The sequence below is a fragment of the Pseudomonas sp. NPDC098740 genome (assembly GCF_044760065.1).
Lineage (GTDB): Bacteria > Pseudomonadota > Gammaproteobacteria > Pseudomonadales > Pseudomonadaceae > Aquipseudomonas > Aquipseudomonas rossensis.
On sequence record NZ_JBIWAM010000014.1, the window covers coordinates 115,344 to 173,014 of the forward strand.

The 57,671-nt window shown below is 59.7% G+C and carries 50 protein-coding genes and 1 pseudogene (2 of these 51 cut by a window edge); 23 read left to right on the top strand and 28 right to left on the bottom strand.

Translation table 11 applies throughout. The features are described from left to right. Positions 1–513 carry the 3' portion of a quinolinate synthase NadA gene (nadA, locus tag ACIQU2_RS18480; RefSeq protein ID WP_403143144.1) on the top strand. Its footprint begins 546 nt before the window's first position, so only the last 513 of its 1,059 coding nucleotides appear in the window; its start codon lies off the left edge, out of view; it ends in the stop codon at positions 511–513. A 134-nt stretch (positions 514–647) separates the two neighbouring features. On the opposite strand, the gene ACIQU2_RS18485 is transcribed toward nadA, so the two are convergent. From ACIQU2_RS18485 to gap, 22 genes and pseudogenes are all read right to left on the bottom strand, one after another. After that, on the bottom strand, positions 648–1,136 hold the full coding sequence (locus tag ACIQU2_RS18485) for an RDD family protein (RefSeq protein WP_111451447.1): 489 nt from the start codon (positions 1,134–1,136) through the stop codon (positions 648–650). A gap of 96 nt (positions 1,137–1,232) precedes the next feature. Next, positions 1,233–1,445: a cold-shock protein gene (locus ACIQU2_RS18490; protein WP_003227496.1), complete on the bottom strand. Its 213-nt coding sequence runs from the start codon at positions 1,443–1,445 to the stop codon at positions 1,233–1,235. A gap of 403 nt (positions 1,446–1,848) precedes the next feature. Continuing rightward, entirely contained in the window at positions 1,849–2,973 is a 1,125-nt protein-coding gene (gene gcvT / locus ACIQU2_RS18495) for a glycine cleavage system aminomethyltransferase GcvT (protein WP_403143148.1), read from the bottom strand. Between the two features lie 38 nt (positions 2,974–3,011). Next, positions 3,012–4,388: an L-serine ammonia-lyase gene (locus ACIQU2_RS18500; RefSeq protein ID WP_403143150.1), complete on the bottom strand. Its 1,377-nt coding sequence runs from the start codon at positions 4,386–4,388 to the stop codon at positions 3,012–3,014. A 202-nt stretch (positions 4,389–4,590) separates the two neighbouring features. Further along, positions 4,591–7,458, bottom strand: coding sequence for an aminomethyl-transferring glycine dehydrogenase (gcvP, locus tag ACIQU2_RS18505; protein WP_403143153.1), 2,868 nt, complete (start codon positions 7,456–7,458; stop codon positions 4,591–4,593). Between the two features lie 12 nt (positions 7,459–7,470). Next, positions 7,471–7,854: a glycine cleavage system protein GcvH gene (gcvH, locus tag ACIQU2_RS18510; protein ID WP_008027813.1), complete on the bottom strand. Its 384-nt coding sequence runs from the start codon at positions 7,852–7,854 to the stop codon at positions 7,471–7,473. 452 nt (positions 7,855–8,306) lie between these two features. Beyond that, the gene (locus ACIQU2_RS18515; protein ID WP_403143156.1) at positions 8,307–9,815 is read right to left on the bottom strand and encodes a sigma-54-dependent transcriptional regulator; all 1,509 of its coding nucleotides are present in this window, start codon (positions 9,813–9,815) and stop codon (positions 8,307–8,309) included. Positions 9,816–9,943: 128 nt separating this feature from the next. Beyond that, on the bottom strand, positions 9,944–10,306 hold the full coding sequence (locus ACIQU2_RS18520; RefSeq protein ID WP_347803472.1) for a DUF5064 family protein: 363 nt from the start codon (positions 10,304–10,306) through the stop codon (positions 9,944–9,946). Between the two features lie 12 nt (positions 10,307–10,318). Beyond that, positions 10,319–11,248 carry a carbamate kinase gene (gene arcC / locus ACIQU2_RS18525; protein ID WP_403143159.1) on the bottom strand — a complete coding sequence of 310 codons (930 nt, stop codon included), beginning with the start codon at positions 11,246–11,248 and terminating at the stop codon, positions 10,319–10,321. 98 nt (positions 11,249–11,346) lie between these two features. Next, a complete protein-coding gene (locus tag ACIQU2_RS18530; RefSeq protein WP_403143162.1) occupies positions 11,347–12,357 on the bottom strand; it encodes an ornithine carbamoyltransferase in 1,011 nt (336 codons plus the stop codon). Positions 12,358–12,428: 71 nt separating this feature from the next. After that, a complete protein-coding gene (gene arcA / locus ACIQU2_RS18535; protein ID WP_403143165.1) occupies positions 12,429–13,685 on the bottom strand; it encodes an arginine deiminase in 1,257 nt (418 codons plus the stop codon). 35 nt (positions 13,686–13,720) lie between these two features. After that, positions 13,721–15,148, bottom strand: a complete 1,428-nt coding sequence (gene arcD / locus ACIQU2_RS18540; RefSeq protein WP_347803468.1) for an arginine-ornithine antiporter — start codon at positions 15,146–15,148, stop codon at positions 13,721–13,723. A 665-nt stretch (positions 15,149–15,813) separates the two neighbouring features. After that, complete coding sequence (locus tag ACIQU2_RS18545; protein ID WP_403143168.1) at positions 15,814–17,145, bottom strand: CoA transferase; 1,332 nt, start codon at positions 17,143–17,145, stop codon at positions 15,814–15,816. Between the two features lie 129 nt (positions 17,146–17,274). Further along, on the bottom strand, positions 17,275–18,030 hold the full coding sequence (locus ACIQU2_RS18550) for a methyl-accepting chemotaxis protein (RefSeq protein ID WP_403143229.1): 756 nt from the start codon (positions 18,028–18,030) through the stop codon (positions 17,275–17,277). Between the two features lie 150 nt (positions 18,031–18,180). After that, positions 18,181–19,413, bottom strand: a pseudogene (locus ACIQU2_RS18555) (chemotaxis protein); the annotation flags it as partial. A 178-nt stretch (positions 19,414–19,591) separates the two neighbouring features. Then, the gene (locus ACIQU2_RS18560) at positions 19,592–19,981 is read right to left on the bottom strand and encodes a YbaN family protein (protein ID WP_347803465.1); all 390 of its coding nucleotides are present in this window, start codon (positions 19,979–19,981) and stop codon (positions 19,592–19,594) included. A 162-nt stretch (positions 19,982–20,143) separates the two neighbouring features. Continuing rightward, positions 20,144–20,752 (bottom strand): biliverdin-producing heme oxygenase, encoded by a 609-nt coding sequence (locus ACIQU2_RS18565; protein WP_403143171.1) that lies wholly within the window; start codon positions 20,750–20,752, stop codon positions 20,144–20,146. A 114-nt stretch (positions 20,753–20,866) separates the two neighbouring features. After that, positions 20,867–23,431 (bottom strand): TonB-dependent receptor, encoded by a 2,565-nt coding sequence (locus ACIQU2_RS18570; RefSeq protein ID WP_403143174.1) that lies wholly within the window; start codon positions 23,429–23,431, stop codon positions 20,867–20,869. Between the two features lie 122 nt (positions 23,432–23,553). Beyond that, positions 23,554–24,462 (bottom strand): FecR family protein, encoded by a 909-nt coding sequence (locus ACIQU2_RS18575; protein ID WP_403143177.1) that lies wholly within the window; start codon positions 24,460–24,462, stop codon positions 23,554–23,556. Between the two features lie 196 nt (positions 24,463–24,658). Next, positions 24,659–25,177 carry an RNA polymerase sigma factor gene (locus ACIQU2_RS18580; protein ID WP_033056830.1) on the bottom strand — a complete coding sequence of 173 codons (519 nt, stop codon included), beginning with the start codon at positions 25,175–25,177 and terminating at the stop codon, positions 24,659–24,661. 90 nt (positions 25,178–25,267) lie between these two features. Continuing rightward, positions 25,268–25,732, bottom strand: coding sequence for a methylglyoxal synthase (locus tag ACIQU2_RS18585; RefSeq protein ID WP_403143179.1), 465 nt, complete (start codon positions 25,730–25,732; stop codon positions 25,268–25,270). Positions 25,733–25,897: 165 nt separating this feature from the next. After that, entirely contained in the window at positions 25,898–26,899 is a 1,002-nt protein-coding gene (gene gap / locus ACIQU2_RS18590; protein WP_129437806.1) for a type I glyceraldehyde-3-phosphate dehydrogenase, read from the bottom strand. A 220-nt stretch (positions 26,900–27,119) separates the two neighbouring features. Here gap and edd point away from each other — a divergent pair, with 220 nt between their 5' ends. From edd to ACIQU2_RS18645, 11 genes are all read left to right on the top strand, one after another. Beyond that, positions 27,120–28,946: a phosphogluconate dehydratase gene (edd, locus tag ACIQU2_RS18595; protein ID WP_347804646.1), complete on the top strand. Its 1,827-nt coding sequence runs from the start codon at positions 27,120–27,122 to the stop codon at positions 28,944–28,946. Continuing rightward, positions 28,943–29,893: a glucokinase gene (locus tag ACIQU2_RS18600; protein WP_403143184.1), complete on the top strand. Its 951-nt coding sequence runs from the start codon at positions 28,943–28,945 to the stop codon at positions 29,891–29,893. The genes edd and ACIQU2_RS18600 overlap by 4 nt, the downstream gene beginning before the upstream one ends. Positions 29,894–30,069: 176 nt before the next feature. Further along, positions 30,070–30,801, top strand: a complete 732-nt coding sequence (locus ACIQU2_RS18605) for a response regulator (RefSeq protein ID WP_010457397.1) — start codon at positions 30,070–30,072, stop codon at positions 30,799–30,801. Further along, positions 30,791–32,260: an ATP-binding protein gene (locus tag ACIQU2_RS18610; RefSeq protein ID WP_403143187.1), complete on the top strand. Its 1,470-nt coding sequence runs from the start codon at positions 30,791–30,793 to the stop codon at positions 32,258–32,260. The genes ACIQU2_RS18605 and ACIQU2_RS18610 overlap by 11 nt, the downstream gene beginning before the upstream one ends. 227 nt (positions 32,261–32,487) lie before the next feature. Next, complete coding sequence (locus ACIQU2_RS18615) at positions 32,488–33,747, top strand: AGE family epimerase/isomerase (RefSeq protein WP_403143189.1); 1,260 nt, start codon at positions 32,488–32,490, stop codon at positions 33,745–33,747. A 117-nt stretch (positions 33,748–33,864) separates the two neighbouring features. Beyond that, complete coding sequence (locus ACIQU2_RS18620; protein WP_347804642.1) at positions 33,865–35,172, top strand: ABC transporter substrate-binding protein; 1,308 nt, start codon at positions 33,865–33,867, stop codon at positions 35,170–35,172. Between the two features lie 166 nt (positions 35,173–35,338). Further along, positions 35,339–36,247 (top strand): carbohydrate ABC transporter permease, encoded by a 909-nt coding sequence (locus tag ACIQU2_RS18625; protein ID WP_007902369.1) that lies wholly within the window; start codon positions 35,339–35,341, stop codon positions 36,245–36,247. After that, positions 36,240–37,085: a carbohydrate ABC transporter permease gene (locus tag ACIQU2_RS18630; RefSeq protein ID WP_008155862.1), complete on the top strand. Its 846-nt coding sequence runs from the start codon at positions 36,240–36,242 to the stop codon at positions 37,083–37,085. Before ACIQU2_RS18625 ends, ACIQU2_RS18630 begins: the two co-directional genes overlap by 8 nt. 3 nt (positions 37,086–37,088) lie before the next feature. Further along, complete coding sequence (locus tag ACIQU2_RS18635; RefSeq protein ID WP_347804640.1) at positions 37,089–38,249, top strand: sn-glycerol-3-phosphate ABC transporter ATP-binding protein UgpC; 1,161 nt, start codon at positions 37,089–37,091, stop codon at positions 38,247–38,249. Positions 38,250–38,468: 219 nt separating this feature from the next. Further along, positions 38,469–39,815 (top strand): carbohydrate porin, encoded by a 1,347-nt coding sequence (locus ACIQU2_RS18640; RefSeq protein WP_347804639.1) that lies wholly within the window; start codon positions 38,469–38,471, stop codon positions 39,813–39,815. 108 nt (positions 39,816–39,923) lie between these two features. Next, positions 39,924–40,778, top strand: coding sequence for a D-hexose-6-phosphate mutarotase (locus tag ACIQU2_RS18645; protein WP_347804638.1), 855 nt, complete (start codon positions 39,924–39,926; stop codon positions 40,776–40,778). 125 nt (positions 40,779–40,903) lie between these two features. Here the strand turns inward: ACIQU2_RS18645 and ACIQU2_RS18650 are convergent, their stop codons facing one another. Continuing rightward, positions 40,904–41,764 carry a MurR/RpiR family transcriptional regulator gene (locus ACIQU2_RS18650; protein ID WP_177318169.1) on the bottom strand — a complete coding sequence of 287 codons (861 nt, stop codon included), beginning with the start codon at positions 41,762–41,764 and terminating at the stop codon, positions 40,904–40,906. Positions 41,765–42,007: 243 nt separating this feature from the next. Here ACIQU2_RS18650 and zwf point away from each other — a divergent pair, with 243 nt between their 5' ends. The 4 genes from zwf (at position 42,008) to ACIQU2_RS18670 (ending at position 45,929) form a co-directional block, all read left to right on the top strand. Beyond that, positions 42,008–43,477: a glucose-6-phosphate dehydrogenase gene (zwf, locus tag ACIQU2_RS18655; RefSeq protein WP_008151108.1), complete on the top strand. Its 1,470-nt coding sequence runs from the start codon at positions 42,008–42,010 to the stop codon at positions 43,475–43,477. Next, entirely contained in the window at positions 43,464–44,177 is a 714-nt protein-coding gene (pgl, locus tag ACIQU2_RS18660; RefSeq protein ID WP_347804637.1) for a 6-phosphogluconolactonase, read from the top strand. The genes zwf and pgl overlap by 14 nt, the downstream gene beginning before the upstream one ends. 17 nt (positions 44,178–44,194) lie before the next feature. Beyond that, positions 44,195–44,860, top strand: a complete 666-nt coding sequence (locus tag ACIQU2_RS18665) for a bifunctional 4-hydroxy-2-oxoglutarate aldolase/2-dehydro-3-deoxy-phosphogluconate aldolase (protein WP_347804636.1) — start codon at positions 44,195–44,197, stop codon at positions 44,858–44,860. A gap of 343 nt (positions 44,861–45,203) precedes the next feature. Continuing rightward, entirely contained in the window at positions 45,204–45,929 is a 726-nt protein-coding gene (locus ACIQU2_RS18670; protein WP_347804635.1) for an intradiol ring-cleavage dioxygenase, read from the top strand. 2 nt (positions 45,930–45,931) lie between these two features. Here ACIQU2_RS18670 and ACIQU2_RS18675 read toward each other — a convergent pair whose 3' ends face one another. Next, entirely contained in the window at positions 45,932–47,113 is a 1,182-nt protein-coding gene (locus ACIQU2_RS18675) for an aminotransferase class V-fold PLP-dependent enzyme (RefSeq protein WP_403143196.1), read from the bottom strand. A 22-nt stretch (positions 47,114–47,135) separates the two neighbouring features. Next, positions 47,136–47,372, bottom strand: coding sequence for a DUF3820 family protein (locus ACIQU2_RS18680; RefSeq protein WP_007949456.1), 237 nt, complete (start codon positions 47,370–47,372; stop codon positions 47,136–47,138). A gap of 203 nt (positions 47,373–47,575) precedes the next feature. Here ACIQU2_RS18680 and ACIQU2_RS18685 point away from each other — a divergent pair, with 203 nt between their 5' ends. The 4 genes from ACIQU2_RS18685 to ACIQU2_RS18700 all read left to right on the top strand — a co-directional run bounded on the left by ACIQU2_RS18685 (position 47,576) and on the right by ACIQU2_RS18700 (position 51,281). Next, positions 47,576–48,043, top strand: a complete 468-nt coding sequence (locus tag ACIQU2_RS18685; protein WP_403143198.1) for a PA2169 family four-helix-bundle protein — start codon at positions 47,576–47,578, stop codon at positions 48,041–48,043. A 185-nt stretch (positions 48,044–48,228) separates the two neighbouring features. Next, positions 48,229–50,217 carry an FUSC family protein gene (locus ACIQU2_RS18690; protein ID WP_403143200.1) on the top strand — a complete coding sequence of 663 codons (1,989 nt, stop codon included), beginning with the start codon at positions 48,229–48,231 and terminating at the stop codon, positions 50,215–50,217. Next, the gene (locus ACIQU2_RS18695) at positions 50,204–50,410 is read left to right on the top strand and encodes a DUF1656 domain-containing protein (RefSeq protein ID WP_008151119.1); all 207 of its coding nucleotides are present in this window, start codon (positions 50,204–50,206) and stop codon (positions 50,408–50,410) included. Before ACIQU2_RS18690 ends, ACIQU2_RS18695 begins: the two co-directional genes overlap by 14 nt. Before the next feature lie 10 nt (positions 50,411–50,420). Then, positions 50,421–51,281, top strand: coding sequence for an efflux RND transporter periplasmic adaptor subunit (locus ACIQU2_RS18700; protein WP_403143202.1), 861 nt, complete (start codon positions 50,421–50,423; stop codon positions 51,279–51,281). A 103-nt stretch (positions 51,282–51,384) separates the two neighbouring features. On the opposite strand, the gene ACIQU2_RS18705 is transcribed toward ACIQU2_RS18700, so the two are convergent. Together ACIQU2_RS18705 and ACIQU2_RS18710 are read right to left on the bottom strand one after the other, a co-directional pair. After that, positions 51,385–51,855 carry a MaoC family dehydratase gene (locus ACIQU2_RS18705; RefSeq protein ID WP_046049496.1) on the bottom strand — a complete coding sequence of 157 codons (471 nt, stop codon included), beginning with the start codon at positions 51,853–51,855 and terminating at the stop codon, positions 51,385–51,387. 40 nt (positions 51,856–51,895) lie between these two features. Then, on the bottom strand, positions 51,896–52,840 hold the full coding sequence (locus tag ACIQU2_RS18710; RefSeq protein ID WP_403143204.1) for a lysophospholipase: 945 nt from the start codon (positions 52,838–52,840) through the stop codon (positions 51,896–51,898). A 246-nt stretch (positions 52,841–53,086) separates the two neighbouring features. On the opposite strand from ACIQU2_RS18710, the gene fadD2 reads away from it, so the two are divergent. Together fadD2 and fadD1 are read left to right on the top strand one after the other, a co-directional pair. Beyond that, a complete protein-coding gene (gene fadD2 / locus ACIQU2_RS18715; RefSeq protein WP_403143205.1) occupies positions 53,087–54,775 on the top strand; it encodes a long-chain-fatty-acid--CoA ligase FadD2 in 1,689 nt (562 codons plus the stop codon). Between the two features lie 365 nt (positions 54,776–55,140). Continuing rightward, entirely contained in the window at positions 55,141–56,841 is a 1,701-nt protein-coding gene (gene fadD1, locus ACIQU2_RS18720) for a long-chain-fatty-acid--CoA ligase FadD1 (RefSeq protein WP_403143207.1), read from the top strand. Positions 56,842–56,979: 138 nt separating this feature from the next. Here the strand turns inward: fadD1 and ACIQU2_RS18725 are convergent, their stop codons facing one another. Next, entirely contained in the window at positions 56,980–57,357 is a 378-nt protein-coding gene (locus tag ACIQU2_RS18725) for a hypothetical protein (RefSeq protein WP_282377262.1), read from the bottom strand. A 199-nt stretch (positions 57,358–57,556) separates the two neighbouring features. Here ACIQU2_RS18725 and ACIQU2_RS18730 point away from each other — a divergent pair, with 199 nt between their 5' ends. Next, positions 57,557–57,671, top strand: partial view of a CsbD family protein gene (locus tag ACIQU2_RS18730; protein ID WP_347806356.1) — the 5' portion only. 77 nt of this gene lie beyond the right edge of the window; 115 of the gene's 192 nt are visible here — the first part of the coding sequence; its start codon is at positions 57,557–57,559; its stop codon lies beyond the right edge, outside the window.

The following is a 57,671-nucleotide window of genomic DNA, read 5'->3' on the forward strand; positions in this document are numbered from 1 at the left end:
GGCACCTACATCCAGCGCCAGACCGGTGCGGACATGCTGCTGTGGGACGGTGCCTGCATCGTTCACGAGGAGTTCAAGTCCAAGCAGCTCGAAGACATGAAGGCGCTGTACCCGGATGCAGCGATTCTCGTGCACCCGGAGTCGCCGACGGCGGTGATCGAGTTGGCGGATGCCGTTGGCTCTACCAGTCAATTGATTGCAGCAGCGCAGAGCCTGCCGAACAAGACCTTTATCGTCGCCACTGATCGCGGCATCTTCTACAAGATGCAGCAGCTGTGCCCGGACAAGGTCTTCATCGAAGCGCCAACGGCCGGTAACGGCGCAGCATGCCGCAGTTGCGCACATTGCCCATGGATGGCGATGAACACCCTTGAGCGCACGCTGAAGAGCTTGAAGGAAGGGACTAACGAGATCTTTGTCGATCCCGCACTGATTCCACAAGCGATTCGGCCGCTCAAGCGCATGCTCGACTTCACCCAGGCCGCGCGGATGAAATTAGCCGGCAACGCCTGAGATCTGTCAGCTAGTTGCAAAAAACTGTGGGAGCGAGCTTGCTCGCGATAGCGGTCTGTCAGTCACATACATGTTGACTGAAACGCCGCCATCGCGAGCAAGCTCGCTCCCACAGTGGTTTTCGTATGGCTGGATTACTTGGTTTTCTTTGGAATTCGCACGAGCTGGGTATTGGAGTAGATGTCATGCCAGCTGCGTTTCTGTTTGTCGAACAGCGACCAGAAGAAACCCAGCCCGACGCACAGCAAGGACGCGATCGACACCACAAAGCGCAGCAATGCCTGCCACAGGCTGATGGATGAACCGTCGGCGTTTTGCACGCGTATGCACCAGACCTGCATGCCCAGGGTCTGACCGGACCAAGTCCAGAACTTGGCGAAGAAGCCGAACAGCACAAACAGCAGCACCGTTGAGAGCAATGGATCGCCGTCCAGCGCGCCGGCTTCGGTCAGGGTGCGCATTTTGTCTTCGCCGATGATCGCCATCTGGATCATCTTGTAAATCCCGCTGGTGACGATCAGCAGGGCGGTACACAACAGGAAGTCGTAGAACATCGCTGCCAGGCGACGACCCAGGGTGACGGCAGGAAAGTCGCCCTGGGGTTTGAGAAGATGTTTCGACATGGCAGCCTCTGGACGGAAAAAAGAAGCCATTTTACGGATTTACGCGCACAAAAAAGCCCCTGATATCAGCATCAGGGGCTTTTTCGTTACAGAAGATCAGGCTTCTGCTTGTACCTCGTCAGCCTGCATGCCTTTCTGGCCTTGCACAGCAACGAAAGTCACTTTCTGGCCTTCTTTCAGGCTCTTGAAGCCGTTGCCCTGAATAGCGCGGAAATGCACGAACAGATCCGGACCGCTTTCTGGAGTGATAAAACCAAAACCTTTCTCGTCGTTAAACCACTTGACGGTACCGCTCTGACGTGTGGACATTTCTTATTCCTTTGACGCAAAAAATTAATGACAGCCTCCTTCTTGTGAAAGAGCACTGGGGCTGGTTGCAGGAGAGTAAGAAGACGTCGAACGGGATGTAGCTAACTTGTAGGCTACTGCCCAGGTCACGATTCCAAGCGACCCATGCAAACACAGTGAACAAACTCTACGCCAACTACGGGAGAAAAAACAAGCCCTGTGGAGGGCCCGCAATTGCTCGCGTTGGCGCGTTTATGCGTCAACTAGTGCGGGCTTATGCGATGGCGGTGTTCAAATGTTTTCGATCGTTATAAGCAACGTTCATAAACGAAGCTTACAACCTATGTTATGCACTGTTTTATGGCGGTTGCGTTACACATTAGTGCGCCGTTAACGCAACCGCGTTACTTATAGAAACAGTCAATCAGCCGCGGTAGTAGCGTTGTGGAACAAATGGCATTTTGCTTACAAGCAGAGGCACCTTTTTCCCACGAACAATCGCCCATACCGGCGAATCGAGAGCGATGTAAGCACTGTCGACGTAACCCATCGCCAAAGGGCCGCCCAGGGTCGGACCGAAGCCGCCACTGCAAACCGCACCAATGATGTCGCCTGCTTCATTGACGATCTCTGCGCCTTCGCGCACCGGCGTGCGTTCCTGAGGCAACAGGCCAACGCGCTTGCGGCTGACACCGGCTTGTTGCTGTCCGAACACGGTTTCAGCGCCTGGGAAGCCGCCGGCACGAGCGCCATCAGCGCGACGAGGCTTGGAGATGGCCCACAGCAGGCTGGCTTCGATCGGGGTGGTCTCGGTGTTCATGTCGTGGCCATAGAGGCACAGACCGGCTTCCAGGCGCAGGGAGTCGCGAGCGCCAAGGCCGATGGCCGCCACTTCAGGTTCGGCCAACAGGGCGCGAGCCAGGGCTTCGGCGTTGGCGGCCGGCACGGAGATTTCGTAACCGTCTTCACCGGTATAACCCGAACGGCTGACAAAGCAGTCCACGCCCAGCAATTTCACGCGAGCGAACTGCATGAAGGTCATCTTCGCCACTTCAGGCGCCAGGCGCTCGAGCACGGTGACGGCGGCCGGACCTTGCAGAGCGAGCAGGGCGCGTTCTTCGAACAGCGGCTCGATGGTGCACTGGTCGCCGATGTGTTTGCGCAGATGCGCCAGGTCCTGGTCCTTGCAGGCGGCGTTGACCACCAGGAACAGTTCGTCGTTACCCAGGTTGGCGACCATCAGGTCGTCGAGGATGCCGCCGGTTTCGTTGGTGAACATCGCGTAGCGCTGCGTGCCCACCGGCAAGTCGATGATGTCGACCGGCACCAGGCTTTCCAGCGCCTTGGCGGCATTGGCGCCGGTCAGGCGGATCTGGCCCATGTGCGAGACATCGAACAGCCCGGCCTGATCACGGGTGTGCTGGTGTTCTTTCATCACGCCGAGCGGGTATTGCACCGGCATGTCGTAGCCAGCAAACGGCACCATGCGGGCGCCGAGTTCGATGTGCAGTGCGTGCAGCGGGGTTTTCGACAGTTGTTCGGTGGACATATTCAGCTCCTGAAAAAGTGTGCAAATGCGCGTGAGCATCAGCACTCGATAATGTTGACCGCCAAACCGCCCCGGGCGGTTTCCTTGTATTTGCTTTTCATGTCGGCGCCGGTCTGACGCATGGTGCGGATGACCTTGTCGAGGGAGACGAAGTGCTGACCGTCGCCACGCAGGGCCATGCGCACCGCATTGATCGCCTTGACCGACCCCATGGCGTTGCGCTCGATGCAAGGCACTTGCACCAGCCCGCCAATCGGGTCGCAGGTCAGGCCGAGGTTGTGTTCCATGCCGATTTCCGCGGCGTTTTCCACTTGCTGCACGGTGCCGCCGAGGACTTCGCACAGGGCGCCGGCGGCCATGGAGCAAGCCACGCCAACCTCACCCTGACAGCCGACTTCAGCGCCGGAGATCGAGGCGTTTTCTTTATAGAGAATGCCGATCGCGGCCGCGGTCAGCAGAAAGCGTACGACGCCGTCTTCGTTGGCCCCGGGGATGAAGCGCATGTAGTAATGCAAAACAGCGGGGACGATCCCTGCCGCACCGTTGGTGGGAGCCGTCACCACGCGCCCGCCGTTGGCGTTTTCTTCGTTGACCGCCAGTGCGTAGAGGTTGACCCAGTCCAGCACCGACAGCGGATCGCGCAGGGACGATTCCGGGTTCTTGCACAGTTGCCGATGCAGCGCGGCCGCCCGACGTTTGACCTTCAAGCCACCGGGCAGGATGCCTTCGTTACGACAACCGGCGTCGACGCAGTCCTGCATCACTTGCCAGATTTTCAGCAGGCCGGCGCGGGTTTCCGCTTCCGGGCGCCAAGCACTTTCGTTGGTCAGCATCACCTGGCTGATCGACAGACCATAGGTGGCGCAGTGACCGAGCAGGTCCTTCGCGCTTTTGAACGGGAAGGTCAGTGGTGTGGCGTCTTCGACAATGCGGTCGGCGCCAGCGGCGTCTTCATCGACCACAAAACCGCCGCCGACCGAGTAGTACTCGCGGCTGCGGATTTGCAGGCCCGCGGCGTCGAAGGCGCGAAAGATCATGCCGTTGGGGTGATAGGCCAACGGTTTGCGGATCATCGCCAAATGTTCTTTCTCATTGAACGCAATGCTGTGTTCGCCGAGCAGATTCAAGCGACCATTGCCACGAATCTCTTGCAGACGGGCGGCGACGGTTTCGGTGTTCACGGTGTCCGGGTGTTCGCCTTCCAGGCCCAGCAACACAGCCTTGTCACTGCCGTGGCCTTTGCCGGTGGCGCCGAGTGATCCGTAGAGTTCGACTTTGACGCAAGTGGTTGCGGTCAGCAGCCCTTCACGGCGCAAACCTTCGGCGAAACGTGCCGCAGCGCGCATCGGGCCGACGGTGTGGGAGCTGGAGGGGCCGATGCCAATCTTGAACAGGTCGAACACGCTTAAAGACATGGTTGTTCTCCGGTTTCTTGTTATAGGAATTGGCGCAATCTGGTGTTTTGCACAGGCCCCTGTGGGAGCGAGCTTGCTCGCGATAGCAGACTGACATTCACTATCAATGTCGACTGAAAGACCGCTATCGCGAGCAAGCTCGCTCCCACAGGGGATATGCGGTGTCCTTGAAAATGGGGCGAGTAAACCCGCCCCCTATGGTTTAAGCGTAGCTTTCGATCGACGGGCAGGCACAGATCAGGTTGCGGTCGCCAAACACGTTGTCGACGCGACCGACCGGTGGCCAGTACTTGCCTTCGATCAGCGACGCTACCGGATACACCGCTTGCTCACGGCTGTACGGATGCGTCCACTCGCCGACGATTTCCGCCGCGGTGTGCGGGGCGTTTTTCAGCGGGTTGTCGTCCTTGTCCAGGGTGCCGTTTTCCACCGCGCGGATTTCTTCGCGGATGCGGATCATGGCGTCGCAGAAGCGGTCCAGTTCTTCCTTGGATTCGCTTTCGGTCGGCTCGATCATCAACGTGCCGGCCACCGGGAACGACATGGTCGGGGCATGGAAGCCGAAGTCGATCAGGCGCTTGGCGACGTCATCGACGCTGATGCCGCTGCTGTCTTTCAACGGACGCAGGTCGAGGATGCATTCGTGCGCCACCAAGCCGTTGCTGCCGGTGTACAGCACCGGGTAGTGCTCTTCGAGGCGACGGGAAATGTAGTTGGCATTGAGGATCGCCAGTTGCGAGGCACGTTTGAGGCCGGCGCCACCCATCATCCGAATGTACATCCAGGTGATCGGCAAAATGCTCGCGCTGCCGAACGGTGCGGCGCAGACCGCGCCTTCTTTACGCTCCATGGTGCCGTGACCCGGGAGGAACGGCGTCAGGTGCGACTTGACGCCAATCGGGCCGACGCCCGGGCCGCCACCGCCGTGGGGGATGCAGAAGGTTTTGTGCAGGTTCAGGTGCGACACGTCGCCGCCGAACTTGCCCGGGGCACAGAGGCCGACCATGGCGTTCATGTTGGCGCCGTCGATGTACACCTGGCCGCCGTGGTCGTGAATGATGCCGCAGATTTCGCGGATGCCTTCTTCGAACACGCCGTGCGTCGACGGGTAGGTGATCATCAATGCCGCGAGATGCTCGCGGTGCTCGATGGCCTTGGCGCGCAGGTCTTCGATGTCGACGTTGCCGCGGGCATCGCAGGCGGTGACGACCACGCGCATGCCGGCCATGTTGGCGGTCGCCGGGTTGGTGCCGTGGGCGGACGAGGGGATCAGGCAGATGTCGCGACGGTCTTCGCCACGGCTCTGGTGGTAGGCGCGAATCGCCAGCAGCCCGGCGTATTCACCTTGCGAACCGGCGTTCGGTTGCAGCGAGATCGCGTCGTAACCGGTGGCGGCGCACAGCATCGCTTCCAGTTCATCGGTCAGCTGCTGATAACCGGCGCTTTGCTCGGTCGGGGCGAACGGGTGCAGGGCACCGAACTCGGCCCAGGTCACCGGGATCATTTCGCTGGCGGCGTTGAGTTTCATGGTGCACGAACCCAGCGGGATCATGGTGCGGTCCAGCGCCAGGTCCTTGTCGGCCAGTTTGCGCAGGTAGCGCATCAGCTCGGTTTCCGAGTGATAACGGTTGAACACCGGGTGGCTGAGGATCGGCGAATGACGCAGCAGGGCGGCTGGGATCGTGCTTTGGACGGTTACAGCCAATGCCGCGAAGTCTGGCAGGGTTTTGCCGTCGGCCAGCAGGGCCCACAGGGTTTCCACGTCAGCTTGCGAAGTGGTTTCGTCGAGGGACAGGCCCAGACGTTCACCATCGACCACGCGCAGGTTGATCTGCTGAGCACGCGCCTGCTCGTGCAGCTGGGCGGTGTTGGCGCCGGTGTTCAGGGTCAAGGTGTCGAAGAAGTTTTCCTGCTCGACGCTCAGGCCCAATGCGCTCAAGCCTTGGGCCAGAATCGCGGTCAGGTGATGCACACGATTGGCGATCTGCGTCAGGCCTTTCGGGCCGTGGTACACGGCGTACATGCTGGCGATGTTGGCCAGCAGCACCTGGGCGGTGCAGATGTTGCTGGTGGCCTTCTCGCGGCGGATATGTTGCTCGCGGGTTTGCATCGCCAGGCGCAGGGCCGGCTTGCCGAAACGGTCCACCGAGACGCCGACCAGACGGCCCGGCATGTCGCGTTTGAACGCATCCTTGGTGGAGAAATACGCCGCGTGCGGGCCACCGAAGCCCAGCGGCACACCGAAGCGTTGTGCGCTGCCGATGGCGACGTCGGCACCGAATTCGCCCGGCGGGGTCAGCACGGTCAGGGCCAGCAGGTCGGCGGCGACCGCCACCAATGCGTTGGCGGCGTGGAAGTGTTCGGTCAGTGCGCGGTAGTCGAACACATCACCGTTGCTTGCCGGGTATTGCAGCAAGGCGCCGAAGAACGGCGACACGTCGCTCAGTTCACGCTCGTCGCCAACGACTACGTCGATGCCCAGCGGCTCGGCCCGGGTGCGCAGCACGTCGAGGGTTTGCGGGTGGCAATGCACCGACGCGAAGAACGCGTGGCTGCCCTTGTTCTTGCTCAGGCGTTTGCAGAAGGTCATCGCTTCGGCGGCGGCGGTGGCTTCGTCGAGCAAGGACGCGTTGGCGATCGGCAGGCCGGTGAGGTCGCTGATCAGGGTCTGGAAGTTCAGCAGCGCTTCGAGACGGCCCTGGGAAATTTCCGGTTGGTACGGGGTGTACGCGGTGTACCAGGCCGGGTTTTCCAGCAGGTTGCGCAGGATTGGCGACGGCGTGTGCGTGCCGTAGTAACCCTGGCCAATGTAGGTCTTGAACAACTGGTTTTTGCCGGCGATGGACTTGATCAAGGCCAGGGCATCGGCTTCGCTCAGGCCGTCTTCGAGGCCGAGGACGCTGGTGCCCTTGATACTGTCGGGGATGACGCTGGCGCTCAGGGCTTCCAGCGAGTCGAAGCCGAGGCTGTTGAGCATGGCTTGCTCATCGCCGGCGCGCGGGCCGATGTGGCGGGCGATGAATTCGTTGGCGGTGGTCACGTTTACAGAAACAGAAGGTACTTGAGTCATGTTGGGCGCTCCTCAGGCTTCGGCGTTGGCTTTGATCAGACGGTCGTAGGCGTCTTGATCCAGCAGTTTGGCGACAGCCGATGCATCGGTTGGCTGGAAGCGGAAGAACCAGCCTTCGCCCAGCGGATCTTCGTTGACCAGTTCAGGGCTGCTATCCAGCGCCGGGTTTACTTCCAGCACTTCACCATCCAGCGGCATGTACACGCCGCTGGCGGCTTTTACCGATTCCACGGTGGCGGCTTCAGCGCCTTTGTCGTAGGACTGCAGCTCAGGCAGTTGTACGAAAACCACGTCGCCCAGGGCGTTCTGTGCGAAAGCGGTGATGCCGACTGTGACGCTGCCGTCAGCTTCGGTACGCAGCCATTCGTGATCTTCAGTAAAACGCAACTCGCTCATGGAAACTCCTAAGGGGCCAGACTCGTCTGGTGGGCGCGATTGAATGCTTGGGCAAAAGCCCTGCTTTATAAGCGGTTACTAAGCAAAATCGCGGCCAATGTTATTTAATCGTTATAAATCAATGACTTATATGTTTGTTCAAGGTATATGAATTTGCTGGCTGTAGCGAAATCGCTACAGCACAGGGTGGAGAAAAAAGACTAAGTGGATCAAAGCCTTGCACAGCGGCGATCAGGAGAGGGTGTATCGATATCGTTCCGCTGTAGCGCTTTCAGTACAGATGGAGGTCGCTTTGGAGATACTGGGCCGCACACAAAACCTGTGGGAGCGAGCTTGCTCGCGATAGCGGTGCAACAGTCGACATCTCTGTTGAATGTCAGTCAGCTATCGCGAGCAAGCTCGCTCCCACAGTGGTCAAGTGTTGGCGGTGGGATTGTGTTCTACCAACGACCTTATGCTTTGTTGGGAATGCCGTACTTGCGTAACCGATGGGCAATTGCCGTGTGAGAGGTTTGCAGGCGGCTGGCCAGTTGGCGGGTCGAGGGGTAGCTGACGTAGAGTTTTTCCAGCAGGGTTTTTTCGAACTCTTCCATCGCCTGTTCGAGGCTATCGACGTCGCTGTCACTCTGACGCGCCACGGAGGTGCCGGCGATATCGAGGTCGCCAATGTCGACCAGGCTGCTTTCGCATATGGCGGCGGCGCGGAAGATCACGTTCTGCAATTGCCGCACGTTGCCCGGCCAGCGATTGCCCAGCAGTGCCGGATAGGTGCCTGGCGCCAGGCGACAGACCGGGCGCTGGATCTGCGCGCAGGCCTGCTGCATGAAGTAGCGGGCCAGCAGCAGGATGTCCTGGCCGCGTTCGCGCAGGGGCGGGACTTCGACGTTCAGGACGTTGAGGCGATAGAAGAGGTCTTCGCGGAACGAACCCTCGCTGACCATTTTTTCCAGGTCGCGGTGCGTGGCGCTGAGGATCCGCACATTGACCTTCACCTCACGATCCCCGCCCACCCGGCGGAAGCTGCCGTCGTTCAAGAAGCGCAGCAACTTGGCCTGCAAGTACGGCGACATCTCGCCGATCTCATCGAGAAACACCGTGCCCTGGTTGGCCAGTTCCATCAGCCCGGGTTTGCCGCCCCGTTGTGCGCCGGTGAAGGCGCCGGGGGCGTAGCCGAACAGCTCGCTTTCGGCGAGGTTCTCCGGCAATGCCGCGCAGTTCAGCGCCAAAAATGGCGAACTGTGCCGAGCGCTGATGGCGTGGCAGGCACGCGCCACCAGTTCTTTGCCGGTGCCGGTTTCGCCCTGGATCAGCAACGGCGCATCGAGGGCCGCAACGCGCTGGGCGCGGGCCTTGAGGGTCCGAATCGCCGGGGACTCACCGAGCAGCGCATCGAAACCTTCGGCATGGTCGTGGTGCAGCGCCGACAGGCGTTCGCCGATACGGTTGGGTTGATACAGGGTCAGCAGGGCGCCGGCGTCGGTGATCGGTGTGGCGTCCAGCAGCAACGTCTGGCCGTTGACGGTGACTTCCCGCAGCGGCAGGCGGAAGCCGTTTTCCAGCAAGGCTTCGAGCAGTGCCGGGTCGGCGAACAGGTCGGCGATGCTTTCGCCGTCAGGCTCGCAACCGTACAGGGCAATCAGTGCCGGGTTGGCCAGCAGCACCTTGCCGGCACTGTCCAGCGCCAGGACCGGGTCGGTCATGGCCGCGAGCAGCGCATCAAGCTGCAGGTGCCGACGCTGACCGGGAAGAATGTCGACCACCGTCACCGCTTGCACGCCGCGCACGCTGAACAACGCATCGCGCAGCTCTTCGAGGACTTCCGGGCTCAGCGTCGGGGCGTCGATGTAGACGTTGGGCGGAACCATTTCCACCGCATCCAGATTGAGATTGCGCCCACCGAGCAGGGCCAGGACTTCCTGGGTAATGCCGACGCGGTCGATGAAGCTGACGTGGATACGCATGGGGCGTTGTTGGGTTCTGGAGTGCGGAGGGTGGCAAGTATGCCTTGGAGGAGGGTGGTTGGTGAAATCGAGTGATGGAAACACCACCTGTAGGCGCCGGCAAGCCGGCTCCTACAGAGGGGAGTGAGTTACTCCAGGTGTTCGGGTTTGACCGGATCGCCGGATTTCATGTCCAGTTGCACCCGTACGTCTTCGAACATCGCATCGTAGTATTTGTGCACGGAACCGATGTTGCTGTGCACCTTGGGAAGGCCGTACTTCTCGGCGATTTTCGTCACGTTGCTCGCGAAGTTGTAGGCCTGATCCTTGGGCAGGAAGAATGACTCCTTCAAATCACTACCCTCGATGCTGCCATGCATCGTGAACAGCATCCCTTTGCCTTCTTTGGGATCCTGAGTCACTTCATAGTCGATACACAGGTCGTAGCTGACATCATCCTTGTTCAGCGCGTGGCGCTCGATGTGCAAGTGACCGGGCTCGAACGTTGCCATTGACGTCTCTCCTTATAAATAAGTTATGCCAGGTGTCGCCGTGCTGATCCGCGTGCCGGCCTTGCCCTGGACGATCGCTTCGATGTCCGAGAGTGAACCGATCACCGCGACTTTTCCAGTGTGGCGCGCGAACTCGCAGGCGGCTTGAACCTTCGGCCCCATGGAGCCGGCGGCGAAGCCGAGTTTTTCCATATCGTCCGGGTGAGCCTGGGCGATGGCTTTCTGGGTCGGTTTGCCGAAGTCGATGAAGGCCGCGCTGACGTCGGTGGCAATCACCAGCAGATCGCTCTCGAGCTGTTCGGCCAGCAGCGCCGAGCACAGGTCTTTGTCTATCACCGCTTCCACGCCTTGCAGCTTGCCGTGGGCGCCATACACCGTCGGGATGCCGCCACCGCCGGCGCAAATCACGATGCTGCCTTTTTCCAGCAGCCACTTGATCGGGCGGATTTCGAAGATGCGTTTCGGTCTCGGGCTGGCCACTACGCGGCGGAATTTGTCACCGTCCGGGGCAATCGCCCAGCCTTTTTCGGCGGCAAGTTTTTCCGCTTCGGCCTTGGCGTAGACCGGGCCGATGGGTTTGGTCGGATTCTGGAACGCCGGGTCCTTGGCGTCGACCTCGACTTGGGTCAGGAGTGTGGCGAAGGGCACTTCGAAGTCCAGCAGGTTGCCCAGTTCCTGTTCGATGATGTAGCCGATCATGCCTTCGGTTTCGGCACCGAGCACGTCCAGCGGGTAAGGCGAAACCGAAGTGTAGGCCGCCGCTTGCAGCGACAGCAGGCCAACCTGGGGGCCATTACCGTGGGCGATCACCAGTTCATTGCCGGCATAAATTTTGGCGATCTGTTTGGTGGCGATCCGGATGTTGGCCCGTTGGTTGTCCGCGGTCATCGGTTCACCACGGCGGAGCAGGGCGTTACCGCCCAGAGCAACGACGATACGCATAATGCAGTCCTTCTAAACAGAGAAATTGCGGATGCCCCGGGGCGTCCCCCTGTAGGAGCCAGCAAGCCGGCTCCTACAGGGGGACGCCGGGTGAGCCTTTAGATATCCGCCAACGCCGACACCAGGATCGCCTTGATGGTGTGCATGCGGTTTTCCGCTTGCTCGAAGGCGATGTTGGCCGGCGATTCGAAGACTTCTTCAGTCACTTCGACGCCATTGGCCAGGTGCGGATACCGCGCGGCGATGTCCTTGCCGACCTTGGTTTCGCTGTTGTGGAACGCCGGCAGGCAGTGCATGAACTTCACCCGCGGGTTGCCCGAGGATTTCATCATTTTCGCGTTGACCTGGTACGGCAGCAGTTGCTCGATGCGCTCGTCCCACGCTTCCACTGGTTCACCCATCGACACCCAGATATCGGTGTGGATGAAGTCCACGCCCTTGACCGCTTCTTTCGGGTCTTCAGTGATGGTGATACGTGCGCCGCTTTCTTCGGCGAAGCCCTTGCACTGATCAATGAAATCCTGATGCGGCCACAACGCTTTCGGTGCGGCGATGCGCACGTCCATGCCCAGTTTGGCGCCAATCATCAGCAGCGAGTTGCCCATGTTGTAGCGGGCGTCGCCGAGGTAGGCGTAGCTGATGTCATGCAGCGGTTTGTCGCTGTGTTCGCGCATGGTCAGCACGTCGGCGATCATTTGCGTAGGGTGGAATTCAGCGGTCAGGCCGTTGAACACCGGCACGCCGGCGAACTTGGCCAGCTCTTCGACGATCTCCTGTTCGAAGCCACGGTACTCGATGGCGTCGAACATCCGCCCGAGCACGCGGGCGGTGTCTTTCATGCTTTCCTTGTGGCCGATCTGCGACGACACCGGGTCGATATAGGTGACATGAGCGCCCTGGTCATGAGCCGCCACTTCGAACGCGCAACGGGTGCGGGTCGAGGTCTTTTCGAAAATCAGCGCGATATTTTTGCCTTGCAGGTGCGGACGCTCGGTGCCGGTGTATTTGGCGCGCTTGAGGTCGCGGGACAGGTCCAGCAGGTAATTCAGCTCGCGAGTGGTGTGGTGCATCAGCGAGAGCAGGCTGCGGTTACGCATGTTGAAAGCCATGATGTGGATCTCCTTAAGTTTCGGTTATCCGCCTGCTTCACGCGTTGTAAGCGTGAAGCCGGGCACCAGAATTAATAGTCGATAGGGTCGCGAATGATCGGGCAGGTCATGCAGTGGCCGCCGCCACGCCCGCGTCCCAGTTCACCGGCGCTGATGGTGATGACTTCCACGCCGGCCTTGCGCAGCAGGGTGTTGGTGTAGGTGTTGCGGTCATAACCGATCACCACGCCGGGCTCCAAGGCGACCACGTTGTTGCCGTCGTCCCACTGCTCGCGTTCGGCGGCAAAGCTGTTGCCGCCGGTTTCCACCATGCGCAAGGCTTTGAGGTTGAGTGCCTGGGCCACGGTGTTGAGGAGGTTGGTTTCCTCGCGGCGGATGTCGATGCCGCCCGGTTTGCCTTCGTCAGGGCGCAGGGTGAAGGCGACGATCTGGTTCACCACTTCGGGGAAGATGGTGACCAGGTCGCGGTCGCAGAAGCTGAACACGGTGTCCAGGTGCATCGCCGCGCGGGACTTCGGCAGGCCGGCGACGATAATTTTTTCCACGGCTTTGTTCTTGAACAGGTTCAGCGCCAGTTGGCCGATGGCCTGACGGGACGAGCGTTCGCCCATACCGATCAACACCACGCCATTACCGATTGGCATCACGTCGCCGCCTTCGAGGGTGGCGCTGCCGTGTTCCTGATCCGGGTCGCCGTACCAGATTTCAAAGTCGGCGTTGGTGAACTGCGGATGGAATTTGTAAATGGCGCTGGCCAGCAAGGTTTCCTGGCGGCGCGCCGGCCAGTACATTGGGTTCAGCGTCACGCCACCGTAGATCCAAGAGGTGGTGTCGCGGGTGAACTGGGTGTTGGGCAGCGGCGGCAGAATGAAGCTGGAGTGGCCGAGGAAGTCGCGGAACATCTGGATGGTCTTGCCGCCGAAGCTGTCCGGCAGGTCATCGGCAGAGACGCCGCCAATCAGGAACTCGGCAATCTTGCGCGGCTCCAGGCTGCGCAGCCACGAACCGACTTCATTGATCAGGCCAAGGCCGACCGAATTGGCGGTGACCTTACGTTCCAGAATCCAGTCCAGCGCTTCGGGGATCGCGACGATGTCGGTCAGCAGGTTGTGCATTTCCAGCACGTCGATGTTGCGTTCACGCATTTTGTTGACGAAGTCGAAATGGTCACGCTTGGCCTGGGCAACCCACAGCACATCATCGAAAAGCAGTTCATCGCAGTTGTTCGGGGTCAGCCGCTGGTGGGCCAGGCCGGGGGAGCAAACCATGACTTTGCGCAGTTTGCCGGCTTCGGAATGTACGCCGTACTTAACTCTTTCCGTGGTCATTACAGTGATCCTCCAGATGACAAAACAATCAGGTGTTACAGGGTCAGAAAGCCGTCATACAGCCCGTAGGCCGCCACCAGGGCGCCTGCGACGACTGCGGCGAAAATCAGCTTCTCGACGTTGGTGAAAACCGGTTTGTTGACTTCAAGCTTGGCCTTGGCGAACAGGATCGCGCCGGGGGCATAGAGCAGGGCGGAGAGCAGCAGGTATTTGACGCCACCGGCATAGATCAGCCAGACCGCGTAAATCAACGCAACGGCGCCGATGAACAGGTCCTTGCTGCGTTCGGCGGCAGCGTTTTCATAGCTCTCGCCGCGCACCGCCAGCAGCAGCGCGTAGGCCGCCGACCACAGATATGGCACCAGAATCATCGAGGTGGCGAGGTAGATCAGCGACAGGTAAGTGCTGGCGGAAAACAGTGTGATGATGAGGAACAGCTGGACCATTGCGTTGGTCAGCCACAGCGCATTGACCGGCACATGGTTGGCGTTTTCTTTGCGCAGGAAGGCCGGCATGGTGTGGTCCTTGGCGGCGGCGAACATGATCTCTGCGCACAGCAACACCCACGACAGCAACGCGCCGAGCAGCGAGATGATCAGGCCAACGCTGATCAGCACCGCGCCCCAATGACCGACCACATGCTCCAGCACCGCGGCCATCGAAGGGTTTTGCAGTTTGGCCAGTTCCGGTTGAGTCATGATGCCCAGCGACAGCACATTCACCAGCACCAGAAACAGCAGCACGGTGATGAAGCCGATCACCGTGGCTTTACCGACGTCGCTGCGTTTTTCCGCACGGGCCGAGAAAATGCTCGCACCTTCGATACCGATGAACACCCAGACGGTGACCAGCATCATGTTGCGCACCTGGTTCATCACGCTACCCAGGTCCGGGTTTTTCACGCCCCAGATGTCAGCGGTGAAGATGTCCAGCTTGAAGGCGAAAATCGCGATCAGCACAAACAGGACCAGCGGCACGATCTTGGCGACGGTGGTCACCAGGTTGATGAACGCCGCTTCCTTGATCCCGCGCAGCACCAGGAAATGCACGGCCCAGAGCAGCACCGAAGCGCCAATAACGGCGGCGACAGTATTGCCCTCGCCAAAAATCGGGAAAAAGTAACCGAGGGTGCTGAAGAGCAAAACGAAGTAACCGACGTTGCCCAGCCAGGCACTGATCCAGTAACCCCAGGCGGACGAGAAACCCATGTAGTCGCCGAAACCGGCTTTGGCGTAGGCGTAGACCCCGCCGTCCAGATCAGGCTTGCGATTGGCCAGGGTCTGGAACACGAAGGCCAGCGTCAGCATGCCTACGGCGGTGATCGCCCAACCGATCAGCACCGCGCCGACGTCGGCACTGGCGGCCATGTTCTGCGGCAAAGAGAAGATCCCGCCACCAATCATTGAGCCGACCACCAGTGCAACAAGTGCACCGAGTTTCAGTTTTCCGGGGGATTCAGACATTGCATGACTCCAATGCAGGAGAAGAGAGACAACAGAATAATTCTGTTAGTTATTCACTCATCTGACATGGATCAATGCATAGGCACATTCCATTATTATTGAAAGACTTATGAACTTTTACCGAACATAACGGTACTGCTGGAAAGCCCTATCCAAAGGCCTCGGCCAGATCAAATAGAAATAATGCCTATCGCATGGAGTTTTGAAGCTAGTTTGTTTTTGAGTTTTCGCAAATTTCTCGTTTGCGTGTAGTTGAGAATTGAATTATTAGGTTCAACACGCAAAACTTTTATTGAGACGCGCCTGATAGAAGCACTGGCTATAAATAAAATTACGTTAATGGCCATTAATCAGTAAACGTTATTACCGTTTGACTATTTAGTTAAATCGTTGGGCGATCACTGCCGTCGGTATGCTGACCCTGGCGTTCGTCTTCCAGCGGTCGCTGGAATGGAAACGGTGGTCGATGGGGTGTATTCGCGCAGCATCGGATTGTAGGGGGAGCACGGCACGTTTTCGAAAAACCAGAGCGAATACCAGCCGAGTTTAAGACCGCAGGGTCCCCCTGCAACATAGAATCTCCCACAGTTTTTGTGTCGGATGCCGGTAATGAGCACGACGCTAAACCTGTGGGAGCGGGCTTGCCCGCGAAGGCGTCCGAAAAGTCACCACCACTGTGCGCGATGGGAACCCAATTCCCCGGCAGGAAGTGCCCACTGCATCGGAGTTCCGGTGATTTTCAGTGGCACATGAAGTCGATGCGCCGGTCCCCAGGTTGTCTGCTCAACCAACATGCCCTGATCGTTTTCATCCTCTGCCCGTAGCGGTTCGTGTGAACCTGCGCCCTGTTCAATCAACAACTTCGCCGTCCGCGCCAGCGACAACCGGGCCGACCCGCCACACCCCAGCAACGTGATCGCCGCAGCCGCCATCAGATACCCGGTCGCATGATCCAGCGCCTGCACCGGCAGTGGCGTCGGCTTATCCGCGTTCTTCCATCGCATGCCCGCTTCGGCAATCCCGCTGCTCATCTGCACCAGACTGTCGAAGCCGCGGCGGTTCTGCCACGGGCCGCTCCAACCGTAGGCATTGAGGCTGACGTCGATCAGGCCGGGCGCCAGTTTCTGGCGTTCGGCGACGCCGTAACCCAGGCGTTCCAGCGCGTCGGCGCGGTAGCCGTGGAGCAGAATGTCAGCGCCCTTGAGCAGGCTTTCGAACACCGCGCGATCAGTCTTGTCGTGCAGGTCCAGGCGTGCGCAGCGTTTGCCCAGGGTGACTTCCGGCACTACTCCCGGTTCGTTCCAGGTCGGAGGGTCGATCCGCAAAACGTCGGCGCCAAGCCCTGCGAGGAAGCGGCTGGCGACAGGTCCGGCGAGTACGCGGGTCAAATCCAGCACCTTGATCCCGGCCAGCGGTTGCGCCACCGAGCCTTGCCACGGTTTCGCGTTCTGGCGACTGTTGTCAGCAAACTGAATCAGCGGCTCGGCGTTCACCGCCTGACCTTGGGGATGCGCCTGCCATTGCGCCCAGCTACGCATCTCGGCGGCGCAGCCACCGGCATCGACCACGGCCTGCTCCAGATCGCTTTTGGCCCATTGAGCAACTTTGCTCGCCATCGCTGCACGGTCGGCACAGGCGCCGAGCACTTTTTCGGCAGCGGCGCGGTGATGGGGCGCGTTGGTGTGCAGGCGGATCCAGCCATCCTTCGTGGCGTAGTCACCGGCGACCGGGTCCCAGAGCGGCGGGACACTCCAGCCTATCGGGCGGATCGACGTGGAGAACCAGAAAGAGGCCAGTCGGCGGTCGACCTCAAGGGTGGGTAAGCGACCGGTGTGTTGCTGGAGCCATTCGCTGACAGCCTGTCCGGCAACGGCAATGCTGGCGCACGCAAGGTCGGTGACGGCAAACGCCGAGGGCAGGGCGCCACTCGAGGTGAACTTGACCTGAGTGTGGGGCAAGCCGAGTGCGGCTTGAATGGACGTGAGTAAATCAGTCATCGAAGGCCCTCCGGGAGAGAGGGCAGCATAGATCAAAAGACCAAAAGATCGCAGCCTGCGGCAGCTCCTACAGGGATCGGTGTAGGAGCTGCCGAAGGTTCGGGCCGCGTTCGGACGATCTTTTGAGGGTTACACCCGAAACTGATCCATCAATTTCATCTGATGCGAGGTCAACGAGTTGAGATGGCTGCTGATCTGCGCCGATTCGGTGGCCTGGCCGGTCAGGGTTTCGGTGACGGTACGGATCGCCGAGACGTTGCGGTTGACCTCTTCGGCCACGGCGCTCTGCTGTTCGGCGGCGCTGGCGATTTGCAGGTTCATGTCGCTGATGACCGTCACTGCGTCGCTGATTTTGCTCAAGGCCTTAACCGCTTGCTGGATCTGTCCGGCGTTGCTGTGGGCCTGGGTCTGGCTCGAATGCATGGTGGCAACCACGCCGCGAGTGCCGGTCTGGATGCGTTCGATCACGATGCGAATTTCTTCCACCGAATCCTGTGTGCGTTTGGCCAGGTTGCGCACCTCATCGGCGACCACCGCAAACCCGCGACCGCTCTCGCCGGCACGGGCTGCTTCAATCGCCGCGTTGAGCGCCAGCAGGTTGGTTTGTTCGGCGATGCTGCGGATCACCTCCAGCACTGAACCGATCTGCTCGCTGTTGACCGCCAATGCTTCGACTTCGGTCACCGCCTTACTGACTTCGTCGGCCAGTTGATTGATGTCGCGGGTGCTGCGTTCGATGATCTGCATGCCGTCGCGGGCCGACTGGTCGGCACCCTTCGCCGCGTTAGCCGCGTTCGAGGCACTGTTGGCGACGTCGTGGGCGGTGGCGCTCATTTCGTTGGACGCGGTGGCGACCTGGTCGATTTCGCGGAACTGCACTTGCATGCCTTCGCTGGTCTGGCGGGCGATTTCCGAAGACTGGTCGGCGGTGCCGCGCGCATCGGTGATGCTTTGCTTGATTTGCGCGATGGTCGGTTGCAACTTGTCGAGGAAACGGTTGAACCAGCTCACCAGTTCGCCCAGTTCGTCTTTCTTGCTGTAGTGCAGACGCTGCGTCAGGTCGCCGTCGCCGCTGGCAATTGCCTTGAGCATCTCGGCCACGCTGTTGATCGGCCGGGTCACGCCGGACGCCGTGAGCCAGATCAGCAACAGTCCGACCAGGCCGGCAATTACCGCCACCAAAACGGCTTTGATCGTGCCGCTTTGCTGGGCGTCATCGAGTACGGCTTGCAGTTTCACCGAGTCGGCCAGCAACACGTGTTTCGGCAGGTCGATCACCACGCCCCAGGCTTTGGACTCGGCAATCGGACTGACCGGGTACACCGCGCGGATCAGGTCGCCCTGTTCGAGAATCTTCGGCGTGCCAGCGCTGAGCAGTTGCAGGACGTCCTTGCCGTCTGCGCCCAGGGTGTCGCCGATGCTTTTACCGACCTTGCTTGCGTCGACGCTGTAACCGGCGAGCACGCCGCTGCCGGAGACGATCAACATGTGCCCGGCGTTGTTGAACAGATCGCGTTGGGAGTCGACAGCCGCCGCTTGCAGTGCGTCGAGGGCAATGTCCACACCCACCACACCGATGGATTTGCCATCCACCAGCAGCGGTACGGAAATGGTGGTCATCAGCATTTCCTTGCCGGCGACGGTATCGGCATAGGGGTCGAGCAGGCAGGTGCGCTTGCTGTCGCGAGGGCAGGTGTACCAGCTGTTGTAGGGTGTGCCGCTGAGGCTCAAGGTGGTTTTGGTCATGTCGTCTTCGACCATGATCGTGTTGATCCCGACACCGCCGGCACGGCTCCAGTAGCTGGCGAAACGACCGGCTTCGTTGGATTGGCGAGCTGCATCGTTGGCGAACTCGCTGTCCTTGCCGTCGAGGCCATTGGGTTCGAATGCCAGCCAGATGCCGAGCACTTTGCTGTTGCGCTCGAAAGCGGTTTTCAGGCTCTGGTTCAACTCTTCACGCAGGGCGCCGGCGTCAAGGGAGCGCTTGCTCGCCATGTTGCGCATGTCCTCGATCTGATCGGCCAGGGCGGTCACCACCAGCAGGCTTTCACCGAAGGTCTTCTGCACCCGCACCGCTTGCTCGGCGGCCTTGGCCTGGAGCAGGTTCTGCACGCTGGCGGTGAGCATCTTGCTGCTGGAGGCGCTGACCAGTTCATCGTTCTGATCGGTCTGGTAGATATTCATGCCGACGATCAGGGCGACCACGCCCAGCAGGCACAGACCGGACAGCAGGACGATTTTCAGGCGGATGGAGAGAGAGTCGAACATGGGACGAACTCGCGAATGGATGAGGTGTTGGCTGTGAGTCGGGATCGACCCGGTTCGCCAAGTCCATTCAGCGCCATTCAATGCACATCGGCGGGGGCGCAGGTTGCATGAGCGCAAAGCCGACGAACGGTAATAGTTGAACGTTTGCGCAGGAAAATGCCCTGAAAAGGGCAGAAATTCAGGAAATTGTCGGCAGCGATTCCGGTCGCGACCAGATCCACAGATTGCCCAGGCTCATGCCGGCAATCGCCAGAAAGATCGGCCAGCCAGGATCGAGCATCACCAGCATCAACCCGGCGCACAGCAGCATGCTGACGGTGGCGCTGACCTTGGCTCGGCGGGCGATGATTTTGCCGTTGCGCCAGTTGCGCAGGATGGAACCGAACAGCCGATGGTTTTCCAGCCAGGCACTCAAGCGCGGCGAACTCTTGGTTGCGGCCCAGGCGGCCAGCAGGATGAACTCGGTGGTCGGCAGGCCGGGTACGACGATGGCGATCAGGCCGATGCCCAGGCTGATGTAGGCGAGCAGGCCGAAGAGGATTCGGGTGAGTTTTGAGGAGGCAGGCATGGACTCAAGGGAGGTCGAAAGAGGCAAGATCGGAATTTGGAAGACCTGCTCAAACCCTGTGGGAGCGAGCTTGCTCGCGATAGCGATCTACCATTCAACATCTCTGTTGAATGTTAAGCCGCTATCGCGAGCAAGCTCGCTCCCACAGGGGAATGCATTCCGTCAGGCGAATTCAGGGGTGGAGGCGTAAGCCTGTTCCAGCAACACAGTGAAGCGGTTGAACGCGTCGATAGCGCCTTTATCCAACTCGGCTTCTTCTTGTGCGTTGAGTTCCAGCCCGTCGAGGGTTTTGACGAAGCTCTTCCAGCCTTCAGCGCGGCCACCGGCCGGTTCACCGAGATGGCGGGCACCAAAGGTTTCGCTCAAGCCGAGACCCACAGCACGCTTGATCAGGAACGCCGCGCCAAGTTTCGAACCTTCTGACACGAACAGCCAACCCAGCGCCTCGGCTTTGGTTGGATTCTTCACCGCCCCGGCGACGGGGGCCGGAACTTCAGTTTCCAGATCAGCCAGATCCGCCTTGGCCGCTTCAGCACGGCAGCGAGCTGGCAGGTCCGGGACGATGGCGGTCAATTCGGCATCGTTGTACAGCGACACCAGTTCCGACTGAAACAAATACTGAGCTACCACGAAACGCGCGAAGTTGGCCTGGGTTTCAAACGGGGCGTGGGCTTTGACCAAGGCATCAAGCTTGGTGTGAGGCTCGTTTGTGATCTGGTTCAAACGTTGCGAACGCAGAGCAGGGCGTTGAGCAGTGTCCTGAGTGGTCATGAGAAGTCCTTGAGAAAAAGAGGCGCTTGGTAACGAGACGAATAAGCAGGCGCCTGACAGTAAAAAAACCTCACTGCGCCACTTCTCTAAAAGCAGCGCAGTGAGGTGGCAGGGTCAGATATCCCAGACCAGATTGATCGCGAAGTTGCGACCCGGCTGGGTCAGGCGATCGAGGTTGGCCGGTTGAGTCACCGAGGCTTCGCCGACGCTGTCGTAACCGCGCACGTCGTCCCACTGCCAGTACTTCTTGTTGGTCAGGTTGTACAAGCCGGCGTTGACGGTTACGTCGTCGGTCACCTTGTAGAAGCCAGCCAGATCGAGCACGCCATAACCCGGCGTCTTGAATTGGGTGCTGGTGCCGTCAGGGGTTTTGAAGCTGGTGCTGTCGACGCGGGTCTTGCGTTTGACCAGTGTCCAGCTCAACAGGGCGCCGTAGTTTTCCTGGTCGTAACCCAGGCCGAACACGCCAGTCAGCGGGTTGATGCTGTTCAGCGGCTGGCCGTTGTCATCGTTACGGCCATACAGGTAGGCCATCGAGCCTTGGGTATAGAGACCGGTTGGGGCGCCGAAGCTGTCCAGATTCAGGCGACCCTTGAGCTCCACGCCTTTGATGGTGGCGTGAGCGATGTTGTTGCTCTGGAATGTGGTCTCGGTGTAGCCAGGCGTGATGGCGTTCTCGTCGATGAAGTCGCGGTATTTGTTGTAGAACACCGCCACATCGAAAGTGCCTGCCTCGAACTGGCCGCGCAGGCCGGTTTCATAGCTCTTGCTCTTTTCCGGCTCCAGGTCGGGATTTGGTGCGACCTGATAGCCGCCGGCCAGGTTTTCAAAGCGACCGTACAGCGCCTTGGCGGTCGGTGTGCGGAAGCCTTCGGCGTACTGGCCATACCAAGTGTAGTGGTCGTTGAAACTATAGGTGGTGCCGAATTTTGGCGACAGACGATGCCAGGTCTTGGTGTCGTCGCTCACCACACCGTTGCCGCTTTGGTCGGCGGTGACCAGAAACTCATCCGTGATGTGTGGCTTGAGCTCGGTGTAGTCGTAGCGTGCGCCGGGCAGGAAGGTCCAGTTGCCCCAGCTGATCTGATCCTGGGCGAACAGGCTGTAGCTGTTGATGGTCGGGTCCGGGAAATCGCTGGCCGGTTTGAGGGTGTCAGCGGCGCTCGGGGCACCGATAACCCGGCACGCGCCGGCCACGGTCAGGCAGGTGCCGCTACCGGTACGCAGGCCAGTGACTTTGTCCTGTTTGATGGTGGTGCCATAGGTGACGCGGTGGTCGGTGTCGGCGATGGCAAACGACTTGTCAGCCTGGGCATCGAACACCCATTGGCGATCCTTGTAGGTGGTATCGCGGTTGCGCAGCACGGTGCGCGACGGCGCGTAGATTTCTTCGGTGCTCTGGTCAGTCTTGGCGATCTGGTAGTTCAGCGTCCACTTGATGTTGTCAGCCAGGACGCTGTCCAGGCCGAAGCTGTGTTCCAGGCCGAAGCGTTCGCGGGTGACGGTGTCGTTGCCGGTACGGGATTTATAGAAGCCGAAACCGCGTCCTGCGTTGAACGGGCCGCCCACTGCGCTCAACTGATGGGTGTCGCGGTCATCCTTGTAATGCTCGTAAGTCAGACCGAAGCGCGCATCGTCGGCGTAGTCCCAGCCCAGTTTGGCCAGCACGTTGGTGGTGCGCACGTCCTCGGGATTGGCCTCGGTGCGGTTCAGGCCGGTGCCGCCGGTTTCGCCGTAGGACTCTGTTTCATGACCATTGCGCTGACTCAAGTGCAACAGGCCGTCGAAGTCGCCGCTGCGACCGGCCACGGTACCGGAGGTCAACCAGCTGTCGTCGGCCGAGCTGTAGCCGGTTTTCAGGCGCGCGCCGACATCCTTGCCCGGTTTGATGATGTCGTCCGGGTCCAGCGTGTAGTAGCTGACCGCGCCGCCGATGGCGTTGCTGCCGTAGAGCACCGACGCCGGGCCGCGCAGAATCTCGACGCGCTTGACGATCTCGGGGTCGACGTAGTTGCGGTTGGTCTGGGCGTAAGGGCCGTTGAAGAAGCTGTCGGGCACCTGCACACCGTCGACCTGGGTCAGTACGCGGTCGCCGTCGATACCGCGGATGTTGTAGCCAGTGAGGCCGGCGCGTTGACCGGCGCCGCCCACCGAAACACCGGGCTCGTAGCGCACCAGATCCTTGATGTTATTCACGTTGTTGCGGTCCAGCTCTTCGCGGGTCTGGACGGTGACGGTGCTCGGCACGCTGTTCACGTCCTGTTCCTGACGGGTGGCGCTGATGGTCACCTGGTCCAGATTGAGCGCGTTGCTGTTGCTGCGCTTCTCCAGCACGATGTTATTGGTGCCCAGTTTGCGATAGCTCAGGTTGGTCCCCACCAACAGGCGATCGAGGGCTTTCTCTGGCGGCAGCGAACCCCGTACGCCCGGCGAGGCCACGCCTTCAGCCAGTTCTGCCGGCAAGCCGACCTGCCAACCGGTCACGGCGGTAAAGGCATTGAGTGCCGAGACCAGCGATTGCTGAGGGATGGCGAACGCGTAATCGCCCATGTTGCGGGTCGGTTGCGCTGCAGCGGTGGCGGCGCAGAGCTGCGCGCTGCCGGCCATCAGGATGGCGGCGGTCAGCAGCGACAGCACGCGAGAAGGTGAAAAAGGTTGGCGGGTAAGGCGAGAGGACATCGATAGCGCTCCGTGTCGCACGAATCTTTATAGGTGCTGATTGGCATCTGAAGATGCGAATCAATTGCATTGGCTATAACGAGACGTACGGGGTTTTGCTATCGAGTAAAAATAATTCTCATTTAGTTCAAAATCACCAGCGCCGGGAATTCCTGGAGCCGCGCCGAGGTGATGTGGGCCAACGAACGGACCACGTCCAACGGCTGGTCGAGGCGGTAATTGCCGGTGACGGCGATGTCGGCCAACTGCTCGTTGTTGTTGATGATCCAGCCTGGATAGTAACGACGCAGCTCCGTCAGCACTTGGCTCAGCGGGCAATTTTCGAACACCAGTCGACCCTGGACCCATGCCAGGTCGGTCGCGGCATCAAGTTTTGCGGGGCGATCGAAACCGTTGGGGCCGATACGGACGCTTTCTCCGGCGGACAATCGAATTCGCGCGTCGTCGCGGGTCGCTCGCAAGTCGACATCCCCACGCTGCACCCGAACCTGCGCCACGCCGTCCAGATAGCGCACCGCAAAGGCGGTGTCCCGCACGCTGGCCTTGACCGGCCCGGCGTCGATTTCCAGCGGCTGGCCGCGATTGGCCGCGACCTCGAAAAACGCCTCGCCCTGATACAAACGGGCAACGCGTTGTTGATTGTTGATGGTGCTGGAAAAGGCCGAATTGGTATTGAGCAGGACTTTCGAGCCGTCCTCCAGTTGCAGACGTTGACGTTCACCGACCACGGTCAGGTGATCAGCTTGCAGGCGCATTGGCAGGTTGCTGAAGCTGAACAATCCGAGAATCAGCACGGCCGCGGTGGCCAAGGGTTTCCAGTGCGGTCGCAGGCGCGACAGGACGGTCACTTTCGCCGGCCGGGCGGCCAGGCTCTGCGCGCATTGCACGACTTGTGGGCCCTCCCAGATCGCCTGAGCTTTGGCGAACGCCTCGGCATGCAACGGATGGGCGGCCAGCCAGTCGTGAAACTGTCGGGTCTGTTCCTCGCTCGGACTGTCCAGCACGATCAGCCAGTCCAGGGCCTGGTCCATCGCGCTTGCGGGGGCCCGCTCCGGGGAGGGCGGAGGGGGGGCGGGGGGAGGCACTGGAAGCGTGTCCGTCACGGTGTTTCCTCGGCAGTGTCTTGGCACGGCTGTTTTTTTAGTGAAGCTTGAAAGTGGGGCAAGGGTAGCAAAGCCCGATAGTCAGTGCAGGTCATCCTCACACATAGAGAATTAACCTACAGATTCAGTCGCCGTTTAACCGTTCGGCCACGCCGATGCAAATCGCCATGATCAGTTTCAGCTCCTTTTGCACCGTGCTCAATGACACGCCAAGCTTCTCGGCGATTTCCAGATAGCTGTGCCCGTGCAGACGGCTGAGGATGAATATCTGCTGCTGACGGGCGCTGAGTTCATTGAGACTCACGTTCAAACGCTCAAGTAATTGTTCGGCATGGGCGGCGTCCTCGGCACTGCTGGCGGGGGCGGCGACGCTTTCCACCACGTCCAGAGGCACGTCGTCGAGCATCGTGCGGGACTGGATTCGCCGCGCACGCAAATGGTCCAGCGCCAGGTTGCGGGCGGTCTGGAAAACGAAGGGTTCAAGGTGGTCGATGGCCCGCTCACTGAGCGCCCGGGTCACTCGCAGGTAGGTCTCCTGCAGGAGGTCTTCGGCGGTGCTGTGATTGTTGACCATCCGCTCCAACGTGCGCAGCAGAGAGACTCGCTGGGCGATGAAGACGTGATTGAAGCGAGATTGACTCACGGGAGGACCTGATCCATTTCGAGCGAATGATAATGCTTATCATCCGCTCGAGTGGTCAAGTATTGATTTGTGAAGCTGATTTTCGAAGGGCTAGGCGCGGCCCAGCAGATAGGTCGCGTAATCGGGGATCCGATGTTCGTGCGCCTGCTCCATCATCGGGCTGCTGAGCAGGTAGTCGGCGCTGCATTCATTGCAGGCCACCGGAATGTTCCAGACGGCCGCGACGCGCAATAACGCCTTGATGTCCGGGTCGTGCGGCTGTGGTTCGAACGGGTCCCAGAAGAACACCAGCATGTCGACCCGCTGCTCGGCGATTCGCGCACCGAGTTGCTGGTCGCCGCCCAACGGGCCGCTGATCATGCTCTCCACAGGCAAATCCAGGCGTTGTTGCAACAACAACCCGGTGGTGCCGGTGGCGACCAGTTCATGCTGTGCGAGCCTGCCTTTCTGCCGCTCGGCCCAGTCCAGCAAAAACACCTTGCAGTGGTCATGGGCGACCAAGGCAATACGCTTGCGCGCTGCCAGGGTCTTTTGCGTAAAGCTGATACCGATCATCGGTGCTGCTCCAGACGTTTATCCGCCGTCGGCGCTGAAGATCAAAAGATCGCAGCCTTCGGCAGCTCCTACAAAGGCATGGTGCGACGCAAAACCTGTAGGAGCTGCCGAAGGCTGCGATCTTTTGATCGTTGAACCTTCGGGCCGCCTACGGTGGTCATCGGTTTATTCAGCGTTGCACAGCGCCAGGCAGTTATCGAGCATGCGGTTGGAGAAGCCCCATTCGTTGTCGTACCAGGCCAGCACCTTGAGCAGCTTGCCGCTGGACTTGGTGTGGTTGGCGTCAAAGATCGACGACAGCGGGTTGTGGTTGAAGTCGCTGGAGACCAGCGGCAGGGTGTTGTAACCGAGAATCTTCGAGTGCTGGCTGGCTTCTTTCAGCAGTGCGTTCACTTCATCGGCCGATGCTTCGCGTTTGAGTTGCACGGTCAGGTCCACCAGCGACACGTTGATCACCGGCACGCGTACCGACATACCGGTCAGTTTGCCCGCCAGTTCCGGCAGCACCAGACCGACTGCTTCAGCCGCACCGGTTTTGCTCGGGATCATGTTCTGCGTGGCCGAACGCGCACGATACGGATCGACATGATAGACGTCGGTCAGGTGCTGATCGTTGGTGTAGGCGTGAATAGTGGTCATCAGACCGCTTTCGATTCCCAGCTCGCGGTGCAACACCTGAGCCACCGGGGCCAGGCAGTTGGTGGTGCACGAAGCATTGGAAATGATCTGGTGCGATTGGCGCAGAATGTCGTGGTTAACGCCATACACCACCGTGGCGTCGGCGCCTTTGGCCGGAGCCGAGATGATCACTTTGCGTGCGCCGGCCGTAATATGCGCGGCGGCTTTGTCGCGGTCGGTGAACAAACCGGTGCATTCGAATACGACGTCGATCTTCTCGGCAGCCCACGGCAGTTCGGCCGGGTTGCGAATGGCGCTGACAGAAATACGGTCGCCGTTGACGGTCAGGCTTTCCCGATCGTGCTGGACATCGGCATCGAACGTGCCGTGAACAGTGTCGTACTTGAGCAGATGAGCGTTCATCGCGCTGTCGCCCAGGTCATTGATGGCAACGATCTGCAGATCCTGGCGATAACCTTGGGTATACAGTGCGCGCAGGACGTTACGGCCAATTCGGCCAAAACCATTGATTGCGATTCGAAGAGTCATTTAACAGGGCCGCCGTCGTTTTGTTGTTGGAATTACAAGATTATTCGCATAAAAATAGAAAACAAGCCTTTTTAATGGCAATATTTTGTTCAATCTACAACGAGTGACCTGAATCAACTGGTCCGACCGATCAAGAAAACCGTCTGTCATCCCATCGACAACGGCTCTTGTTCAGCATAGACAATCAGGTCGCCACATCCGTTAGCCTGGAGTTCTAAACATGCATCCCCGCGTCCTTGAGGTCACCGAACGGCTTATCGCCCGCAGCCGCGCCACGCGTGAGGCTTACCTTGCACTGATTCGTGGTGCTGCCAGCGACGGTCCCATGCGCGGCAAGCTGCAATGCGCCAACTTTGCCCACGGCGTGGCCGGTTGCGGCACCGACGACAAGAACAGTCTGCGGATGATGAACTCCGCCAACATTGCGATTGTTTCGTCCTATAACGACATGCTCTCGGCGCACCAGCCGTACGAAGTCTTTCCTGAACAGATCAAAAAAGCCCTGCGTGAAATCGGCTCCGTCGGCCAGTTCGCCGGCGGCACCCCCGCCATGTGCGATGGCGTGACCCAGGGCGAACCGGGCATGGAACTGAGCCTGCCGAGCCGCGAAGTGATTGCGCTGTCCACCGCCGTGGCGCTGTCCCACAACATGTTCGACGGCGCGCTGATGCTCGGCATCTGCGACAAAATCGTGCCGGGGCTGATGATGGGCGCGCTGCGCTTTGGTCACTTGCCGACGATCTTCGTGCCAGGCGGGCCGATGGTCTCGGGCATTTCCAACAAGCAGAAAGCCGACGTGCGCCAGCGCTATGCCGAAGGCAAGGCCAGCCGCGAAGAGCTGCTGGAATCGGAGATGAAGTCCTACCACAGCCCGGGTACCTGCACCTTTTACGGCACAGCCAACACTAACCAACTGCTGATGGAAGTCATGGGCCTGCACTTGCCGGGCGCCTCTTTCGTCAACCCGAATACTCCGTTGCGTGATGCCCTGACCCGCGAAGCGGCGCATCAAGTCACGCGTCTGACCAAGCAGAGCGGCGACTTCATGCCGATCGGCGAAATCGTCGACGAACGTTCGCTGGTCAACTCCATCGTGGCCCTGCACGCCACCGGCGGCTCGACCAACCACACCTTGCACATGCCGGCGATCGCCATGGCGGCGGGCATTCAACTGACCTGGCAGGACATGGCCGACCTCTCCGAGGTGGTGCCGACCCTGAGCCACGTCTACCCGAACGGCAAAGCCGACATCAACCACTTCCAGGCTGCGGGCGGCATGTCGTTCCTGATCCGCGAACTGCTGGAAGCCGGCTTGCTCCACGAAAACGTCAACACGGTGCTGGGCCACGGTCTGAGCCGCTACACCATGGAACCGTTCCTCGAAAACGGCGAGCTGGTCTGGCGCGAAGGCCCGATCGAAAGCCTCGACGAAACCATCCTGCGTCCAGTCGCGCGTGCGTTCTCACCAGAGGGCGGCTTGCGGGTGATGGAAGGCAACCTCGGCCGCGGAGTCATGAAAGTGTCCGCCGTTGCTTTGGAAAACCAGATCGTCGAAGCACCGGCCATGGTGTTCCAGGATCAGCAGGATTTGGCCGATGCATTCAAGGCCGGTTTGCTGGAGAAAGACTTTGTCGCCGTGATGCGCTTCCAGGGGCCGCGCTCCAACGGCATGCCGGAGCTGCACAAGATGACGCCGTTCCTCGGCGTGCTGCAGGATCGCGGCTTCAAAGTCGCGCTGGTGACCGACGGGCGCATGTCCGGTGCGTCGGGGAAAATTCCGGCGGCGATTCACGTCAGCCCCGAAGCGTATGTGGGCGGCGCTTTGGCGCGGGTGCAAGAGGGCGATATCATCCGCGTCGATGGCGTCAAAGGCACTCTGGAGCTTAAGGTGGACGCCGACGAATTCGCAGCGCGCGAACCTGCCAAGGGCCTGTTGGGCAATAACATCGGCAGCGGTCGCGAACTGTTTGGTTTCATGCGCATGGCCTTCAGCTCGGCGGAGCAGGGCGCCAGCGCCTTTACTTCTGCCCTGGAGACGCTTAATTGAAACTGGCTTTGGTCGGTGACATCGGTGGGACCAACGCACGTTTCGCGTTGTGGAAAAACCAGCAGCTGGAATCGATCCAGGTGCTGGCGACGGCCGCTCACGCCAGCCCGGAAGAGGCCATTGCCCTCTACCTGAGCGGGCTTGGCCTGGCGCCGGGTTCGATCGGTTCGGTGTGCCTGTCGGTCGCCGGCCCCGTCAGCGGCGATGAATTCAAGTTCACCAACAATCACTGGCGACTCAGCCGCAAGGGGTTCTGCAACACCTTGCAGCTGGATCAACTGATGCTGGTCAATGACTTCTCGGCCATGGCGCTGGGCATGACCCGTTTGCAGCCGGACGAGTATCGGGTGGTCTGCGAAGGTACGCCGGAGCCGTTGCGGCCGGCGGTGGTGATCGGTCCGGGGACTGGCCTCGGTGTTGGCACGTTGCTGGATCTGGGGGACGGTCGTTTCGCCGCGTTGCCGGGGGAGGGCGGTCACGTCGATTTGCCGCTGAGCAGTCCGCGGGAAACTCAGTTGTGGCAGCACATCTTCAATGAGATCGGCCATGTCAGCGCCGAAACGGCGTTGAGCGGCAGCGGCTTGCCGCGGGTCTATCGGGCCATTTGTGCAGTGGACGGTCATGAACCGGTGCTGGATTCCCCCGAGTCGATTACCGCAGCCGGTCTGGCCGGCGATCCGATTGCCCTGGAAGTGCTTGAGCAGTTCTGCTGCTGGCTGGGTCGTGTGGCCGGCAACAATGTGCTGACCACGGGCGGACGGGGTGGCGTGTACATCGTGGGCGGGGTGATTCCGCGGTTCGCCGATTTCTTCATCGAAAGCGGCTTTGCCCGGTGCTTTGCCGACAAGGGCTGCATGAGCGATTACTTCAAAGGCATCCCGGTGTGGCTGGTGACGGCACCGTATTCCGGCCTTGTTGGCGCGGGTGTGGCGCTCGACCAGGCCTAAGACCGAGTCGCCTTCATCGCGAGCAAGCTCGCTCCCACAGGATTACTTACATTTTCAGAATGTGTATTTATCCCTTGTGGGAGCGAGCTTGCTCGCGATGAGGCCAGAACAGGCAACAAATATCCAAGGTCCATCAGGCATAATCCGCCCAATTCAAACAACAAGGACGCCGCCCCGTGAGCTCAGTCAACAAGTCGATTTTGTTGGTCGATGACGATCAAGAGATACGCGAGTTGCTGGACACCTACCTGACTCGCGCGGGTTTTCAGGTGCGAACCACGCCCGACGGCGCAGGCTTTCGTCAGGCGATGAACGAGGCACCGAGCGATCTGGTGATCCTCGACGTCATGCTCCCGGACGAAGACGGTTTCAGTCTCTGCCGCTGGATCCGTCAGCACCCACGTCAGGCGCAGGTGCCGATCATCATGCTCACCGCCAGTTCCGACGAGGCCGACCGCGTCATCGGTCTGGAATTGGGCGCCGACGATTACCTCGGCAAACCCTTCAGCCCGCGTGAATTGCAGGCGCGCATCAAAGCCTTGTTGCGTCGCGCGCAGTTCGGTCAGGAGCGTTCGGGCGGTGAAGTATTGGCCTTCGATGACTGGCGGCTGGACATGGTCAGCCATCGCCTGTTCCACATCGACGGCGAAGAAGTGATTCTCTCCGGCGCCGATTTCGCGCTGCTGAAACTGTTCCTCGATCACCCCCAGGAAATTCTCGACCGCGACACCATCGGCAACGCCACCCGTGGTCGTGATTTGATGCCGCTGGATCGCATCGTCGACATGGCCGTTAGCCGTTTGCGCCAGCGCCTGCGCGACACCGAAAAACCGCCGCGACTGATCCGTACCGTGCGCGGCAGCGGCTACCAACTGGCCGCCAATGTGGTTGCCAGCAATGGCCACTGAGTTTTTCCGCAAGCTCGCCGCACGGATTCCCATGCCGCGCTCGCTGCTCGGGCGGATGTTGCTGCTGACGCTGTTGGCGGTGTTGTTCGCACAGACGCTGTCGAGCGTGATCTGGGTCTCGCAATTGCGCGCCACCCAGCTCGAAGGCCTGGTCACCAGCGCCCGAAGCCTCGCTCATTCGATGACGGCCAGCGTCAGTTACTTCCGCTCTCTGCCGGTAGCGTTTCGGCCATTGGTACTCGACCAGTTGCGCAGCATGGGCGGCACCCGTTTTGTGGTGACGCTCAACGACAAACCCTTGGGCATGGAAGTGCTGCCGATCACCCCGCGCAAGGAAGCCGTGCTCAAGGCGGTGGACGAAGTGCTGCGCCAGTCCCTGGGCCAGGACATTGATATCTCGGTGACATTCGTCAGCCCCGAAGACCTGCGGATCTTCAACGGCGGCCTGAAACTCGATGAATTGCCGCGCTCCTGGGCGCATTACGCGCTGACCCTGGAACCGGTGAACCCGCCGGTATTGGTTACGCAAATCCAGATGGCACCGGGCGAGTGGCTGTACATCGCCTCCCTGTTGCCCGAGCCCTACACCAGTCTTGAAGAGCAAGGCCTGCCGGCGCAGCAAGTCTGGTTCATCGTGCTCACCAGCGGCTTCTTGCTGTTGTTCATCGGCTTGCTGGTGCACTGGCAGAGCCGGCCGCTCAAACGTTTGGCGCGGGCTGCCCGGGACATGTCCCTCGGCGCGGAAGTCGAGCCAGTGGCCGAGGGTGGCGGCAGTGAAGTGGTTGAGGTCGGCCGCGCCTTCAATGCGATGCGCGAACGTATCAGCCGTTACCTGACCGAGCGCAGCCAGTTGTTCAGCGCAATATCCCATGACTTGCGCACGCCGATTACCCGCTTGCGGTTACGCGTTGAATTGCTCGAAGACGAAACGCTGCAAGCCAAGTTCGGCCGTGATCTGGATGAGCTGGAGCTGCTGGTCAAAGGCGCGTTGCAATGCGTGAAAGACACCGACATCCACGAAAACATCGAACCGGTGGACCTCAACCATGTACTTGATTGTCTGGTGGAGCCGTATCTGGCGCCCAACGGCAATGGTCGCGTCACCCAACAAGGGCGTGCGCTGGCGGCGTATCCGGGGAAGCCGCTGGCGCTCAAGCGTTGCATCGGCAACCTGATCGACAATGCCTTGAAGTATGGGCAGAACGCGCATTTGCACATTGATGACGACCAGAGTGCGTTCATCCTGCATGTGGACGATGAGGGGCCGGGTGTGCCGGAACAGCGGATGGAACAGGTATTCGAACCGCACTTCCGCCTGGCCGGGCAGCAGCAGGGTTATGGGTTGGGATTGGGGATTGCGCGAAATATTGCGCATAGCCATGGGGGTGAGGTCAGCCTGCAGAATTTGCGTGAGGGCGGGTTGCGGGTGACGTTGCAGTTGCCTCGCAGTGTTGATTAGCCACACAGCGTTATCGTTCATCGCGAGCAAGCTCGCTCCCACATTGGATCTGTGTAAAACGCATAACCCCTGTGGGAGCGAGCTTGCTCGCGATGGCGTCATATCCTTCAACACATTCCTCAAGAAAAATGTCACAAGCTGGTGACATAACTCGCCCCCTTCGTTACAAGCCCACCCCCGCCCGTTGTTTAGACTGCCCCCAGTCATAACAACAAAAAAGGCACCCCATGGACACCTTCCAACCCGCTTTCAGCAGTTGGCTGAACGCCCCCGCCCATCAGCAATGGCTCGCCAACGAAGGCCTGCGCCTGCTGGCGTTTGCCAAGGCTTCAATGCTTCCCGAAGGCTTCGGCAATCTCGATGAAAAGGGCCATCACCCGGCCAACGCTCAAGCCGAAACCATGAGCACCGCGCGCATGACCCACAGCTTCGCCATGGCCCACATTCAGGGCTTGCCGGGTTTCGCCGAGCTGGTGGATCACGGTGTCAAAGCCCTCAGTGGCCCATTGCGTGACGCCGAACACGGTGGCTGGTTCGCTGCCCCCGAGCATCGTGACGGCAACACCGGCAAGGCGGCTTACCTGCACGCCTTCGTCGCTCTGGCCGCCAGTTCTGCGGTTGTCGCTCAGCGTCCCGGCGCGCAGGCCTTGCTCGACGATGCCATCGACATCATCGACGCGCATTTCTGGAGCGAGGAGGAGGGCGCGATGCGCGAATCCTTCAACCGCGACTGGAATGAAGAGGAAAGCTATCGCGGCGCCAACAGCAACATGCACGCCACCGAAGCCTTTCTCGCGTTGGCCGATGTCACTGAAGAGAACCGTTGGCTGTGCCGCGCCCAGCGCATCGTCGAGCGCGTCATCCACGGTTACGCCGCAGCCAACGATTACCTGGTGGTCGAGCATTTCGACCGCGACTGGCAACCCTTGCACGAATACAACCACGACAACCCGGCCGATGGTTTTCGCCCCTACGGCACCACGCCGGGTCACGGTTTCGAATGGGCCCGGTTGATGCTGCATCTCGAAGCGGCGCGGGTTAAGGCCGGGATGCTGACGCCGGGCTGGCTCGCCAGCGACGCGCAAAAACTCTTCGACCACAACTGCCGTCACGGCTGGGATGTCGACGGGGCGCCGGGGATTGTTTACACCCTCGACTGGGACAATCGCGCCGTGGTTCGCCATCGCCTGCACTGGACCCATTGCGAAGCCAGCGCCGCCGCCAGTGCGCTGCTTAAACGCACAGGCGATGCGCAATACGAAAGCTGGTACCGACTATTTTGGGAATTCTGCGACAGCCATTTCATCGACCGCGAAAGCGGCAGCTGGCATCACGAACTCGATCCGCAGAATCACCCGAGCGCTGATATCTGGGCTGGTAAACCTGATCTTTATCACGCCTGGCAAGCCGTATTGATCCCGCGATTGCCTCTGGCGCCGAGCATGGCGACTGCCCTGGCACAGTTATCCCAGAGCGCTCCTGTGTAACCATGTGGTGACATTCGGACGTCCCTTCGTTACCTGCGAAGGGGTCACTCCTGTTTAAAATCCTATGTAGCGCAAGCACCAGACTTGCATGCATAACAACAAGAAAGGTACTACTAGATGAATGCGATCTCTCGCCTCGCTACTGTCATTTCTCTCGCCTCACTGCTTCCCCTGTCTGCATTCCCGCTGAGTGCACTTGCTGCCGATTCCAAAGGTTCGGTGGAAGTCGTTCACTGGTGGACCTCTGGTGGTGAAAAGGCCGCGGTCGATGTTCTGAAGGCCCAAGTCGAAAAAGACGGCTTTACCTGGAAGGACGGCGCAGTCGCCGGTGGCGGCGGTTCCACTGCCATGACCGTACTCAAAAGCCGCGCCGTCGCCGGTAACCCGCCGGGCGTTGCCCAGATCAAAGGTCCGGACATCCAGGAGTGGGGCAGCACTGGCCTGCTCAGCACCGATACCCTGAAAGACGTTGCCAAGTCCGAAGGCTGGGATGGCCTGCTGTCGAAGAAAGTCTCCGACACCGTCAAATACGAAGGTGACTACGTCGCCGTGCCGGTGAACATTCACCGCGTCAACTGGCTGTGGATCAACCCGGAAGTCTTCAAGAAAGCCGGGATCGAAAAAGCCCCTACTACCCTCGAAGAATTCTATGCCGCTGGCGACAAGCTGAAAGCCGCAGGCTTCATCGCGCTTGCCCACGGTGGCCAGCCTTGGCAGGACAGCACCGTGTTTGAAGACGTGGTGCTCTCGGTCATGGGCGCTGACGGTTACAAGAAAGCCCTGGTAGACCTGGATCAGAAAACCCTCTCGGGTGCCGAGATGACCAAGTCGTTCACCGAGCTGAAAAAAATCACGGGCTACATGGACCCGAACCGCGCCGGTCGTGACTGGAACATCGCGGCGGCCGACGTCATCAACGGCAAGGCCGGTATGCAGATGATGGGCGACTGGGCCAAGAGCGAATGGACCGCTGCCAAGAAAGTAGCGGGCAAGGACTACCAGTGCGTGCCATTCCCGGGCACCGAAAAAGCCTTCACTTACAACATCGACTCGATGGCTGTGTTCAAGCTCAAAGCCGATCGCAAAGGCGACATCGCCGCTCAGCAAGACCTGGCCAAGGTCGCGTTGGGTAAAGACTTCCAGAAAGTCTTCAGCATCAACAAAGGTTCGATCCCGGTGCGTACCGACATGCTTAACGACATGAGCGGCCTGGGCTTCGATTCCTGCGCTCAGGCAGCTGCCAAGGATTTCCTTGCAGACGAGAAGACTGGCGGCCTGCAACCGAGCATGGCGCACAACATGGCCACTTCCCTGGCCGTGCAGGGCGCGATCTTCGATGTGGTGACCAACTTCATGAACGACAAGAACGCTGACCCGGCCAAGGCCAGCGCCCAACTGGCATCGGCCGTCAAAGCCGCCCAGTAATTCCTGCGGCATTTACCTGAGTGAGTTCCCCCTGTGGGAGCGAGCTTGCTCGCGATAGCTGGCTGACATTCAAAAGAGATGTCGACTGTTACACCGCTATCGCGAGCAAGCTCGCTCCCACAAGGGATCACCCTCTGATCCTCACCTCTTCACCTGGATTATCCCGATGAGCTCTGTGGCGGTTTTCAGCAAAGCCTCACCGTTCGACGCACTGCAGCGCTGGCTCCCCAAGCTGGTTTTGGCGCCAAGCATGCTGATCGTCCTGGTTGGTTTTTACGGTTACATCATCTGGACATTCGTTCTGTCCTTCACCAATTCCAGCTTCATGCCGAGCTACAAATGGGTCGGCCTGCAGCAATACATCCGTCTGATGGACAACGATCGCTGGTGGGTCGCGAGCAAAAACCTCGCGGTCTTCGGCGGCATGTTCATCGGCATCAGCCTGGTGCTGGGGGTGTTCCTGGCGGTGCTGCTGGATCAGCGCATTCGCAAGGAAGGTTTCATCCGCACCGTTTACCTGTACCCGATGGCGCTCTCGATGATCGTCACCGGTACCGCGTGGAAATGGCTGCTCAACCCAGGCCTGGGCCTGGACAAAATGCTGCGTGACTGGGGCTGGGAAGGCTTTCGTCTCGACTGGCTGGTGGATCAGGATCGCGTGGTGTATTGCCTGGTGATCGCTGCTGTGTGGCAAGCCTCCGGGTTTGTGATGGCGATGTTCCTGGCCGGCCTGCGTGGTGTCGATCAATCGATCATCCGTGCCGCGCAAGTCGACGGTGCGAGCCTGCCGACCATCTACCTGAAGATCGTGTTGCCGAGCCTGCGCCCGGTGTTCTTCAGCGCCTTCATGATCCTCGCGCACATCGCGATCAAGAGCTTCGACCTGGTGGCGGCAATGACCGCTGGCGGTCCGGGCTACTCGTCCGACTTGCCCGCGATGTTCATGTATTCCTTCACCTTCAGCCGTGGCCAGATGGGCATTGGTTCGGCCAGCGCCATGATGATGCTCGGCGCGATCCTGGCGATTCTGGTGCCGTATCTGTACTCCGAATTGCGAGGCAAACGCCATGAGTAATCAACTCGGAAAACCGGCGATCAGCTTCAGCCGCATCGCAATCTACGCCACGCTGTTGCTGGCCGCCGCGATCTACCTGATCCCGCTGGTGGTGATGCTGCTGACCAGTTTCAAATCCCCGGAAGACATCCGCACCGGCAACCTGTTGAGCTGGCCGCAAGTGATTGACGGCATTGGCTGGATCAAGGCCTGGGACGTGGTGGGCGGCTACTTCTGGAACTCGGTGAAAATCACCGTGCCGGCGGTTCTGATCTCTACCTTCATCGGTGCCATGAACGGTTACGTACTGTCGATGTGGCGCTTCCGGGGTTCGCAACTGTTCTTCGGTCTGCTGCTGTTCGGCTGCTTCCTGCCGTTCCAGACCGTGCTGTTGCCAGCCTCGTTCACCCTCGGCAAGTTCGGCCTGGCCAACACCACCACCGGTCTGGTGCTGGTGCACGTGGTCTACGGCCTGGCGTTCACCACGCTGTTCTTCCGCAACTACTACGTGAGCATTCCGGATGCGCTGGTCAAGGCTGCACGGCTTGATGGCGCGGGCTTCTTCACGATTTTCTGGAAGATCCTGCTGCCGATGTCGATCCCGATCGTGATGGTCTGCCTGATCTGGCAGTTCACCCAGATCTGGAATGACTTCCTGTTCGGCGTGGTCTTCGCCAGTGGTGATGCCCAGCCAATTACCGTGGCCCTGAACAACCTGGTCAACACCAGCACCGGGGCCAAGGAATACAACGTTGATATGGCCGCCGCGATGATCGCCGGGCTGCCGACACTGCTGGTCTACATATTCGCTGGCAAGTATTTCCTGCGTGGGCTGACGTCCGGCGCGGTCAAGGGGTAGAACATGGCAACTCTCGAATTACGCAACGTCAACAAGACCTACGGCGCCGGATTGCCGGACACCCTGAAAAACATCGAACTGAAGATCGATGACGGTGAGTTCCTGATCCTGGTCGGCCCGTCGGGCTGCGGTAAATCCACGCTGATGAATTGCATCGCCGGTCTGGAAAACATCAGCGGCGGCGCCATCCTGGTGGACGACGCCGACATCAGCGGCATGAGCCCGAAAGATCGCGACATCGCCATGGTGTTCCAGTCCTACGCGCTGTACCCGACGATGAGCGTGCGCGACAACATCGCCTTCGGTTTGAAGATTCGCAAAATGCCGGCCGCTGAAATCGACGAAGAAGTCGCCCGCGTGGCCAAGCTGTTGCAGATCGAACATTTGCTCAGCCGCAAACCCGGCCAGCTCTCCGGTGGTCAGCAACAGCGCGTGGCGATGGGCCGTGCCCTGGCGCGGCGGCCGAAGATTTACCTGTTCGACGAACCACTGTCCAACCTCGACGCCAAGCTGCGCGTCGAGATGCGCACCGAAATGAAACTGATGCACCAGCGCCTGAAAACCACCACGGTCTACGTGACCCACGACCAGATCGAAGCCATGACCCTGGGCGACAAAGTGGCGGTGATGAAGGACGGGATCATCCAGCAGTTCGGCACGCCGAAAGACATCTACAACAACCCGGCCAACCTGTTCGTGGCGAGCTTCATCGGTTCGCCACCGATGAACTTCATCCCGCTGCGTTTGCAGCGCAAGGACGGTCGCCTGGTGGCGCTGCTCGACAGCGGTCAGGCGCGCTGCGAATTGCCGTTGGGCATGCAGGACGCCGGTCTTGAAGACCGCGAAGTGATCCTCGGCATGCGCCCGGAGCAGATCGTTTTGGCGGGCAGCGAGCCGAACGGTTTGCCGATCATTCGCGCCGAAGTCCAGGTCACCGAGCCAACCGGTCCCGACACCCTGGTGTTCGTCAATCTCAACGAAACCAAAGTCTGCTGCCGTCTGGCGCCGGACGTTGCACCGGCCGTGGGCGAGACCCTGACCCTGCAATTCGATCCATCGAAAGTGCTGTTGTTCGATGCCAAGACCGGGGAGCGCCTGGGGGTGGCCGGTCAGCCTAAAACCGAGAGCCACAACGCCAACGTCGCGCAATTCAAAGGCCGCTGAAGATCAAATGTGGGAATGGGATTGTGTGGGAGCGGGCTTGCCCGCGATGGCATCAACTCGGTTAGACGTTAAACCGAGTCGTCTGCATCGCAGGCAAGCCAGCTCCCACAAAAGCTCGCTCCCACAGGGGGATATGCGGCGGGTGGCCTGTCACCCGCCGCACCTGATGTCACCGCGTTAAATAAAAACAGTTAATAACAATAAAACGAGGATGTAGGGATGAAGAAGAACAACAACGCTCAGCTTATCTGCCAGTTGTCAGCGATTGCGGCAATGACATTGGCCGGTAGTGTGCACGCGGCTGACGCGTTCAGCGCCGATTCCGAATGGATGACCGGTGATTGGGGGGGCGAGCGGACCAGGCTGATCGAGCAGGGTATCGACATCAAGATGGACTACGTCGGTGAAGTGGGTGGCAACCTCCACGGCGGCTACAACAACGACAAGACTGCGCGTTACGCCGACCAGTTTGGTCTGGGCGTGGCGCTGGACCTGCAAAAACTGTGGGGCTGGGATAACACCCAGGCCAAGATCCAGCTCACTAACCGTAACGGTGAGAACATCTCCAATGACCGTGTCGGCGACCCGCGTGCCGGCACCTTGAGTTCGTCCCAGGAAGTCTACGGCCGTGGCCATATGGTCCGTCTGACCCAATTGTGGATCAAGCACCAGTTCCTCGACGGTAAACTGGACGTCAAGGCCGGTTACTTCGGCGAAGGCGAGGACTTCAACACCTTCCCTTGCGAGTTCCAGAACCTGGCGTTCTGCGGTTCCCAAGTGGGTAACTGGGCCACCAACATCTGGTACAACTGGCCGGTCATGCAGGCTGCGGTCCGCGTGAAGTACAACATCTCGCCTGAGTTCTATGCGCAGATCGGCGCGTACAACCAGAACCCGTCGCAACTGGAGCACGGTAACGGCTTCAAGCTCAGCGGCAGTGGTACCAAAGGCACCGTCTTGCCGGTCGAACTGGTCTGGTTGCCTAACCCTGGCAACCTGCCGGGCGAATACCGTGTTGGTTACTACAAAAGCACGGCCAATGCCGATGACGTCCGCAAGGATGCCGACGGCAATGATGCAGCAACCAGCGGTAATGCCTATCGCAGCCACGATAGCAAGCACGGTTACTGGTTCGTGGCGCAGCAACAACTCACCAGCCACAACGGTGACGCGTCCCGCGGTCTGAACATCGCAGCCAACGCCACTTTCCACGACAAGGACACCAACTTCGTCGACAACTACCAGTCGCTGATGTTTGTGTACAAGGGCCCGTTCGATGCGCGTCCAAAAGATGACATGGGGATCGGTTTTGCCCGTATCCATGTCAACGATGACGTGAAGAAAAACGCCGAGCTGGTCAACGCCTCCAATGGTGTTACCGAGTACGAGGATCCACTGTTCTCGCCGCTGCGTAGCACCGAGTACAACTACGAGGTCAACTACGGCTTCCACGTTACCAACTGGCTGACCGTGCGCCCTAACCTGCAATACATCACTCACCCGGGTGGTGTTGATGAAGTCGACGACGCGCTGGTCGCTGGCCTGAAAATTCAGTCGGTGTTCTAACGTTGTTGCGATAAGCTCCTCTCTATGTGCGCATTTTTGCGGACAGCCCAGGCTGTCCGCTTTTTTTTGGGGGCGGCGCACCCCGGGCGATTTTCAGGACCGTGGCACATGCATGAGCATCCGCTACAACGCTTCTTCAAATCCTTGCGCGAACGTCCGGTGTTCGCGTGGGAGCGCTATCAGAAGCGCGACGTGCTGGTGATCGACCATCCGCTGTGTCAGGCGGTGTTCAGTCGGCAGGGTGCGCAGTTGCTGCACTTCCAGCCAAAGGGCCAGAAACCCTGGCTCTGGTGCGCGGCGAAGTGGCCGCAGGTCGGTGCGATTCGTGGTGGCGTTCCGGTGTGCTGGCCGTGGTATGGCCGTCATCCGCGCGAAAACGCCTGGCCGTCCCATGGCTGGGCACGGTTGATCGACTGGAAGCTGCTGGACAGCAGCACTGATGACGATGGCGTGCGCTTGCACTGGCAACTTCAGTTGTGCGACTGGCAAGTGGACCTGCACGCGCACTTGGGCGAACGCATGGATTTACGCCTGAGTACCGAGCATCAGGACAGCCTGCCGTGCCAATTGAGTCAGGCGTTGCATGCGTATTGGCGTATTGGCGACGTCGGTGAGGTAGCGCTGTCTGGGCTCGACGGGGCGCAGGGTTACGACCAGTTGAACCGGCAGATTTGTCATCAGGAAGGCGAGTTGCGGGTAGAGGGTGGCTGTCAGCGGGTGTTCCAGCATGACGGCGAATTACAGCTCAAGGACCACGCCTGGCAGCGCGAGTTGTGCATCGATACCGGTGACCATGCGGACACGGTGGTTTGGCATCCGGGCTCACGGCCGTTGCTGGGGGTGAGCTGGAATGAGATTTCGGAGTTTGTCTGTGTGGAAGCCGCAAGTGGCGGGACCGATAGCCTGAGCCTGGCACCGGGGGAGAGGGCGCATTTGAGTTTGCAGGCGCGGGTTGGGGTTTAGTCCAAGACCTGCGGTGCTGCGGCTGGCGCCATCGCGAGCAAGCTCGCTCCCACAGGGGAATGCATTCCAAATGTGGGAGCGAGCTTGCTCGCGATGAGGCCAGGCCAAGCAGTGGAGATGTTGGACTAGTTAAACTCATCCCCAATCGGATACCGACTGGCATTCAGACTTTCCTTGATCTTGCGCAAATGCGGCTGGAAATCCACGCCTCGGCGCAAGGTCATGCCGGTGGCGAGCACATCCAGCACGGTCAGCTGAATGATCCGCGACGTCATCGGCATATAGATGTCGGTGTCTTCCGGTAGCGGAATGTTCAGGCTTAAGGTGCTGGCCTTGGCCAGTGGCGAACCCTCGGCCGTCAGGCCCAGTACCGAAGCACCGTTTTCCCGGGCAATACGCGCCACTTCCACCAGTTCGCGGGTACGGCCGGTGTAGGAAATGATCACGAATAACTCGCCGGTGTGCGCCACCGACGCAATCATGCGCTGCATCAGCACGTCCGCGTGGGCGGTGACCGCCAGGTTGAAGCGGAAAAACTTGTGCTGCGCATCCAACGCCACCGGGGCCGAGGCGCCGAGGCCGAAGAAGTGGATCTGACGGGCCTGGATCAACAGATCGACGGCGCGGCTGATCAGGTTCGGGTCAAGCGCCTGCAAGGCACTGTCCAAAGAGGCGATGGCGCTGCCGAAAATCTTTTTGGTATACGCTTCCGGATTGTCGTCGGCCTCGACCGCACGGCTGACATACGCCGCGCCACTGGCCAGGCTCTGGGCCAATTGAAGCTTGAGTTCCGGGTAGCCGCTGACGCCGAACGAACGGCAGAAACGGTTGACCGTCGGCTCGCTGACCTTTGAGGCCTGGGCGAGGGCGGCGATGCTGAACCGGGTGGCCTGCTGTGGGTTGAGCAGGATCACTTCGGCGACTTTGCGTTCTGCCTTGTTCAGGTCTTCAAGGCGATTCTGGATCTGTTCCAGTAAATTTCGCACGCGGTCCATATGGTTTCCTTGGTTCGCCTACAAGAGTGCATCTGCGATGCAAACAAGCGTGTTGCTATGCAAATTGGGCCTTTGATGCGGCCCCAAACGGTGGCCTATCCTACTGATGGCTCCGACCGTCCACCACTCGGAATCTGTATTTTGCGAAAATGTTGTGGTTATTACTACATTTTCCCTTGAGTGATGCCTTGAAAAAAGGTATTTGTAGCTTAACTTGATAAAAGAACAAACATCATGCCTTCGATTACGGTTGAACCGTGCACCTTTGCCTTGTTCGGCGCCCTCGGCGATCTGGCCCTGCGCAAGCTGTTTCCTGCCCTTTATCAGCTCGATGGCGCAGGCCTCTTGCACGAGGACACGCGAATTATCGCGCTGGCCCGTGAGCCTGGCAGCGAGCAGCAGCATTTGGCGTTCATCGCCTCCGAGCTGCGCCGCTACGTCGTCGCCAAAGAGCTGGACGAAGCCGTGGTCGAACGCTTTCTGGCCCGCCTGAGTTACCTGCACGTCGACTTCCTCAAGGCTGACGATTACGTCGCCCTGGCCGAAATGGCCGGCAGCGCCCAGCGAGTGATTGCCTACTTCGCGACACCGGCCGCCGTTTACGGCGCGATCTGCGAGAACCTGTCGAAGGTCGGTCTGACCGAAAACACCCGCGTGGTGCTGGAAAAACCGATTGGTTCGGATCTGGAATCCTCGCGCAAGGTTAACGACGCCGTGGCGCAGTTCTTCCCGGAGAACCGCACCTACCGCATCGACCACTACCTGGGCAAAGAAACCGTCCAGAACCTGATCGCCCTGCGTTTCGCCAACAGCCTGTTCGAAACCCAGTGGAACCAGAATTATATCTCCCACGTGGAAATCACCGTGGCCGAGAAAGTCGGGATCGAAGGTCGCTGGGGTTACTTCGACAAGGCCGGCCAGCTGCGGGACATGATCCAGAATCACCTGCTGCAACTGCTCTGCCTGATCGCCATGGACCCGCCGGCCGACCTGTCCGCCGACAGCATCCGTGACGAGAAAGTCAAAGTGCTCAAGGCGCTGGCGCCGATCAGCCCGGAAGGCCTGACCACTCAGGTCGTGCGCGGTCAGTACATCGCGGGTTACAGCGAAGGCAAATCGGTTCCCGGTTACCTGGAAGAGCCGAACTCCAACACCCAGAGCGACACCGAAACCTTCGTTGCGCTGCGTGCCGATATCCGCAACTGGCGTTGGGCCGGTGTGCCGTTTTACCTGCGTACCGGCAAGCGCATGCCGCAGAAGTTGTCGCAGATCGTCATCCACTTCAAGGAACCGTCCCACTACATCTTCGCTCCCGAGCAGCGCCTGCAAATCAGCAACAAGCTGATTATCCGCCTGCAACCGGACGAAGGCATTTCCTTGCGCGTGATGACTAAAGAACAAGGCCTGGACAAGGGCATGCAGCTGCGCAGCGGTCCGTTGCAGCTGAATTTTTCCGACACCTATCGCAGCGCACGGATTCCCGATGCCTACGAGCGGTTGTTGCTGGAAGTGATGCGCGGCAATCAGAACCTGTTTGTCCGTAAAGATGAAATCGAAGCCGCGTGGAAGTGGTGTGACCAGTTGATCGCCGGGTGGAAAAAATCCGGTGATGCGCCCAAGCCGTACGCGGCCGGGTCCTGGGGGCCGATGAGCTCCATTGCATTGATCACGCGGGATGGGAGGTCGTGGTATGGCGATATCTGAATTGAAACTGCCTCAGGGCGTCAGCGCCCATGAGTTCAAAAGCCCGGTGCTGCTGGCCGAAGGCCTGGCGCTGAATGTAGCCAAGCAACTGAGTGACGCGATCGACGCGCGCGGCACCGCGACCTTGGTGGTTTCCGGTGGACGCAGCCCGGTGGCGTTTTTCCAGCACCTGGCCAAGCAGACGCTGGACTGGTCCAAGGTTGTCGTCACCCTGGCCGACGAGCGCTGGGTGCCGGTAGAGCATGTCGACAGCAATGCCGGTCTGCTCAAGCGTTACCTGTTGCAAGGCCCGGCGGCCAAGGCTCAGTTCCTGAGTCTGTACAGCGCCACGGCCAACCTTGAACTGGCGGCCGAGCAGGCGGATCGCCTGCTCAAGGAATTACCGCCGATCGACGTGCTGATACTCGGCATGGGCGACGACGGACACACCGCCTCGCTGTTCCCCAACAGCCCGAACCTGGCCGATGCGTTGAAAGTCGACGGCAGCCGTCGCTGCTGGCCGATGCTGGCGCCGACCGTGCCGCATCAGCGCCTGACCATGAGCCGCGCGCTTCTGGCCTCGGCCAAGACCACCGTTCTATCGATTTCCGGTCAGTCCAAGCTGACCACCCTGAGTGCCGCATTGGCGGGTGACGATGTCGCCGCCATGCCGATTCGCGCGTTTCTGCAACCTACGTTAGAGATTTACTGGTGCCCATGAGCCAAGGAACAGCCGCTATGACAACCCCATCCCCGACCGTTTCCATGGCGGACAAAGTTGCCCTGATCGACAGCCTCTGCGCCAAGGCGCGGATCCTGCCGGTGATTACCATCGCTCGCGAGCAGGACATCCTGCCGCTGGCCGATGCCCTCGCGGCCGGTGGCCTGACAGCCCTGGAAGTGACCCTGCGTTCGCAGTTCGGCCTCAAGGCTATCCAGATTCTGCGCGAGCAACGCCCGGAACTGGTGACCGGTGCCGGTACTGTGCTGGATCGCAACATGCTGGCGGCTGCCGAAGCGGCCGGTTCGCAGTTCATCGTCACGCCGGGCATCACCCGTGACCTGCTGGAAGCCAGCGTCAACAGCCCGATTCCACTGTTGCCAGGCATCAGCAACGCCTCCGGCATCATGGAAGGCTACAGCCTGGGTTATCGCCGCTTCAAGTTGTTCCCTGCGGAAGTCAGCGGCGGCGTCGCGGCTATCAAAGCCCTTGGCGGCCCGTTTGGCGAAGTGAAATTCTGCCCGACTGGCGGCGTCAGCCCGGCCAACATCAAGAGCTACATGGCGTTGAAGAACGTGATGTGCGTGGGCGGTAGCTGGATGCTTGATCCCGAGTGGATCAAGAACGGCGACTGGGCCCGCATCCAGGAATGCACCGCCGAGGCACTGGCGCTGCTGGACTGATCGGCTTTTACCAAACACTTCGTTGTGTGTTCTACGGCTTTACGGTGCGCTTGGTCGGTGCACCGTTTTTTTTTGCCCGGTGAAAACCCTTTTGGCTGTCGACTCGCTCTTTGTAGCAGCTGCCGAGCCTGCGAGGCTGCGTTCGGCTGCGTAGCAGTCGTAAAACCAGAGATTGCGGTACGTCAGGCAGACCGCGTAAGCCGGATTCACGACTGCTACGCAGCCGAACGCAGCCTCGCAAGCTCGGCAGCTGCTACAGATCGACATCATGCGATACATAGTTACCGCATCTCGCTCCTCGGTCAGCGTTAACCTGCGTTCATCTTATGGAAGAGAGAACGTCATGGACGACAACACTCCGGTTTCACCCCAGCCAGCGGTTTACCTGCTTTCACCCGAACAGATCGCCGGTCCTTATTTCCGAAATCCGAAATTGATCAGAAGAAACATCAGCGAAGGCATGGACGGTATTCCCTTGGTGCTGAGGCTGACGATCGTCGATGCCATGACCGGTCAACCGGTGACTGACGCGTTGGTGGATATCTGGCATTGCAATGCACGCGGTGCGTATTCGGGCTGGAGCAAGGTCAATCCGGACAAGGAAGTCGACGTCGGCGACATAGGCTCGATCCCGCGCACCGACGACGACACTTACTTGCGTGGCGGGCAATTCACGGACAAGAACGGCATCGTGCGGTTTACCACGATCTATCCGGGGTTCTACGCCGGCCGTGCCCTGCACATTCATGTCGTGGTACGCATTATGGAAGGCAACAACTACCTGGAAGAGCGGCATGTTGCCTGGGTCGGTCAGCTCTACTTTCCCGAAGTGGCCTCGCGTTCGGTACTCAACGCCAGGGAGTACCGCGGTCGAGCCGTTTCGCCGCTGACCAACGATCAAGACTTTTTCTATGAAAACATGGGCGGCGAAGCTTCGACCTTGAACGTTCACACCCTGAGTCGAGACTCGAATAAAGACGGCTACTTCGGGCACACGACCATCGGCATCGACACATTCGCGGTGTCGACGCAGATCAAGCCCGAGGACTTCGACAAACACACCGTGTGACGTCAGCGCAGTTCGGTCAACGCCCGGGCCAGTAGATCCATGTCTGCACCCGTGGTGGTAAGCCCCGGGGTTATGCGAATGCACGGACCACTTGCGGCACCACTGCGCGCAACGGTAAACAGGTTGTAGTCCTTGAGCAGCCGCTCGACCATCGCCTGTTGATCGGCATGCCGGGTAAAGCGCATCGAAGTGATGCCGCAATACAGTCGCGGGTCGTCCGGGGTCATGACTTCGATCCCCGGCAACTCGCGTACCGCGCTCACCCAGCGGTTGCGCAGGTAATTGAGCCGAGCGCCCTTGGCGGCGGAACCGCCCATGGCCCGATGTTCCTCGAACACCAGCGGCAGGGTCAGCAGCGCCGGGATGTTGGGCGTGCTATACGGCGTGCGGGCGCGAATATCGGTAACGGGGAAATGCATCTCGCCCATGTCCGGGTCGATGTCGGCCAGGCGCTCGGGGGCGATGTAAATGAAGCCCAGAGTCAGCGGTGCACCGATCCATTTGTGCAGGTTGTAGCCAGCAAAGGCGATGCCCAGTTTATCGAGATTGAACTCGAGCTGGCCGAGCGCATGGGCGCCGTCGAGGATCACGTCGATGCCATGTTCTCTGGCTGCTGCGGCAATGGCCTGCACCGGCATCACCAGTCCGGTGCGATGGGTGACGTGGGTCAGCGCCATCAGTTTGAGTCGCGGATAACGCACGAAGGCTTCGCGGTAAGTGGCCAGCAAACTGTCGAAACTGGCGGGGTGCGAGTGTTCGATCTCGATCACCTCGACGCCGCGATGACGTGCCAGCCAGCGCATGGCACCTTTGACCGTGTCGTATTCCAGATCACACATCAGCACCTGATCGCCCGGCGTCAGACGGTTGTAGTTGCGGATCAGCGATTGCAGACCGTCCGAAGCGTTGCGGGTGAGGGCGACAGTGTCGGCGGATACGCCCATCAGCTCGGCGAGCTGTTTGCGAATCTCCAGGCTTTCGCCCTGTTCGAAGCGTTGCCGCACGTGCACCGAGTTGCTGCGGTTGATCAGTTCGATGTTGCGCTGATACTCCTCGACCACCGTGCGTGACATGCGCCCGAAGTATCCGTTTTCGAGGTTGACCGGGCCGGGTTCAACCGCGTATCGGTCGGCAAAGGTGTGCCAGAAGGCTTCATCACGGGCGCGGCGGGTGTTATCGGGCATGGACTACTCGGTCTGGAGAGAATCAGTGGCGCGGGGCAGGTTTGCCATGTTTGGCGCGCAGCGGTTCGAGCAGCTCCGACAGGCCGTTGTGATCGATTTCCTGCATCAAGGCCAACAAGCCGCCGAGTTCGCCGTGGGGGAAACCTTCCCGAGCGAACCAGTTCAGGTATTGGCCGGGGAGGTCGGCAATGATCCGGCCCTTGTATTTGCCGAAGGGCATTTCACGGGTAATCAACAGTTCGAGCTTTTCAGGGTTCATCAATCAGTCGTCTTGATTCAAACAGTCTGGAAAATACAGGCATTCTGCATGCAGGCCAAATGACAGATCATGCAAATAAAGCGGATACAGATTTCGGGTTAAACCATAAGTAATTGAAATATAAGAAATAACTTATCAATTCAAAGCTGGCATGCAGGATGCAACACCTATTGCATCTTTCATCAACCCGCGAGGAATTGAAAATGACCGACATGAATAAAGAAGCCATCTCTGTACTCAACGACCTGATTGAAACCAGTAAAGACGGTCAGGAAGGGTTCAAGACGTGCGCTGGAGACATCAAACACCCTGAACTCAAAGCCATTTTCGTACAGCGCTCGGCTGACTGCGCCAAGGCTGCTTCTGAATTGCAGACCGCTGTACGTTCCATGGGTGGCGATCCGGAAACCTCCACCAGTGTCAGCGGTGACCTGCACCGCCGTTGGGTCGACGTCAAAGCGATGTTCACCGGCAAGGATGAAGAGGCCGTGCTGAACGAAGCCGAACGGGGTGAAGACCATGCACTGAAGGCTTACAAAGAAGCCATCGAAAAAATCAACAAATACAACCTGGTGGGCATTCGCGACTTGGTTGAGCGTCAGTACCACGGCGTGCAACGCAACCACGATCAGGTAAAAGCCCTGCGTAACCAGGCGCGCGCACGCTCGTAAGCGTTCGTTGTCTGTCAAAAACGCCAGCCAGTCTGGCGTTTTTTTGTGTCTGGCGTTCAACGATGAAATTAGCCTTGTAGGAGCTGCCGAAGGCTGCGATCTTTTGATCTTGCTTTTCGGCGCCGTCAAAAGATCGCAGCCTTCGGCAGCTCCTACGTTAAATCGTCCTTTCAAGAGTCCATTACGTGCCAATCACCCTGCAGGCTTTGTTTGCGCCTGACCGCCGCGCCTTACAGTTCGCGATCAAAACCTTGATCGGCGGCGGCCTGGCGCTGTGGCTGGCATTGCGCTGGGGTCTGGAGCAACCGGCCTGGGCGTTGATGACGGCGTTCATCGTCGCCCAGCCCTTGTCCGGGATGGTGGTGCAGAAGGGCTTGGCGCGGTTGTTGGGGACTCTGGTCGGGACGATCATGTCAGTGGTGTTCATGGGGTTGTTTGCCCAGACGCCCTGGTTGTTTTTGTTGGCCTTGGCGTTGTGGCTGGGGTTGTGTACGGCGAGTTCGACCTTGCTGCGTAGCGCCTGGTCCTATTCGTTCGTGCTGGCGGGTTATACGGTGGCGATCATCGCGTTGCCGGCCATTACTCATCCGCTGACGGTGTTCGATCAAGCCGTGGCTCGCTGCACGGAAATCTGCTTGGGCATTCTTTGCGCCACCGCTGCCAGTGCGCTGCTCTGGCCGATGCGGGTCGAACGGCAACTGGCGGATCAGGCGCGGGCAGCGTGGCAAAGCGGTATGAACGCCGCGCGTGCGACCCTGGCCGGTGATGGTCAGGCGCGTAAAGGCTTGCTGGAAATCCTCGGGAGAATCGTCGCCGTCGATGCCCAGCGCGAGCATGCCTGGTTTGAAGGAAGCCTGGGGCGGCAACGAGCACGCGGGATCAGCGGCTTGAGCCAAAAGCTGTTGATGCTGCTGCGCATCGCCCGTTCGGCGCGTCGTCAGTGGAAGCAATTGGAACCCCAGGAAGCCGAGCAACTGTTGCCCTGGATGACCGAGGTTCAAGAGGCGCTCAACAGCTCGAATACCGCGACCCTGCAAGCGCTGCGTCCAAGCTTGCTCGACGCTTCCCACGACCTGCACATCAGCTCCGCACAGAGTTACTGCCTGGCCCGTTTCACCTTGTTGCTCGATACCGCCATGGCGGCCAGCGCCGCGTTGAACGCCGTTGAGGAGGGCAAGGAAACGGTCGATCCACCGAGAACCCTAACTCCGCACCGCGATCTGTCATTGGCGCTGATGTTCGGTGCCCGAAGTGCGTTGGCGTTTCTGGTGGTCTCGTGCTTCTGGTTGGCGACCGCTTGGCCCGCCGCCTCCGGCGCGCTGCTGTTGACGTGCGTGGTATGTAGTCTGTTTGCCAGCCGCGAGAATGGCGCTCAAATCGGCATGAGTTTTATGCGCGGGATATTCCTGGCAATTCCGGCTGCGTTTATCGTCGGGCAGATTCTGCTGCCGCAATGGAGTGGTTTTGCGTTGCTGTGCATGGGCATGGGCGTGCCGTTGTTCCTAGGCGCGCTGGGCATGGCCAAACCGCAGATCGGCGCCACGGCCACCTCATTTTGTCTGCACTTCATCGTGCTGGTCTCGCCGCTCAATGTGATGAAATTTGATGTCGCGACGTTCTTCAACAGCGCTCAATCCATCGTGGTCGGCGTCGGCGCCGCAGTGCTGGCGTTCCATTTGTTGATCCTGCGCAATCCGACGTGGCATGGCCGACGTTTGCTGGCGGCAACCCTCGACGATCTGGTGCGCCTGACCCGGCGCAATCTGCGCGGTGCCGAAAGCTGGTTTGGCGGGCGCATGGCCGACCGCTTGCTGCAATTGGCGCGACACTACCCCGAGTTGCCGGAACCGGCGCGTAGTCGCTGGGACGATGGCTTGCTCGGCCTGGACATCGGCGACGAATTGCTGCATTTGCGTTTGAGTCTGGCGGTGGTGCAGGCACCGGTCAGTGCGCCTCAGCGGCGTTATCTCGAACAGCTGGAAGAAATCCTCGAGCAAGGCCCGGCCGGCAGTCGCGCCGAGGCGTTGGCACAGCCAAGCGAAGAATTTCTGAAGACCTTGTACGCATTGCCCCCCAGCGATGCAGTGAAACTGGCCCAAGGTGCGGTGCTGCAATTGCAAAGCAGCTGGCGCGCCTGGTGCCGTCAACAGGAGCAAAGCCATGGGCTTGCGTGAGTGGTCGGTGGGTGGCGTGCTGCTCAGTCCGTTTCTGATTTATGTGCTGCTGGCGCTGCTCGTCACTGGAGCCTTGCGCATGCTCTTGCGCCTGACGCCGGTGGGCCGCTGGATCTGGCACGAAGCGTTGTTTGATTGCGCCTTGTACGTCTGTGTATTGACCTTGATCACCGTCGTCCTCGGACCTTTATAAGGAGTTGAAAATGCGTACACCGATACGTGTCGCGGTGACCTTGTGCCTGGTGGCGGCGGCGATTTTTGCCGGCTTCCATTTGTGGCAGTACTACATGCTCACGCCTTGGACTCGGGATGCGCGGATCCGCGCCGACGTGGTGGTGATCGCGCCGGACGTCTCGGGTTGGGTGCGTGAACTCAAGGCTTTTGATAACCAGCAGGTCAAGGCCGGCGATTTATTGCTGAGCATTGATCGCGACCGTTTCGAAGCGGCGTTGGAGAAAGCCCAGGCGGTGGTGCAGACCCGTCAGCAGCAACTCAATCTGCGCGAGCGCGAAGCCAGTCGCCGCGCTGCCCTCGGGCCGCAGGCAATCAGTGCCGAGCTACGCGAGAACGCGCAAATCAACGCCGGCATCGCCCGTGGCGAACTGCGCGAAGCCCAGGCGGAAGCCAAGGTTGCGGAACTCAACCTCGCCCGTAGTCAGGTCCATGCGCCGCGCAATGGTCACATCACCAACCTGCGTCTGGCTGAAGGGAACTACGTGAATGCCGGGCAATCGGTGATGGCGTTGATCGACGATTCGACTTTCTATGTGCAGGCGTATTTCGAAGAAACCAAGCTGCCACGGATTCGTGTTGGCGATCCGGTGAAGGTCTGGTTGATGAGTGCGGGGGAGGCGTTGCAGGGGCATGTGGAAAGCATCAGTCGCGGGATTACCGATCGCAATACCACGCCGGATGGGCAGTTGCTGGCAGAGGTCGAGCCGACGTTTAACTGGGTGAGGCTGGCTCAGCGGATTCCGGTACGGATCAAGATTGATAAGTTGCCGGAAGGGATGAATTTGAGCTCGGGGATGACGGCGAGTGTGCAGGTGCAGGAAGGGCCGTAAGATCAAAAGATCGCAGCCTCGTTTCACTCGACAGCTCCTACAGGTATATGGCAAACCCTGTAGGAGCTGTCGAGTGAAACGAGGCTGCGATCTTGTGAGGCAATCAGCCGATGCTGATTGCCGGCAGCTTAGGCAACGTCACCGTCTGCTGCTTACGCGGCGCCAGAATCTCCGCCTCGCCATCCACTACCAATTCATCGCGCTGGTTAAACACGCGAGTGGCAATCCGCACACGAAACTTCGGCAGCTTCTCGAGAATCTCCAGACGCACGGTCAGCGTGTCGCCAATTTTCACCGGCTTCTGAAAGCTCATTTGCTGACCGATATAAATAGTCCCCGGCCCAGGCAACTCGCAGGCAACGGCAGCGCTGATCAGCGCACCGCTGAACATGCCGTGAGCAATGCGCTCCTTGAACATGGTGCCGGCGGCGAATTCAGCGTCCAGGTGCACCGGGTTGTGATCGCCGGACATCGCGGCGAACAACTGAATGTCGCGCTCTTCGACCGTCTTGCTGTAGCTGGCGGTCTGGCCGACTTCAAGGGCCTCGTAAGGGGTGTTGGTAACCTGGGTCATCTGTTTCAATTCCTGTCACGAATAAATAAATTCAAAAAAACTATTCCGATCTGGGTGGCCGACGGTGGCTCAGCGCCTGGGCGATCCAGCTCAACACGTCATTGATCACTTCATCGCGGTTGCTCTCGTTGAACAGTTCATGCCGTGCCTGCGGGTAAATAGTCAGTTGCAGGCTCTGGCTGCCGGCAGCGCGCAGCGCATGGGCCAGATCTTTCAGACGCTTGCCTTCGCTCACCGGATCACATTCACCGCCGATGACCAGCAACGGTAGGCCCGGATCAATCTGAGCGAGATTGGACGCTTTGCTGATTTGCTGCAACCCACCGAGCAAATCGATCCACAGCTGATTGGTGCAGCGAAAGCCGCAGAGCGGGTCGTTGGCGTACAGGTCGACCTCCGCCGGGTCGCGGCTGAGCCAGTCGAACTGCGTGCGTACCGGTTTGAATTTCTTGTTGAACGAACCGAACGACAGCCATTCGATCAGCGCGCTGTGACCCTTCGGGCCCTGACGCAAACGTTCTAACCGCGCAATCTGCCGCGCCGCGCGATAGAGCGCCACCGGTTGGAAGTTCGACCCGCTGAGAACGGCCCCGTGCAGGCTGGCGCTGTGGTGCAGCAGATAAGCCTGGGCGATGTAGCTGCCCATGCTGTGACCGAGCAACACAATCGGCATTCCCGGATGTTGTTGGCCGATGTGCTGGTTGAGGCTCGCCAGGTCGCCGACCACCTTGCACCAACCGTCATCGTCGGCGAAATGGCCGAGTGTCCCGTTTTCGGCAGTTTTGCCATGTCCACGCAGGTCCGGCGCATACACACCGTAGCCCTGATCACAGAGTTTTTCCGCCAGACGCGCGTAGCGGCCACTGTGTTCCGCCATGCCGTGGGCCAGCAGGATCACTGCTTTTAAAGGTGCGGCGGGCAGCCACTGGTTGACGAAGAGGCGGCTGCGGTCACTCGCGGCCAGCCAGAAAGTGTCGTGGATCATGGCGGTTCCTTTGCGTAGGGCTGCATGTGGCATGGGCGTCGTTGCATTGTATAGCGCATCCAAAGCGTGCCGTCTGATCAGGCCACGCCACGGCAGCAAGATTCACACGATCAATGTCGACCGTGCGCATATTTGCCTGATTCGCCATAGCTGCTAGTGTCCGTGAAGCCCCGCTTTTTCGCTCTTTGTTTTGAAGAAGGACAGAAAAGCGGCCCCGGATAGGTTCAGGTAAAGAGGACAAGAACAATGCAACCTGATTTCTGGAATGACAAACGCCCGGCCGGCGTGCCCCTGGACATCGATCAAGGGGCCTATAAGTCGGTGATCGAAGTGTTCGAGCGTTCCTGCAAGAAATTTGCTGACCGCCCGGCATTCAGCAACATGGGCGTCACCCTGACCTACGCCGAACTGGAACGCTACAGCGCAGCGTTCGCCGGTTACCTGCAAGCCCACACCGACCTGGTGCCGGGGGATCGCATTGCGGTGCAGATGCCCAACGTCCTGCATTACCCGATTGCCGTGTTCGGCGCCTTGCGCGCCGGGCTGATCGTGGTCAACACCAACCCGCTGTACACCGCGCGGGAGATGCGTCATCAGTTCAAGGACTCCGGTGCCCGGGCGCTGGTCTACCTGAACATGTTCGGGCAGAAAGTCCAGGAAGTGCTGCCCGACACCGACATCCAGTACCTGATCGAAGCAAAAATGGGCGACCTGATGCCCGCCGCCAAGGGCTGGCTGGTCAATACCCTGGTGAGCAAGGTCAAGAAGATGGTCCCGGCGTATTCCTTGCCGCAGGCCACTTCCTTCAAGAGCGCGCTGCGTCTGGGCCGGGGCCTGGGCATCAAGCCGCTGAACGTCGGGCTCGACGACATCGCCGTGCTGCAATACACCGGCGGTACCACCGGCCTGGCCAAGGGCGCGATGCTGACCCACGGCAACCTGGTGGCCAACATGCAGCAAGTGCGGGCGTGCCTGGAGCAGTTCGGCAATGACGGCCAGCCGCTGTTGCGCGAAGGGCAAGAGGTCATGGTCGCGCCGCTGCCGCTGTACCACATCTATGCCTTCACCGCGAATTGCATGTGCATGATGGTTTCGGGCAACCACAACGTGCTGATCACCAATCCGCGGGACATCAAGGGCTTCATCAAGGAGCTGAAGAATTGGCGCTTCTCGGCGTTGCTGGGACTCAACACGCTGTTCGTCGCGCTGATGGACCACCCGGATTTCAAGACCCTGGATTTCTCCAGCCTCAAACTCACCAACTCCGGCGGTACTGCGCTGGTCAAGGCCACCGCCGAGCGCTGGGAACAGCTCACCGGTTGTCGCATCACCGAAGGTTACGGCCTGACCGAAACCTCGCCGGTGGCCTGCACCAACCCGTACGGCGACAAGTCGCGGCTCGGCACGGTAGGCCTGCCGGTGCCAGGCACCACGCTGAAAATCATCAACGATGAAGGCGTCGAGCAGGCGCTGGGCGAGCGCGGCGAACTGTGCATCAAGGGCCCGCAGATCATGAAGGGCTACTGGCAGAAACCCGAAGCCACCGCCGAAGTGCTGGATGCCGAGGGCTGGTTCAAGTCCGGTGACATCGCGGTGATCGACCCGGACGGTTTTGTGCGCATCGTCGATCGCAAGAAAGACATGATCATCGTCTCGGGTTTCAACGTGTACCCGAACGAGATCGAAGACGTGGTGATGGCTCATCCGAAAGTCGCCAACTGTGCGGTGATCGGGGTGCCGGACGAGCGTTCGGGGGAGGCGGTGAAGCTGTTTGTGGTGGCCCGTGAAACGGGTGTCAGCCTTGAAGAGCTGAAGGCCTACTGCAAGGAAAACTTCACGGCGTACAAAGTGCCCAAGCACATCGTCTTGCGTGAGTCGTTACCGATGACGCCGGTGGGCAAGATCTTGCGGCGGGAGTTGCGTGATATCGCCTGATCGTTGAATGGCCGCGCTTCGCGCGGATCGCGAGCAGGCTCGCTCCCACAAGGTCATCGGTGATCCTGTGGGAGCGAGCCTGCTCGCGAATTTTTTTGGATAAGCCCCGGTTTTAAAGGCTTTCAGAGTATTATAGGTTTTTTGCTCTAAAATGACTGCTTGCTATTCTTGAGTCATTAAAGTGACTGTAGAGGCGGCTTTTGGCTCTAGTCGCCCTCTGGCAAAGCTGCTACTCTCGGCGCGCTTTGTGACATCTCGGCCTCTATAAAAAGCCAGACTCACCAACAAATTAAATAAAAAACACACACCAATAATAATCGCATCAAATGCGGTGATGAATTCGCGTTGCTGAGGAGTGGGCTTCCATGATCGAAGACTTTTGGAAGGATAAGTACCCTGCCGGGATTGCTGCCGACATCAATCCAGACGAGTATCCGAATATTCAGGCGGTGTTGAAGCAGTCCTGCCAACGCTTTGCCGACAAACCGGCATTCAGCAACCTGGGCAAGACAATCACCTACGGTGAACTGTACGAATTGTCCGGTGCCTTTGCCGCTTACCTGCAACAGCATACCGACTTGCAGCCGGGCGATCGAATCGCCGTGCAGCTGCCCAACGTGTTGCAGTACCCGGTCGCCGTCTTCGGTGCCATCCGCGCCGGGCTGATCGTGGTCAATACCAACCCGCTGTACACCGCGCGGGAAATGGAACACCAATTCAACGACTCCGGTGCCAAAGCCCTGGTCTGCCTGGCCAACATGGCGCACCTGGCCCAGATCGTCGTGCCGAAAACCGGCGTCAAGCACGTGATCGTCACCGAAGTGGCCGACCTGCTGCCGCCGCTCAAGCGTCTGCTGGTCAACAGCGTCATCAAGTACGTGAAGAAGATGGTCCCGGCGTATCACTTGCCCAAGGCCATCAAGTTCAACGATGTCCTGAGCAAGGGGCACGGCCAGCCAGTGGCTGAAGCCAACCCGGCCAGCGGCGACGTTGCCGTGCTGCAATACACCGGCGGCACCACCGGCGTGGCCAAGGGCGCGATGCTGACCCACCGCAACCTGGTGGCGAACATGCTGCAGTGCAAGGCGTTGATGGGTTCCAACCTTCATGAAGGCTGCGAGATCCTGATCACGCCGCTGCCGCTGTACCACATCTATGCCTTCACCTTTCATTGCATGGCGATGATGCTGATCGGCAACCACAACATCCTGATCAGCAACCCGCGCGATTTGACGGCGATGGTCAAGGAACTGTCGAAGTGGAAGTTCAGCGGTTTTGTCGGTCTCAATACGTTGTTTGTGGCCCTGTGCAATAACGAAGGCTTCCGCAAGCTGGACTTCTCGGCGCTGAAAGTCACCCTGTCCGGTGGCATGGCCCTGCAACTGGCCGCGGCCGAGCGCTGGAAAGCGGTCACCGGTTGCGCCATCTGCGAAGGTTACGGCATGACCGAAACCAGCCCGGTGGCCACCGTGAACCCGATTCAGAACATCCAGATCGGCACCATCGGTATTCCGGTTCCGTCGACCCTGTGCAAAATCATCGACGATGCCGGCGTTGAACAGCCGTTAGGCGCAATCGGCGAGCTGTGTGTGAAAGGTCCGCAAGTCATGAAGGGCTACTGGCAGCGTCAGGACGCCACCGACGAAATGCTCGACAGCGAAGGCTGGTTGAAGACCGGTGACATCGCGTTGATCCAGCCTGACGGTTACATGCGCATCGTCGATCGCAAGAAAGACATGATCCTGGTCTCCGGTTTCAACGTGTACCCGAACGAACTGGAAGACGTGCTGGCGACCCTGCCGGGCGTGCTGCAATGCGCAGCCATCGGCGTGCCGGACGAGAAGTCGGGCGAGGCGATCAAGATCTTCATCGTCGCCAAACCGGGCGTGACCCTGACCAAGGAACAGGTGATGGAGCACATGCGCGCCAACGTCACCGGCTACAAGGTTCCGCGCTCCGTGGAGTTCCGCGACGCGCTGCCGACCACCAACGTCGGCAAGATCCTGCGCCGCGAGTTGCGCGACGAAGAGCTGAAGAAGCTCGGCGTCAAGAAGGTAAGCGCGTAACAAACAAAAGCCCCGCAAATGCGGGGCTTTTTGTTGAAGATCAAAAGATCGTCCGCTTCGGCAGCTCCTACAGGGTGTACATCAATCCCATGTAGGAGCTGCCGAAGGTTCGGGCCGCGTTCGGACGATCTTTTGCTTTTAAAGGCGGAACTGCGCGAAATTGACGTTGGTACCCGCCGGGCGCATGTCCTGGAGGTACGAGTCCTTGTCGGCGCTCAGTTCCAGGCTCAGGGCCGCTTTGCGTTTACCTTCGTTGCGCACCACCAGACCTTCGAGCTTCTCGCGCAGGAACACCGTCGGCACTTTCAGGTGCAGCAGTTCGTCGGTATCCGGGGTGTGCATCAGCAGGTGAACCCATTCGTACTGACCAACGGCCAGACGCGCGACCGGAATATCAAACCACCAGATGTTGCGGTTGCGGTTCAATTCGGTGAAATGGCAGTTGTTGACGCCAAGCACAGCACCGCCAAGTTCCTGGTTTCTGCGGGCAATGGCCTGCTTTTTATCGAGTTTCATAACATTCCTACGGGATTGGATCTTCAGCGCCATGGCCTGAATACGTTGCGCATTCTCGGGGGTTGGTCGGCAAACATAAAGCCCAACCTGCACTGAACGATGAAATGTCACCGTGAAAATAAATGAAACTCCGTGCAAACGCCTCCGGTCAATTCTTGTGTAACGACTTTTTCCGTTGAATGTTCACAGGAGAAACACCATGAGCAGCACTGGCGATAAAGCAAAAGGCTTGGCCAACGAAGCAGTCGGCAACGTCAAACAAGGCGTCGGCAAGGCAACCGGCAACGACAAAATGCGCACCGAAGGCGCGGTGC

Coding starts and splice junctions, on each gene's coding strand:
- ACIQU2_RS18490 (WP_003227496.1), bottom strand. CDS start 1,445: ATGTCCACACGTCAGAGCGGTACCGTCAAGTGGTTTAACGACGAGAAA.
- ACIQU2_RS18565 (WP_403143171.1), bottom strand. CDS start 20,752: ATGACCACTCAGGACACTGCTCAACGCCCTGCTCTGCGTTCGCAACGT.
- ACIQU2_RS18485 (WP_111451447.1), bottom strand. CDS start 1,136: ATGTCGAAACATCTTCTCAAACCCCAGGGCGACTTTCCTGCCGTCACC.
- ACIQU2_RS18705 (WP_046049496.1), bottom strand. CDS start 51,855: ATGACCCAGGTTACCAACACCCCTTACGAGGCCCTTGAAGTCGGCCAG.
- ACIQU2_RS18585 (WP_403143179.1), bottom strand. CDS start 25,732: ATGATCGGTATCAGCTTTACGCAAAAGACCCTGGCAGCGCGCAAGCGT.
- ACIQU2_RS18670 (WP_347804635.1), top strand. CDS start 45,204: ATGGACGACAACACTCCGGTTTCACCCCAGCCAGCGGTTTACCTGCTT.
- ACIQU2_RS18550 (WP_403143229.1), bottom strand. CDS start 18,030: ATGCAAGTGCAGTTCCGCGAAATCGACCAGGTCGCCACCGCGTCCAAC.
- ACIQU2_RS18625 (WP_007902369.1), top strand. CDS start 35,339: ATGAGCTCTGTGGCGGTTTTCAGCAAAGCCTCACCGTTCGACGCACTG.
- ACIQU2_RS18615 (WP_403143189.1), top strand. CDS start 32,488: ATGGACACCTTCCAACCCGCTTTCAGCAGTTGGCTGAACGCCCCCGCC.
- ACIQU2_RS18630 (WP_008155862.1), top strand. CDS start 36,240: ATGAGTAATCAACTCGGAAAACCGGCGATCAGCTTCAGCCGCATCGCA.
- fadD1 (WP_403143207.1), top strand. CDS start 55,141: ATGATCGAAGACTTTTGGAAGGATAAGTACCCTGCCGGGATTGCTGCC.
- ACIQU2_RS18610 (WP_403143187.1), top strand. CDS start 30,791: ATGGCCACTGAGTTTTTCCGCAAGCTCGCCGCACGGATTCCCATGCCG.
- gcvP (WP_403143153.1), bottom strand. CDS start 7,458: ATGACTCAAGTACCTTCTGTTTCTGTAAACGTGACCACCGCCAACGAA.
- ACIQU2_RS18665 (WP_347804636.1), top strand. CDS start 44,195: ATGACAACCCCATCCCCGACCGTTTCCATGGCGGACAAAGTTGCCCTG.
- pgl (WP_347804637.1), top strand. CDS start 43,464: ATGGCGATATCTGAATTGAAACTGCCTCAGGGCGTCAGCGCCCATGAG.
- ACIQU2_RS18710 (WP_403143204.1), bottom strand. CDS start 52,840: ATGATCCACGACACTTTCTGGCTGGCCGCGAGTGACCGCAGCCGCCTC.
- ACIQU2_RS18500 (WP_403143150.1), bottom strand. CDS start 4,388: ATGTCTTTAAGCGTGTTCGACCTGTTCAAGATTGGCATCGGCCCCTCC.
- arcD (WP_347803468.1), bottom strand. CDS start 15,148: ATGTCTGAATCCCCCGGAAAACTGAAACTCGGTGCACTTGTTGCACTG.
- zwf (WP_008151108.1), top strand. CDS start 42,008: ATGCCTTCGATTACGGTTGAACCGTGCACCTTTGCCTTGTTCGGCGCC.
- ACIQU2_RS18560 (WP_347803465.1), bottom strand. CDS start 19,981: ATGCCTGCCTCCTCAAAACTCACCCGAATCCTCTTCGGCCTGCTCGCC.
- ACIQU2_RS18640 (WP_347804639.1), top strand. CDS start 38,469: ATGAAGAAGAACAACAACGCTCAGCTTATCTGCCAGTTGTCAGCGATT.
- ACIQU2_RS18700 (WP_403143202.1), top strand. CDS start 50,421: ATGCGTACACCGATACGTGTCGCGGTGACCTTGTGCCTGGTGGCGGCG.
- ACIQU2_RS18530 (WP_403143162.1), bottom strand. CDS start 12,357: ATGGCTTTCAACATGCGTAACCGCAGCCTGCTCTCGCTGATGCACCAC.
- fadD2 (WP_403143205.1), top strand. CDS start 53,087: ATGCAACCTGATTTCTGGAATGACAAACGCCCGGCCGGCGTGCCCCTG.
- ACIQU2_RS18680 (WP_007949456.1), bottom strand. CDS start 47,372: ATGAACCCTGAAAAGCTCGAACTGTTGATTACCCGTGAAATGCCCTTC.
- ACIQU2_RS18570 (WP_403143174.1), bottom strand. CDS start 23,431: ATGTCCTCTCGCCTTACCCGCCAACCTTTTTCACCTTCTCGCGTGCTG.
- arcC (WP_403143159.1), bottom strand. CDS start 11,248: ATGCGTATCGTCGTTGCTCTGGGCGGTAACGCCCTGCTCCGCCGTGGT.
- ACIQU2_RS18675 (WP_403143196.1), bottom strand. CDS start 47,113: ATGCCCGATAACACCCGCCGCGCCCGTGATGAAGCCTTCTGGCACACC.
- ACIQU2_RS18575 (WP_403143177.1), bottom strand. CDS start 24,462: ATGGACCAGGCCCTGGACTGGCTGATCGTGCTGGACAGTCCGAGCGAG.
- ACIQU2_RS18520 (WP_347803472.1), bottom strand. CDS start 10,306: ATGGCAACGTTCGAGCCCGGTCACTTGCACATCGAGCGCCACGCGCTG.
- ACIQU2_RS18635 (WP_347804640.1), top strand. CDS start 37,089: ATGGCAACTCTCGAATTACGCAACGTCAACAAGACCTACGGCGCCGGA.
- ACIQU2_RS18695 (WP_008151119.1), top strand. CDS start 50,204: ATGGGCTTGCGTGAGTGGTCGGTGGGTGGCGTGCTGCTCAGTCCGTTT.
- ACIQU2_RS18645 (WP_347804638.1), top strand. CDS start 39,924: ATGCATGAGCATCCGCTACAACGCTTCTTCAAATCCTTGCGCGAACGT.
- ACIQU2_RS18515 (WP_403143156.1), bottom strand. CDS start 9,815: ATGCGTATCCACGTCAGCTTCATCGACCGCGTCGGCATTACCCAGGAA.
- arcA (WP_403143165.1), bottom strand. CDS start 13,685: ATGACCACGGAAAGAGTTAAGTACGGCGTACATTCCGAAGCCGGCAAA.
- gcvH (WP_008027813.1), bottom strand. CDS start 7,854: ATGAGCGAGTTGCGTTTTACTGAAGATCACGAATGGCTGCGTACCGAA.
- ACIQU2_RS18620 (WP_347804642.1), top strand. CDS start 33,865: ATGAATGCGATCTCTCGCCTCGCTACTGTCATTTCTCTCGCCTCACTG.
- gcvT (WP_403143148.1), bottom strand. CDS start 2,973: ATGTCCACCGAACAACTGTCGAAAACCCCGCTGCACGCACTGCACATC.
- ACIQU2_RS18545 (WP_403143168.1), bottom strand. CDS start 17,145: ATGACTGATTTACTCACGTCCATTCAAGCCGCACTCGGCTTGCCCCAC.
- gap (WP_129437806.1), bottom strand. CDS start 26,899: ATGACTCTTCGAATCGCAATCAATGGTTTTGGCCGAATTGGCCGTAAC.
- ACIQU2_RS18685 (WP_403143198.1), top strand. CDS start 47,576: ATGACCGACATGAATAAAGAAGCCATCTCTGTACTCAACGACCTGATT.
- ACIQU2_RS18725 (WP_282377262.1), bottom strand. CDS start 57,357: ATGAAACTCGATAAAAAGCAGGCCATTGCCCGCAGAAACCAGGAACTT.
- edd (WP_347804646.1), top strand. CDS start 27,120: ATGCATCCCCGCGTCCTTGAGGTCACCGAACGGCTTATCGCCCGCAGC.